We start from the raw sequence: 57,671 nt of genomic DNA, 5'->3' as shown, positions 1-57,671 counted from the left end.
AGATCTGATTTGGCCCGTATTCGACGGGCCGTCAGGAATTATTTGCCGCTCTTCACTTTGGTCCACGCGCGGGTGCGCACGCGGTCAATCTTCGGATCCTGCACCTTCAGCGTGAACAGTTTGGCGAACACATCCGCTGGCGGATAAATCGCCGGGTTGTTACGGATAGTCTCGCTGACCAGCGGCGTGGAAGCCTTGTTGCCGTTGGCGTAGAACACCTGGTCGCTGATTTTGGCGATGACGTCCGGACGCATCAGATAGTTAAGGAACTGATAGGCTTCATCTTTATTCTTCGCGTCGGCCGGCATGGCAAAGACGTCAAAGAACGCCAGCGCGCCTTCCTTCGGAATAAAGTAGGAGACATTGACGCCGTTCTTCGCCTCTTTCGCGCGGTTGGCCGCCTGCCAGACGTCCCCTGCCCAGCCGATCGCCACGCAGATGTCGCCATTGGCAAGGTCGTTAATATATTGCGAAGAGTGGAAGTAGCGAATGTTCGGCCGCAGCTTCAGCAGCAGATCGGTCGCCGGGCCGGTGTAATCATCCGCTTTGCTGCTGTTCGGATCTTTGCCGAGGTAGTTCAGCACGGTGGCGAAAATCTCTTCCGGCGCGTCGAGGAAGGAGACGCCGCAGCTTTTCAGTTTTTCGAGGTTCTCCGGCTTCAGCACCAGATCCCAGCTGTCCACCGGCGCATCTTTGCCGAGAACGGCTTTCACCTTATCCACGTTGTAGCCAATGCCCGTCGTCGCCCACAGGTAAGGCATGGCGTATTTATTCTCCGGGTCATGCTTGGCGACCAGCTTCAGCACTTCGGGGTCAAGGTTCTTCCAGTTGGGCAGCTTACTTTTATCCAGCGGCTGGAACACGCCCGCCGCCAGCTGGCGTTCGAGGAAGCTTGCCGACGGCACCACCAGGTCGAAACCGGTGCTACCCGCCATTAATTTGCCTTCCAGCACTTCGTTGGAATCAAAAACGTCATACACCACTTTAATCCCGGTCTCTTTTTCGAAATTCGCTACCGTGTCCGGCGCGATATAATCAGACCAGTTATAAACATGCAGGGTTTTTTGTTCGGCGGCGAGCGAACCGGCAGAGACGGCCATCAGCGCACCCGTAACCAGACCTGTTAACCATTTTTTACCAAAGGCGGTCATATCTCTTTTCCTTCTCAACGCCCGTTAACTTACGGGCTCAAATATACGCATTTCTACGCATGCAAAAATCATGCATATTTTTTCATTGCCTGAGAAAAGGAGAGCGGATCTCTCCCGGAGTGGTTGCTCGCAACTGGAAGCATCGCCAGAATAACTGTAGCCAGAATAAGAGGCTATAGCCCAGGTAAAAAAACGCCTTTTATCAAATTTTTATGCAATAACGGTCTACGTGATAAGCCAAAACGGCCTGAATGGCGGTGAATAATGCTTTAAAGAAAGGTTAAATGCAGAATAAAAGCGGGTAATACGCAGCCGCTGCGGTAGTGGCTGCGCTAATTTTAGGCAGGTTTAGTGAAGAAAATGGTATTGCACGTTTTCCGCCGCAGGCTCTTCTTCTTCGCCTTTGTACAGCAGCTGATTTGCGCCGGCTTCGAGGATTACCATCGAGATCTGCTCTTCGCTTTGGCGGAAGAACCAGGCGAACTGCTCCATGGTCACCCCTGGGCCGATAGACAGCGACTGGCAAACCACCAGCTTGGGCAAATTATCGTCCTGAATGTCGATAAACGCCTTCACGGTTAACGAGCTGGCGTTGATGGCCGAGAGATCCGCCGACAGCGCCAGCAGGGCAGACGGCTTCACCTCCGCCAGGGCGGAAAAGAGCACCACGTTGTCCACCAGGTCAATTTTGGCATCAAAAATACCGTCGAAATTCTGCATATGCGGCAGGTGCAATGCCTGACAGGAATCGCACTCAAAAAAGCTGATGCCGATTTCGTCCAGCCAGCGACGTAGCGTATCCAGACCTGGAACGACCAGTGAATCCATAGTGCCTGTGACCTCTTACAGTGGAAAAACGACGCCATAGCTTACGCAAAAAAAGCGCCGCATACCATGGCCGTCTTGCATCCGGCGGTTAGCCGCCTATTTTCAAACAGAATTCCGGCGTCGCCTGGCGCTCGATCCAGGCGATCATCTTGCCGGCGACATCCACGCCGGTGGTGGTTTCCACCCCTTCCAGCCCCGGCGAGGCATTCACCTCCATCACCAGCGGCCCGCGGGCGGCGCGTAAAATATCGACACCGGCGGCGTCCAGCCCGAGAGTTTGCGTTGCCTTGATGGCAATGGCCCGCTCCTCGTCGCTAATCTGCGCCACCGTGGCCATGCCGCCGCGGTGCAGGTTAGAGCGGAAATCCCCCTCTTTCGCCCGCCGCTCGATCGCCGCCACCACCTCATTGCCGACCACCAGGCAGCGGATATCGCACCCTTTCGCTTCGGCAATGTATTCCTGCACCAGAATATGAGCGTTCAGTCCGCGAAAGGCGTCGATCACGCTCTCCGCCGCCTGGCGGGTCTCCGCCAGCACCACGCCGATCCCCTGGGTGCCCTCCACCAGCTTCACCACCAGCGGCGCGCCGCCCACCATGGCGATCAGATCGCTGGTGTCATCCGGGGAGTGAGCGATGCCGGTCAATGGCAGATCGATGCCCTGGCGCGCCAGCAGCTGCAGCGAGCGCAGCTTATCGCGAGCGCGGGTGATGGCGACCGACTCATTCAGCGGATAGCTTCCCAGGAGCTCAAACTGGCGCAGGGCCGCGGTGCCATAGTAGGTGATCGCCGAGCCAATGCGCGGGATCACCGCATCAAAGTGTGGCAGCTGACGCCCTTTGTAGTGGATCGACGAGGCCACCGGGCTGACGTTCATATAACAGGAAAGCGGATCGAGGATCTCGATCTGATGACCGCGCTGTTGCGCTGCTTCGCGCAGGCGCCGACATGAATAAAGCGTTCCATCCCGGGATAATATGGCAATTTTCATCCTGCACCTCTGCGAAAAGACCCGCTCTGGCGGGCCTCAGCTATCGAACACACTTTCACCTTTCCTGCGGCCGGCGGCGGATATCACCTGGCCGGAGCAGCAGTGTACACGTAATCAGCGCGTTGCCCACCCCTGCTTATGCAGATAGTCAAGAATAAACGGACGACTCTCTTTCACGATAGTGCGCCGGATATGGTCGCTCCAGGTATCGCGGCGGGCGTTGCTGCCGCGCGACAGATAATAGTGCGCCAGCTGTTCGTCATACTCCGCCAGCAGCGCGTTATCCAGCGGCTGATAGCGGTTCTCATGCACCAGCATGGCCGCCGGCATCCGCGGCTTGATATCCGGGTTATCCGCCGGCCAGCCAAGGCAAAGACCGAACAGCGGCAGGACGTGCTGCGGCAGCTCCAGCAGCTCTGTGACGGCCTCAATGCTGTTGCGCAACCCGCCGATATAGACGCCCCCTAGTCCGAGGGACTCGGCGGCGGTCAACGCGTTTTGCGCCAGCAGCGCCGTATCGACAACGCCGATCAGCAGCTGTTCCGCCAGCCCCAGCTGCGCCTGTGGGCAGATCTGCAGGTGGCGATTAAAGTCGGCGCAGAAGACCCAAAACTCCGCTGCCTGGGCGACGTGCTGCTGGCCGCCGGTCAGCGGGACCAAACGTTCACGCAGGGCCGGGTCAGTAATACGGATGATGGAGGTGCACTGTAAAAAACTCGAGGTAGATGCCGCTTGCGCGCTGGCGATAATCTCTGCGCGCTGTTCGTCGCTCACGGGGGCATCGGTGAAGTGGCGGATGGAACGGTGGCTGCGCAGCAGCTCAATGGTCGGCGTCATTACGTTTTTCTCTGTCAGACAAGGATTCAGGCTTTGGAGAGTGCGTTAACTGCGGGGCCACGATCTGCGCCATCCGCCACATAACGACGAGGGCGGCGGGGATCATCAGCACGATCCCGGCAAAGAGCATCACCAGCGCCGCGGTCGGGCTGGCAATGGGCGCAGGCAGCTGGACATACTGGTTAAGGGAGAGCCAGGCGAGGGTTAACAGCCCCATCCCGAGGATCTCAACCAGCAGTATGCTTTTCGGCAATGGGGCAAATTTTCGCATCACGCCTCTCCGGTTGATAAACGCGGCGCGCCAGCCAATTCCACCGCGCCGTCGGGCCAGTATACGGGTTTTGACAGTCCGACATTTATCAAACATAGCCGTAAACCATCGAAGTAAAAGGCAGAACCTTCTTTCCCTCCCCGCCCGTTCCAGGCATCATAAGCGCCATTCGCCATCCGGCTGAGGTTTAAGGAGAGAAGCAATGTTTACCGTTATTTTTGGTCGTCCAGGCTGCCCTTACTGCGTTCGCGCTAAAGAACTGGCAGAAAAACTGACCAACGAGCGTGATGATTTCAACTACCGCTACGTGGATATTCATGCCGAAGGCATCAGCAAAGCTGACCTGGAAAAAACCGTTGGCAAACCGGTTGAAACCGTGCCGCAGATTTTCGTCGACCAGAAACACATCGGCGGCTGCACCGATTTTGAAGCCTGGGCAAAAGAGAATCTCGGCCTGTTTGCCTGAGTCAATTTATTTGCTCGATGAATGACTGCGCCAGGTATCAAGCCAGGCGCAGATAAACAAAAAGCACAATGCCCCAAGCGCGCACCAGAACACGGCGCTCAACACCCACGCCATCTCCTGCCAGAACGTCCGGTGGGTCACGAAGAACAGCCGCATCGTCACCATGCAGACCGGCGCCGCCAGTATCGCGCCGAGCAAAGGACGCAGCACCCGCCGTCCGGGAGAGAGACAGCTCGCCGCCGCCCCTGGCAGCAAAAAGAAGAGCAGGCCCAGCTCCGGGTTGCCGCTGGCGCGAAATGCCCCTTTCATATGTAACAACAACGATAAGCACACCACAATGAACAGAACGAAGCCACAGATAATGCCGGCCCAACTACGCTCAGATTTCACCGTATCCTCCTGATGTTGCCTCTAACTCACGTCCACGTCGCCCAGTCAGATAAAGCATTTCGGCAGTCCATGCCAATAACTCCCCTACCAGCCTAAAAACGATTGTCACTAGCCGCCGCATCCAGGAAGGATTAAACTAGCGGTATATTTTTGCTGGTTATAACAGGGTGCCAGAATAGGTTCGCGACAACGCGAACGCCTGAGCAACCTTAGACCAAATAACCATTTCCTTCAACAACTTACTAGTAAATGAGAAGTTGGCTTTCGTGAATATAAACGTCGCAGATTTGTTAAACGGGAATTACATCCTGTTATTATTCGTTGTACTTGCATTAGGACTATGCCTGGGAAAACTGCGTCTCGGCTCAGTACAACTTGGTAATTCCATTGGCGTTTTAGTCGTTTCTCTATTATTAGGCCAGCAGCATTTCGCGATTAACACCGATGCCCTTAATCTCGGCTTTATGCTGTTTATATTTTGCGTTGGCGTAGAAGCCGGGCCCAACTTTTTTTCTATTTTTTTCCGCGACGGGAAAAACTACCTGATGCTGGCGCTGGTGATGGTCGGCAGCGCGATGCTGATCGCCATGATGCTGGGTAAAGTGTTCGGCTGGGATATCGGGCTCACCGCCGGTATGCTGGCAGGCGCCATGACCTCCACCCCGGTGCTGGTGGGCGCGGGCGACACCCTGCGCCATTTCGGCCTGCCCAGCGATCAGCTGGCGCAGTCGCTTGACCATCTGAGCCTCGGCTATGCCCTGACCTATCTGGTTGGTCTGGTGAGCCTGATCGTCGGCGCCCGCTATATGCCCAAGCTGCAGCATCAGGATCTGCAGACCAGCGCCCAGCAAATCGCCCGCGAGCGCGGCCTCGATACCGATTCCAAACGTAAAGTCTACCTGCCGGTGATCCGCGCCTACCGCGTCGGCCCGGAGCTGGTGGCCTGGGCGGATGGCAAAAATCTGCGCGAACTGGGTATTTACCGCCAGACCGGCTGCTATATTGAACGCATTCGTCGCAACGGTATTCTGGCCAACCCGGACGGCGACGCGGTGCTGCAGATGGGTGACGATATTGCGCTGGTGGGCTACCCGGACGCCCACGCCCGCCTCGACCCGAGCTTCCGCAACGGTAAAGAGGTGTTCGACCGCGATCTGCTCGACATGCGCATCGTCACTGAAGAGATTGTGGTCAAAAACCACAACGCCGTCGGCCGCCGCCTGGCGCAGCTCAAGCTTACCGACCACGGCTGCTTCTTAAACCGGGTTATTCGCAGCCAGATCGAGATGCCTATCGACGATAACGTCGTACTGAACAAAGGCGACGTGCTGCAGGTCAGCGGCGACGCCCGCCGCGTAAAAACCGTGGCCGACCGCATCGGCTTTATCTCCATTCACAGCCAGGTGACCGATCTGCTGGCCTTCTGCGCCTTCTTTATCGTTGGCCTGATGATCGGCATGATCACCTTCCAGTTCAGCTCCTTCAGCTTCGGCATCGGCAACGCCGCCGGCCTGCTGTTCGCCGGCATCATGCTTGGCTTCCTGCGCGCCAACCACCCAACCTTCGGCTATATCCCGCAGGGGGCGCTGAACATGGTGAAAGAGTTTGGTCTGATGGTGTTTATGGCCGGGGTCGGTCTCAGCGCCGGGGCCGGGATCAATAACGGGCTGGGCGCCGTCGGCGGCCAGATGCTGGCGGCAGGGCTTATCGTCAGCCTGGTGCCGGTGGTGATCTGCTTCCTGTTCGGCGCCTACGTGCTGCGCATGAACCGGGCGATGCTGTTCGGCGCCATGATGGGAGCCCGCACCTGCGCCCCGGCGATGGAGATCATCAGCGATACCGCGCGCAGCAATATTCCAGCGCTCGGCTACGCAGGGACCTACGCCATCGCCAACGTGCTGCTTACCCTTGCCGGGACGCTCATCGTGATCATCTGGCCAGGGCTACAATAATTTTTTGAGAAAAAAGCCGTCACAGGCAGAACTTTTTCTCAGGGCATCAGTCATAAGTAATGCCACTGCTTTTCTTTGATGTCCCCATTTTGTGGAGCCCATCAACCCCGCCACTTCGGTTCAAGGTTGATGGGTTTTTTGTTGCCTGCGTTTAGCCATTCCGGGTGAAACGTCGCTTCAGCGCCCCTCTTCCTGCGCCCTCTCCCCCGCCAGCTGCCCGACCATCATGCGGATTGCCGCCTTCGACAGCGGCGCGCGGTCGGTGACAAAGTGCAAGGTCATCCCTTCAATAAAGGCGTCGAGACCGCGGGCGGTATCGGGGGCAAACCATTGTTCCAGCGTCTGCTGGCTGCGCCGCATCCAGTTCTGCATCACCGCCTTCAGCGCCGGCTGACTGCTGCAGAACGCGTACAGCTGGTACATCAGCTCCATATTGCGCGCCGTGGTCATCTGGGCGCTGAAGATCAGATCCGCGATGGCATCGCAGGCTTGTTCCCGGTTCGTTACCCCGACGAAGCCTTGCTGATACTGCGCCGACATCTCGGCGGTAAACAGGCTGAACGCCTCCTCAATTAACGCCTCAATGCCGCTGAAATAGTAGGTCAGCGATCCCAGCGGCACATTCGCGCAGGTGGCGATTTTACGGTGCGTCACCGCATGGATGCCGTGCGCCGCGATGGTATCCAGCGTCGCCTGCAGGATGCGCTCGCGGCGCTGCGGATCGTTTGGTCTACGGGCCATGATTTTCCTCTTCCGGTTTATGTACAAATGTACACTTACTTGCTACTGTTGTCTTCACTCTTCTCCTTTAAGGCGTTTACGGATGACGACGCAATCCTCGCGCAGAGCGCTGCAGCTTCGGCTATGGGCGCTGTTTATGTTCTTTTTCATCCCCGGCTTGTTAATGGCCTCCTGGGCCACCCGCACGCCGGCGATCCGCGATCTGTTGGCGCTATCCACCGCAGAGATGGGCGTGGTGCTGTTTGGTCTGTCGGTGGGGTCGATGAGCGGTATTCTCTGCTCGGCGTGGCTGGTGAAGCGCTTTGGTACGCGCAAGGTCATCCGCACCACCATGTCCTTCGCCGTGCTTGGCATGCTGGTGCTCAGCCTGGCGCTGTGGGTCACTTCCGCCCCGCTGTTCGCCTTCGGTCTGGCTATCTTCGGCGCCAGCTTCGGCTCCGCAGAGGTCGCTATTAACGTCGAAGGCGCGGCCATCGAGCGGGAGATGAATAAAACGGTGCTGCCGATGATGCATGGCTTCTACAGCTTTGGCACCCTGTTCGGCGCCGGGGTGGGCATGGCAGTGACCGGATTCGGTCTGCCGGCCGCCCCGCACATCCTGGCGGCTGCGCTGGTGGCTATCCTGCCCATCGCCATTGCTATCCGCGCCATTCCCGACGGCACCGGTAAAAATGCCGCCGAAGTCGCCCACGGTGAGGCGAAAGGTCTGCCGGTGTGGCGCGACGCGCAGCTGCTGCTGATCGGCGTCATTGTCCTGGCGATGGCCTTTGCCGAAGGCTCGGCCAACGACTGGCTGCCGCTGCTGATGGTGGATGGCCACGGCTTTAGCCCCACCTCCGGCTCCCTGATTTATGCCGGTTTCACCCTCGGCATGACGCTGGGCCGCTTTACCGGCGGCTGGTTTATCGATCGCTACAGCCGGGTGGCGGTGGTCCGCGGCAGCGCAGTGATGGGCGCCCTCGGCATAGGCCTGATCATCTTCGTCGATAACCCCTGGGTGGCGGGCATCTCGGTGCTGCTGTGGGGCATTGGCGCCTCGCTCGGCTTCCCGCTGACCATCTCCGCCGCCAGCGATACCGGGCCGGACGCGCCCAAGCGCGTCAGCGTGGTGGCGATCACCGGCTATCTCGCTTTCCTCGTCGGGCCGCCGCTGCTGGGTTTCCTCGGCGAACACTTCGGCCTGCGCAGCGCCATGATGGTGGTGCTGGGTCTGGTGATGGTGGCGGCGCTGGTCGCCCGCGCGGTGGCTAAGCCACAATCTGAACCCGTTATGGAGAACAGCTAATGAGCATCAAACTGATTGCGGTGGATATGGACGGCACCTTTTTAAGCGATGCCAAAACTTATAACCGGCCGCGCTTCCTCGCCCAGTACCAGCGAATGCGCGAACAGAATATTCGCTTCGTGGTTGCCAGCGGCAACCAATATTATCAGCTGATCTCCTTTTTCCCGGAGATCGCCCATCAGATCGCCTTCGTGGCGGAAAATGGCGGCTGGGTGGTGAGCGGCAATGAAGACGTCTTCAACTGCCAACTGCCGGTTCACCACTTCAACGCCGTGGTCGACCATCTGCAGACGTTGCCGAATATCGAAATCATCGCCTGCGGGAAGCGCAGCGCCTACACCCTCAATCGCTACAACGACGCGCTGAAGACGGTGGCGGCGAAGTATTATCACCGCCTAGAACTGGTGGATGATTTTAACCATCTCGATGACACCATCCTCAAATTTGGTCTCAACGTGCCAGACAGCCTGATCCCGGAAATTCAGCCGAAGCTGCACGCGGCGCTGGGGGACATGGTCACCGCGGTGGCCACCGGCTACGGCAGCATCGACTTAATTATCCCGGGTGTGCACAAAGCCAACGGGCTGCGCATTTTGCAGCAGCGCTGGGGCATTGAGGATCACGAGGTAGTGGCGTTCGGCGACAGCGGCAACGATATCGAAATGCTGCAGCACGCCGGGTTTGGCTTTGCCATGGCCAACGCCCGGGAAGACGTCAAAGCCGTCGCCCGCTATCAGGCGCCGCATAACAACGAAGAAGGTGTCCTGCAGATTATTGATAAGGTGTTGGATCGCGAAGCGCCGTTCGCCTGATAAGACCCGGATGCGAGCGCATCCGGGTTGAAAACAACTACCCCTGCTGCGAATTGCCGACGCTTTTATCTTTCAGAAAGTAAATCATCAGCCCCAGCCATAGTACCCCACCCAGCAGGTTAAACAGGCTGAACAGCCCGTTGCCGCCCAGCTCGTAAGCATGTTTGCTGAGCTCGATGCCGACGGTGAAGATCAGCATCTGCAGCATTCCCATCGCCGCCGAGACCGTGCCTTTACTCATCTCGCTGGCGAACAGGGTTAAACGCACCAGGCCGGCGTTCGCGAGGCCAATCCCGAAGGCGTAGAAGCTCAGACCGGCCGTCATCCACAGATAAGCGTGGGAAGAGACCACGGTCGCCGCCGCAGAGAGGATCAGGCCAAACATGATCGGCCAACCGCCCATGATAATCAGCGAGCGCACGGTCCGGCGCGCAGTCAGGCGCGCCAGCACCAGGTTGCCGGCAATCAGCGCCCCGAAAATCGGCACCTGCAGCATGCCGTACTCATAGCTGGTGGCCTGTTCGCCGCTGATAATAATCACCGGCGACTGGGCAATCCACGCCAGCAGCGGCAGGCTGACAAAGCCGGTGGCCAGCGCGCCGGCGACGAAGCGCAGGTTCTTCAGCACCAGCCGATAGTCGCGGCCCAGCTCTTTCACCGACAGCTTTTCGCCCAGCCGCGTCGCGGTCTCCGGCATCGCCCGCTGCAGGCCGAAAAACGAGATGGCCGCCAGCACGGCGAACAGGACAAACATCATCTCCCACGGCAGGACATGCACCCAGGCGGCGCCCACCAGCGGCCCCAGCAGCGGGGCAATCAGCGCCACGTTAGCCATCAGGGCGGTGATTTTGATACACACCGCCTCCTCAAAGGACTCCTGTATCGCCGCATAGCCCACCGCGCCAATAAAGCACAGGCTGATCCCCTGCAGGAAGCGCAGCAGGGTAAACTGCTCAATGGTCTGCGCCAGCAGCGTCGCCAGGCAGGTGACGATGAACCATACTACGCCAGTCAACATCACCGGACGGCGGCCAATACGATCCGACAGCGGCCCCAGCAGCCACTGTAAAAACATGCCGCCTGCCAGATAGGCAGTCATTGAGGTAGGTACCCATTCGTTGCCCACCTGAAATTCCTGCACCACGGCTAACATGCCCGGCTGAATCATATCGTTGCCGATATAAGTGGAAAACTCGTACAGCACCAGACATAACGGGAACAACAGCGCCTGCCTTCCGAGGCGGCGGCCTGAAAGCGAATAATTTTGCATGAAATCTCTTATCTATCAAAAATCGCGCAAAGTGTAATGAAACTCCCGGCGCGGAGATAGTGAATTGTGGGTGACACCGCACAATATTACGAGCCGTGCGCCATCGTCCTGCCTCTCCCCTGTTATTCAGCCTGTGTATATATTCCGTTTATGTTTCAGCAATGTGACAAACGATATACTGACGTTTTTCAGGCTGTTAGCCGTAGACTTTATGGTAGTGGATTTCATAACAACCTGATCTTTAAGACAATGCCGCCTTTATCTCCGCACCGCTTTTATTTAGGGTAGGCGGCTTAATTGCTATCGGACCAACGAGCCTGGAAGTCTATGCTGGAAAATATTAACTATGCGCTGTTCGCCCTGCTCAACGCGACGCCTGCCTCGCCGCAGTGGGCCATTGAGATGGCGATCTTCATCGCTAAAGATCTGATTCTGATCGTACCTCTGCTGGTGGTGACATTGTGGCTGTGGGGGCCTGCCCAGCGGCAGATGGTGTTTAAGCTGATGCTGGCGCTGACGATCAGCCTGACCGTGTCGTGGGCGATCGGCCACCTCTATCCGCACGATCGGCCGTTTGTCGCCGGCGTAGGCTATAACTTCCTGCACCACGCGGCGGACGACTCCTTCCCCAGCGACCATGGCACCGTCAGCTTTACCTTTGCCCTGGCCTTCCTGTTCTGGCATCGCCTGTGGTCCGGCGCCCTGCTGATGGCCATTGCCGCCGCCATCGCCTGGTCCCGTGTCTATCTCGGCGTGCACTGGCCGCTGGATATGGTCGGCGGGCTGCTGGCCGGGATGTGCGGCTGCCTTGGCGCGGCGCTGATCTGGCATACGTTCGGCCCGGCGCTATACCATCAGCTGCAGCGGCTGTATCGTCTCTGCTTCTCCTTGCCAATCCGCAAAGGTTGGGTGCGCGGCTAAACGCCGCCGTCGCTGCGGCCACCGCGTGACTAACCCGCAAGCGACAGGTAAAATCCCGCTAACGCCCTGCCCCCGCAGGGCGATTTTAGCGCAGAGGGAATATGGAAACTCGCCGTGACGAACGTATCAGTCAGCTCATTCAGGCACTTAAACGCAGCGATAAGCTGCATCTGAAAGAAGCCGCTTCCCTGCTTGGGGTGTCGGAAATGACCATTCGTCGCGACCTCAATGGCCACAGCGGCCCGGTTGTGCTGCTCGGCGGATACATTGTGCTGGAGCCGCGCAGCGCCACCCATTATCTGCTCAGCGATCAAAAAACCCGGCTGGTCGAGGAAAAACGCCGTGCCGCTCGCCATGCGGCCGCGCTGCTGGAGGCCCATCAGATGGCCTTCTTCGACTGCGGGACCACCACGCCGTGGATTATTGACGCCATTGACGATGCCCTGCCCTTCACCGGCGTCTGCTACTCCCTGAACACCTTTCTGGCCCTGCAGGAAAAACCCCAGTGCCGCGCGGTCCTGTGCGGTGGGGAGTTTCATGCCAGCAACGCGATTTTTATGCCGCTGAGCCTTGAGGATACCCTCAGCCATCTGAGCCCTGATATCGCCTTTTACTCGGCGGCGGGGATCGACTGCGAGCAGGGGGCGACCTGCTATAACCTGGAAGAGCTGCCGGTTAAGCACTGGGCGATGCGTCACGCGCGCTATCACGTGCTGGTGGTCGATCACAGCAAGTTTGGCAAAGTGCGTCCGGCGCGCATGGGGGCGTTAGCGAAATTTGACGTGATTGCCAGCGATATCTGCCCGGATGATGAGCTGGTCGCGCTGGCGAAGGCGCAGCAGATTTCCCTACTGTATTGAAGCGTCGCTGCCCGCGCCCCGCAGGGCGCGGGCAGGCATCAGGAGAACCAGCTGCCGAACCAGCCGTGCAGTTTCATCAGCACGAAGTCGATCATCCGGCTGAAGAAGCCGCCCTCTTTTACCGACTCCATGACAATCAGCGGACGCTGTTCAATGGTTTTATCATTTAGCTTAAAGTCGATAGTCCCGACCACCTGCCCCTTCTCCAGCGGCGCGGTAAGCTGCGGCTGATTTAAGGTATAGCTGGCTTTCAGGTTTTTCAGCTGGCCCTTCGGCAAAGTGATAGAGCCCGCCTCGCCAGCCCCCAGTTTCGCTTCATTGCTATCGCCAAACCACACGCGCTGGGTAACGAAGGTGGCATCTGGTTTAATCGGCGTCACGGTTTCAAAGAAGCGGAAGCCCCAGGTCAGCAGTTTTTCTGACTCGTTAAAGCGAATGCGGTCGGTTTTGGTCCCCAGCACCACGGCGATCAAACGCATATCACCCTGAGTGGCCGAGGAGACGAGGTTATAGCCGGCCCCGGCGGTGGTCCCGGTTTTCACGCCATCGGCGTTGAGGTTGCTGCTCCACAGCAGGCGGTTGCGGTTCGGCTGGCGAATTTTATTGAAAGTGAACTCTTTCTCTTTATGTACCGCGTACTCTTCCGGTACGTCGTGGATCATCGCTTTGGTCAGCAGCGCCATATCGCGGGCGGTGCTGAACTGCCCCGGCGCGTCAAGGCCGTGGACGGTCATAAAGGTGGTGTTGGTCAGCCCCATCTTTTTGGCGTAGCCGTTCATCAGGCTAACGAAAGCGTCCTGGCTGCCCGCTACGTAGTCAGCAATCGCAATGCTGGCGTCGTTACCGGACTGAATGATGACCCCTTTGTTCAGATCTTCTACGGAAACCTGCATGCCAGGCTTGAGGAACATCACCGATGAGCCGCGCAGCGCCGGGTTGCCGGTCGCCCAGGCATCGCGCCCAACGGTCACCATATCGGTCAGTTTGATTTTTCCCGCTTTTATTGCCTGCCCTACCACGTAGCTGGTCATGATCTTCGTCAGACTGGCCGGGTCGAGTTTTTCATCGGCATTGCCTTCGCTGAGCACCTTCCCGCTGGCATAGTCCATCAGGATCCAGGCGCGAGCGTCAATTGAAGGGGCGTCGGGGAGTTGTTCCGCAGCCTGCACCGCAGGTGCGACAAGAAATAACAGCGCGCAACCTGCCGCGAGGCCGCGAAGGGAAAAAGCGTCATGCATCATAAGAGCCACCCAAGTATCCTTTCCAAACAAAATATGCCGCGCCACTCTGACCGCGCCGCAGCAACCGGTGAGTAAAGCGTACAAATGACCTTAAAGAAACAGCGAGTTGGTAAAGTTTTTAAAGTTTACGCAATAACATGCCGCTGTGCTTTAATCAGAACAATTTTTTTGATCGTAATCGCCTTAATGTTAACTTTATTATGGCAAGAAAAAAATCGCCTTTCAAAACCAATTAGTCACCGAAATTTCAATGATATAGCTCACTTGCCTTCGGGAAAAATGCTACTAAAGAGAGGTCGCAAGCGTGTCTTTCATTGTGGTTTGCCTGGTTATAGATTCACATTATGGCGGGAGCGTGTGGGGTAAGCGAAAGCCTGGCCAGTGATATCCAGTCGCCTCGCCCCCCTTCACCTGAGAACCGGGGATGGTTGTTACTGCTGATACCCTTCACAAAACTCAAAATGTCGGCCCGGTTGCATTCCATGAGGCCCAGTTCAACTTCCGAACTCACAATAACCACATCTGACTTGCTGCTGTAGAAGTCTCAGACGCTTAAATATAAACCTGAAGGTTCTGTAGGCCCTATTTACGCCTGAAATGCAGTTGAGAACTCCCGGGCTATGCTTGAGACGGTCATTACGCCCGTCTCAGGAAATTAGCAACAACGCCCGCACTTTTCTCTCCATCGGGCCTGCCCGATCGCCATGTTCAGCAGGGCTTCGATTGCCATAGCATTCCGCCGATGGAGGCGCAATATCCTTGATAAAGCATATCAATCAGCTATCCCCCCTATACGCCACCATCAGGGATTGAGGTCAGGAAGGGAGAGCCTCCCGCTAATGATATGAATTATTCGCCCACTGGATAAGCAGGCAGACGGCTTTCCTGTTTTAGTCGGCATATCGGTAAAAGATAGTTTATCGGGCTATTTTCCCTTTCCGTATTACACAAGTAAGAAAAATAGCACATCGATAAGGATGGATTCCTGGTCATTAAATACAGTATAGTTTCCCCTGCAATCTTTATGGAAGCGGGTAGCTCACCCGCAGTTATTCCATAAATTAAGATTCGCATATTGTGTTGAAAATGGCATATCCCTTTATGCGTGTAATTACACCCCAGCCTGTCGCTGGGCTTTTTTTTCAAGGCGACTCTGGATGGTGATAAATTTTACAAATACATTCATAACAGCGCATCCACAGCCGTAGCCTTTACAGAAGTATTGCTCTCAAAACCCCGGGCCGCTCTGATTCTGTTGCCCGTTATTAATCACGCCGGTTTGATGAAAAGGTTAACATCTCTTCCCGGGTAATCTCCTACCCTTCTCGTCCGATGCCATATCGAGCTCTACGACTTGCTCTTCCAGACTGCAGTTCGCCAGTGCTTCTTTTATCCCTATTTCGTTTTGCAGGGATGTTTTGATAGCACCTCGATAGTATGCTGGCCATCCTTATCAGTCATTCATTTTAACCGCCTTTTTCAAATCCTTCCGGGGAAAGTAAAGTCCTCTACCAGGCTCTGCTCGTTTAACGCTATAGATTCAAATACTGATTATTGCATTATATACCACTTACCCCCGCAGTGATTACCCAGGTAAGATAAATAGCACAAAAGTAAGGGTGGATTCCTGGTTATTTAATACAGTATATTTCCCATGTAGTCTGTATGGAAGTTGATGGTTACCTTTGGTTAACCCATACTTCGAGACTCGAATATTATCTTGAGAACAGCATGCAACCCTGAGTAAATTTACTCCCCAGTGCCAGTCACTGGGTTTTTTTTGCTATTTTTCAGAATATCTTCCAGCCAGTTGGCGCCTCTCATGGTCTATTTTTTCTGGGTGGGATGAAAAAGATGTATATCCGATCGATAAAAACAACAGTTCATCCCTGTAAAAATATAATTCTTTCACTAACTTTCTATTTATTAATATTAACCTGTGTTCCTCAGATGATTGCGATGCAATAATCAGCATCAAATTATACCCTCAGGCGACATTGAGATTTTAACCGAGACGGAGAGGGAGCGTTTTTATAGATGCGCGCATGATTTAAATCTTTAATTATCAATAAGATACACCACAATCACGCCCTTTCCTTCGTAGCGTAACACCCTATAGATATTACTCCTGTAAAATAGTAAAAACACTTTCCGGGCCCTGTGACCCAGGAGTGCCCCTGGCTGAAGGGAGTAAGCATAAAAACCTTTAATAACAGCCAAATAAAAAAGCTTGCCGGATTTTTAACTTTATCCCAACATGATCGCCGATCGCGCTGCAACAGCAGTGAAACAAACTCAGGAGCGAAAATGATTACACTGTGGGGACGTAATAACTCGACCAACGTGAAGAAAGTACGCTGGGTGCTGGAGGAGCTGGATCTGCCTTATCAGCAGATCCTCGCCGGGCTGGAGTTTGGTCTCAACCATGACCCGGAATATCTGGCGATGAACCCGAACGGGCTGGTGCCGCTGTTAAAGGACGATGCCACCGGGGTGGTAGTGTGGGAATCAAATACGATTATTCGCTACCTGGCGGCCCAGTATGGCGTTGACCGTCTGTGGCTTGCCGCGCCGGCGCAGCGCGCGCAAGGGGAAAAGTGGATGGATTGGTCCAACGGCACCCTCTCACCCGCCCATCGCCCGGTATTAATGGGCCTGGTGAGAACGCCACCGGAGCAGCGCGACCCGGCGGCCATCGCCGCGGGGATCAGCGCCTGCGAAGCGCTGTTCGCCATGCTGGATGACGAACTGGCCAAAATGCCGTGGCTCTCCGGCGAGCAGTTCGGCCTTGGCGATATTGCCGTCGCTCCCTTCGTCTACAATCTGTTGTCGATCCTCGACAGCTGGCAACCGCGGCCCCATCTGCAGCGCTGGTATCAGCAGATTAGCCAACGTCCTGCCTGGCGCGAAGTAGTGCAGATCCCGGTGACCTGAGGCTAAGCCTCGGGACTCAACCGCAATAGCTCGCCGTTAGACTCGTCGGTTAAAACGTACAGATAGCCGTCGGGTCCCACGCGAACATCGCGGATGCGTTTTCCGCGCGCCTCCAGTAATCTCCCCTCCTCGCGGACCTGATTACCGTCCACCGCCAGGACAATCAGCGATGTCTCCTTCAGCGCGCCGATAAACAGCTTATGCTGCCACTGGGGAAAGGTCGGCGCCGAATAAAAGGCCATCCCGCTCACCCCGGGAGAGACCGGCCAGACATACAGGGGAGGTTCGGTCCCCGGAACCGTTTTGCCTTTTGCTTCCGGAATGGGCAGGCCGCTGTAGTTAATACCGTGCGTCGCCAGCGGCCAGCCGTAATTTTTCCCCGCCTGCGGAATATTAATTTCATCTCCGCCGCGCGGGCCATGCTCGTTCAGCCACAGCGCCTCGCTCCAGGGATTCATCGCCATGCCCTGCGGATTACGGATGCCGTAAGCCCAGATCTCCGGCCTGGCGTCAGCCCGGCCGACAAAAGGGTTATCCGGCGGTACACCTCCGGTCTCCGTCAGGCGGACCACTTTCCCCTGCAGCTTGCTGAGATCCTGGGCGGTGGCGCGCTGATTATTTTCGCCCAGCCCGATAAACAAATATCCTTTGCCGTCGAACACCAGCCTGCCGCCAAAATGATTGCCGACGGAGAGCTTCGGCTGCTGGCGAAAGACCACGGTAAAGTTCGTCAGCTGCGTGGCATCCTCGCTCAACCGCCCATAGCCCACCGCGGTGCCCGCCTTACCGCTGGCGTCGCTTTCCGCATAGCTCAGCCACACCCGCCGCGACTGGGCGAAATCCGGGGCCAGCGCCACGTCCAGTAGGCCACCCTGGCCGTTGGCCCATACCTGCGGCACGCCGGCTATCGGCGCCGACAGACCTTTGCCCGGCTGCCAGCGCTTGAGCTCGCCGCCGCGCAGGGTGATCAGTATGCCCTGATCGTCAGGCAGAAAGGCCATGCCCCACGGCTGGGCCAGCCGGTTTTGCAATACCTCCACCCGCACCGCGGCCTGGCTCAGGGCTGGTAGCGCTAAGGCGCTCAATATCAACAGCAGTGGGATCGGACGCATGGCATTCTCCTTTCGTCAGCTCTGGGCTAAAGGGTAGCCAGCGGGGAAATTTGCGCGGGGATTTTTACATAACCTTTAACAGGGGAAGCGTTCACTTCCCCTGGGTTTCAGCCGATCAGGCATGAGTGATTGGCGCCAATTTATTCAATTTATGAATATTTGAGGTCAATCCTGTCAGACAGCGTTCTAGCTTCTCTACGTTAACAGCGATGTATAGCGGACAATCATGATGCCCGCTCATCAGGCATAGTGCAGCGGCGGCGACCGATTCGCCGGCCAGGCGAAGGACATCCCTCTCCTCCGGTGAAATGGCATTCTGCAGGCGCGGCGCCTGCGCATGCATTTCACGGCAAAGCTCAAACAAGTTATCACGCAGATGGTCATTTTCGCTGACTGACATGTAGCCTTTGGCCTTTCGCAGTTGCAGATAGGCGTCAATATCGATATTGGCGTTAATAAGCTTCTGCAGAAGGTGGCGGTATAGTCTGTCAACGGTCATCACGGTTCCTCCTCTGTCGTCCTTTACCCTTTCCATAATACGGTTATTTTTTGTGCAAAATGATGCGCCAGGTCAATAATCCCCAGTTCTTTAACATCATTTACAATGTGGCAACTTTAACGCATTGTAGGGTGTATAACAAAAATAATGTTATACGATCACAATTAATTTCAATCTGAAATTAATAAACAGGAAATGGCAATAAGAGACAAAATTAGTGCAGCAATGATCACAATACCTCATATGACCTGTTGCGCCATCGTCAATTAGGATGTCATAACAAATAGTTAATGTAATACGTATAACATGTCAGGAAAACAGCGAACGCGGCCCGCGGATCGCTGAAATTCTCTCTGCCCATTTGCAAGGAACTGAAACATGACGTCCGGTAAAAGAAACTACCTTCTGTTGAGTCTTTTCGATTTCCTCTACCTGTTCGCCTGGTCGTCGACCATGGCTTTCTTCGTTATCTGGACCACCCAGCATCTTGGCATCAGCGCCACGAAGACCGGGCTGCTTTACTCGGTCAACGCCTTTATCGCCCTGCTGATGCAGCCTTTCTTCGGCTTTATCTCTGACAAGTTCGGCCTGAAAAAACGGCTTATCTGGCTGCTGGTCGCCCTGCTCCTGCCGGTGGGCCCCTTCTTTATCTACGTTTACGCGCCGCTGCTGGTGCACAACTTTTGGTTTGGCGCCTTGCTGGGAGGGATCTATCTGGGGATCATCTTTAACTCCGGCTGCGGAGTAATCGACTCTTATATCGATAAGATTTCCCGGCGCTATCAGTTCGAATATGGTCGTGTACGGATGTGGGGCTCGTTAGGCTGGGCAGCGGCGGCCTGGATTGTGGGTAAATATATCGACAGCAATCCTAATCTGGCCTTCTGGCTCGCCAGCCTCGCCATTGTCATCGCCGCCATCTGCTTTATGCTAACCAAAATTGAATTAACCGACGCCGATGTGGCGCGAAGCGAATCGCTGAAGGTCTCTCATGCCCTTGAGCTGGCGAAGAATGGTCAGTTCTGGATGCTGCTGCTCTTTACCCTGTTCGTCACGCAGATTTACGACACCTACGATCAGCAGTTTGCCCAGTACTTCTCGCTACAGTTCCCGACGCCGGAGGAAGGCAACCGCTGGTACGGGATCCTCGCGTCTATTCAGGTCTGCGGTGAAACCCTGTTCCTCTGCCTGATGCCATGGTTTGTTAACCGGACCGGCGCCAAATGGGCGCTGATCATCGCCGGGCTGATCATGTCGGTACGTATTGTCGGCTCAGCCGTGCCCCTCGGCCCGGTGTGGATTGGGGCGGTGAAAATGATGCATGCTCTGGAGAAGCCGTTGATTCTGGTATCGGTCTTTAAATTCATCGCCGCCAACTTCGACCACAAGCTCTCTTCGACGGTCTATTTGCTGGTGCTGTTCGTCGCCTCGATCGCCACCGCTATTTACTCTCCGCTGGCAGGCTATCTGTACGATACCATTGGCTTCGCCAACACCTATCTGATTCTCGGCAGCGTCGCCGGGCTCTTTACCCTGATCTCTATTTTCACGCTGCAGGATAAGCGCGAGCCGAAAAAAACCGGCGCCACCCCCTCCGCAGCCATTAACCCGGCGCAATAAGTCTCTGCCCGGCAGCCACGCCGGGCTTGAGCCGCCTGTGCGCACGGCTTGTCAGAAGCGTGTCCCGCCCCTCTGCTCCGGGGCGTGTGGGATCCGCTCTGGCGGTGGGGGGCGTAAAAGACAGGTCGGGGGCGCTTTTTCACCATTAACCGCGACGGAGCTATACTCTTTTTCGCAAAGATCTGTAGAATTCCTGCCCTGACCATTCCAATAATTGAACACTTTTTAAGCTATGAGCAATGTCACGCATCAGCCGAAAATCGGCTTCGTCTCCCTGGGCTGCCCGAAAAACCTCGTGGACTCAGAGCGTATCCTGACCGAACTGCGCACCGAAGGTTATGACGTCGTACCGACCTACGACAACGCCGATATGGTGATCGTTAACACCTGCGGCTTTATTGATAGCGCTGTGCAGGAATCGCTGGAAGCGATCGGCGAAGCGTTGAAAGAGAACGGCAAGGTAATCGTCACCGGCTGTCTCGGCGCGAAAGAGGATCAGATCCGCGAAGTGCATCCGAAGGTGCTGGAGATCACCGGTCCGCACAGCTATGAGCAGGTGCTGGAGCATGTCCATCATTATACGCCGAAGCCGAAGCACAACCCGTTCCTGAGCCTGGTGCCGGAACAGGGGGTTAAGCTGACGCCGCGCCACTACGCCTACTTAAAAATTTCTGAAGGCTGCAACCATCGCTGCACCTTCTGCATCATCCCGTCCATGCGTGGCGATCTGGTGAGCCGTCCGATTGGCGAAGTGCTGGCCGAAGCCAAACGCCTCGCTGACGCCGGCGTGAAAGAGCTGCTGGTGATTTCGCAGGACACCTCTGCCTACGGCGTCGACGTCAAGCACCGCACCGGCTTCCACAACGGTATGCCGGTGAAGACCAGCATGGTCAGTCTGTGCGAAGAGCTGGCGAAGCTCGGCATCTGGGTACGCCTGCACTATGTCTACCCGTACCCGCACGTTGACGATGTGATCCCGCTGATGGCGGAAGGCAAGATTCTGCCGTACCTCGATATTCCGCTGCAGCACGCCAGCCCGCGTATTCTGAAGCTGATGAAGCGTCCAGGTTCTGCGGACCGTCAGCTGGCGCGCATTAAGCAGTGGCGTGAAATTTGCCCGGATCTGACCCTGCGCTCCACTTTTATTGTGGGCTTCCCGGGCGAAACGGAAGAAGATTTCCAGATGCTGCTCGACTTCCTGAAAGAGGCGCGTCTCGACCGCGTCGGCTGCTTCAAGTACAGCCCGGTTGAAGGCGCTACCGCCAACGAGCTGGCGGACCAGGTGCCGGAAGAGGTGAAAGAAGAGCGCTGGAACCGCTTTATGCAGCTGCAGCAACAGATCTCTGCCGAGCGTCTGCAGGAGAAAGTGGGGCGCGAAATCTTGGTGCTGGTAGATGAAGTTGATGAAGAAGGCGCCATTGGCCGCAGCATGGCCGACGCTCCGGAAATCGACGGCGCGGTGTACCTGAACGGCGAAACCCGCGTTAAGCCGGGCGACGTGGTGCGGGTGAAAGTCGAGCATGCCGACGAATACGACCTCTGGGGAACCCGGGTCTAGTCCAGCTTCCCGGATAGCGGCTTAGCGCATTCCACGGCCTACGGGGTCCTCCCGTAGGCTCACCCCCCAGGTCCGCGCAAGCGCAGCGCCACGGGCAAGCATTGATTACCTTCCAGGCAGCCCTGTTGCGCCGTTATTTTGCTGCGCCATAAGAGACATAACGCAGACGATTAACCGGGAGCGCAAACTACGCTGAAGCCACAGATAACATAAAGGACTTTCCAGCGATGCTTCGCCTCACCCTGGCCCTCTCCCGGGAGGAGAGGGAACCGTCCGGCGGTCGTTTCCGCCTCACACCGCTCCCTGCGCCATGAGAGACCTAACACAGAAAATTATCCGGAAGCGCAATGTGCGCTTAAGCCGCAGATAACATAAAGGACTCCCGGCGGAGCTTTCCCTCATCCTACCCCTTTAACTTCGGATCCAGCGCATCGCGCAGGCCATCTCCCAGCAGATTAAACGCCAGCACGGTCACGAAAATCGCCACCGCCGGAAAGAGCGCCACGTGCGGAGACATCACCATATCCGCCCGCGCTTCGTTGAGCATCGCGCCCCACTCCGGGGTGGGCGGCTGCGCGCCGAGGCCGAGAAACGACAGACTGGCCGCCGAAATAATCGATACCCCAATGCGCATGGTGAAATAAACCACGATCGATGACACCGTCCCCGGCAGAATATGGTTGAACAGAATGGTGGCGTCGCTGGCGCCGATGCTGCGCGCCGATTCAATAAAGGTCTGCTGCTTCAGAACCAGCGTATTGCCGCGCACCAGACGAGCAAACGCCGGGATCGAGAAGATCGCCACGGCGATGATCACGTTGGCCATCCCGCTGCCCATGACGGCGACCACCGCGATCGCCAGCAGGATCCCCGGAAAGGCGAACAACACGTCGCAAAGTCGCATAATGAGCCGGTCCCACCAGCCCTCATAGTAGCCAGCCAGCAGCCCAAGCACCGTGCCGATGGCCGCGCCAATCAGCACCGCCAGTACCCCGGCGGCCAGCGAGATCTGCGCCCCGACCAGCACCCGGCTGAAAATATCCCGTCCCAGGGAGTCGACTCCGAACCAGTGCACCAGCGAAGGTCCCTCGTTCAGACGGTCGTAGTCGAAATAATTTTCCGCATCGTACGGCGCTATCCATGGGGCAACGATGGCTACCGCAATCAGCAACAGCACGAAAATACCAGCGCCCATCGCCACCGGCTGGCGACGAAAGCGCCGCCAGAACTCATGCCAGGGGGTATGGATCTCGCCGGGTCTGATGCCCGGCATGGCGTTCAGCGCCGCCTGCCTTCTCCAGTTAAGCAATCGCACCTTACTTATACCTGATAGCCGGGTTTATGGCCGCGTACAGCACATCCACCACTAAATTGATAAGAATAAACTCCAGCGAAAAGAGCAGCACTTCCGCCTGAATCACCGGGTAATCGCGCATCTCCACCGAATCGACCAGCAAGCGCCCAAGCCCCGGCCAGTTAAACACCTTCTCCACAACGATCGACCCGCCGAGCAGAAAGCCGAACTGCAGCCCCATCATGGTCACCACCGGGATCATCGCATTGCGCAGACCATGCTTGAGCACCACCCGCGTTTCGCTCACCCCCTTCGCCCGGGCGGTACGCATATAGTCTTCATGCAGCACATCGACGAATGACGCGCGGGTAAAGCGCGCCATGACCGCCGCCACCGCCGCGCCAAGGGTCAACGACGGCAAAATATAGTGCCGCCAGCTGTCGGCCCCCACCGTCGGCAGCCAGCCCAGCTCAACCGAAAACACCTGCATCAGCAGCATACCAAGGGCAAAAGCCGGAAACGAAATACCGCTCACCGCCAGCGCCATTCCCAGACGGTCGGGCCAGCGATTGCGCCACACCGCGGCCGCAATCCCCGCCGCCATCCCGAACAGTACCGCCCAGCTCATGCTGGCCAGCGTCAGCCACAGCGTGGGCATAAAGCGACTGGCAATCTCACTGGCAACGGGACGCCGCGAGGCCATGGAAATGCCAAAATCGCCGCGCAGCACGTTGGTGATATAGTGCCAGAACTGGACATGCAGCGGCTGGTCAAGCCCCAGCTGCTGGCGCACCATCGCCACCACCTGGGCATCGGCCTCAGGTCCGGCAATCAGCCGCGCCGGGTCACCGGGCAGCATATGGACGAACAGAAACACCAGCACCGCGACGATAAGCAGAGTAGGGATCAGGCCCAGCAGGCGCTTAATCACATAATTCAGCATCGCTCCCTCCCATTCCGGGAGAGAGGACGCATGAAGATGAACATGATCACGGCGTCAGGTCCGCCTGTTCGAAGCTAAAGCCGGTATCCGGCTGGATATAGAAACCGGTGAGGTTCTTGCTGTGGGCGGAGACCAGTTTCTCGACCACCAGCGGCACCCACGGCGACTCTTTCCAGATAATATCCTGCGCCTCTTTATAGAGTTTGGTTTTCTGTTGCGGATCGGTGGTTTTCAGCGCCTCGCTCAGCGCGTTATCCACCTGCGGGTTGCTGTAAAACGCGGTATTAAACAGCGTCGGCGGCCAGTTTTGCGAGGCGAACAGCGGCGACAGCGCCCAGTCGGCTTCACCGGTGGAGGCGGACCAGCCGGTATAGAACATCCGTACCCCGCTCTCTTTCTGCCCTTTACCTTCCACTTCCGCCGCCCGCTGACCAGCGTCCATCGCCGTCACCTGCGCCTTAATCCCCACCTGCGCCAGCTGCTGCTGGGTGAACTGCAGTACTTTCTGCGCGGTGCTGTGATTATGTGATGACCACAGCGTGGTGCTGAAACCGTTAGGGTAGCCCGCCTCTTTCAGCAGCTGGCGCGCTTTCGCCGGATCGTATGGCCAGGCGGTGTAGGTCTGGGCATAGGCGATCGACGGCGGCACCACTCCGGTCGCCGGGGTGGCGTAGCCGGCGAACGCTACCTTCACCAGCGCCTGACGGTTAATCGCATAGTTGATGGCTTCCCGTACCTTCGGATTATCGAACGGCTTCTGCGTCACGTTCATGCTGATGTAGCGCTGCATGATCGACGGGCTGGCCACCAGCTCCAGTTTGCTGTTTTTCGCCAGCAGCGGCGCCTGTTCGTAAGGGATCGGGAAGGCGAACTGCGCCTCGCCGGTCTGCAGCATCGCCGCCCGGGTATTGTTATCCACCACCGGACGCCAGGTGATAGAATCCAGCTTTGGCAGCCCCGGCTGCCAGTACCCATCGAACTTGCTGACCTTCACAAAATCCGTCTGGTTCCAGGTGTCGAGCTTATACGGCCCGGTGCCCACCGGGTGGAAGCCGATATCCTTACCATATTTTTTCAGCGCCGCCGGCGAAATCATCGCTGTCGCCGGATGGGCGAGAATGTTAATAAACGCCGAGAAGGGCTGCTTCAGGGTAATTTTGACCGTAGTCGGATCGACCGCCTCGGTGCTGGCGATATTTTTATACAGGTTATAGCGCTTGAGATGGTTATCCGGGTTACTCGCGCGATCGAGGTTAGCCTTTACCGCCTCGGCGTTAAAGTCAGTGCCATCCTGGAATTTCACCCCGCTGTGCAGCTTAACGGTGTACACCAGGCCGTCCGGTGACACGGTATAGCTCTCAGCAAGAACGTTTTGCAGCTTCATCTCTTTATCAAGGCCGAACAGGCCTTGATAAAAGGACTTCGCCACTGCCTGCGACAGGGTATCGTTGGCATCATAGGGGTCGAGGGTCGTGAAGTTAGACCCGACCGCCACCACCACATCTTTGGCGGCAAAGGCGGGAGCGCTCGCCAGGGCTGCCGCGATACTCAGCGCCAGCCACCATTTGCGTGAAACAGGTTGTGTCATCGTGTTCTCCTGAAAAGATGCGTTATGTGTTGTTATGTTCTGCCCAGCACATCGGCGGATTCGCGGGCGACGAAGTGGCCCGGCCCGACCTGCTGCAACGGCACGCTGGCGATCTCCTCGCCCCGCTTATAAATATTGCCCGGGACGTCATCAGACAGCAGAACCCGCTGCGGATGACGGTGGCCCGGGTCGGCCACCGGTACGGCGGCCATGAGCTTACGGGTATAGGGGTGCTGCGGGTTTTCAAACACCGCGCGGCGCGGGCCTATTTCGACAATGCGACCGCGATACATCACCGCTACGCGGTGGCTGATGCGCTCCACCACCGCCATATCATGGGAAATAAACAGAAACGCGATGCCCATCTCGCGCTGCAGGTCGAGCATCAGATTGATAATCTGCGCCCGAATGGAGACATCCAGGGCCGACACCGACTCGTCGGCTATCACCACCTTCGGATTCAGCGCCAGCGCGCGGGCAATGCAGATCCGCTGCCGCTGGCCGCCGGAAAAGGCATGGGGATAGCGCCAGGCATGCTCCGGCTGCAACCCCACGCGCTTCAGCAGCCAGGCGACCCGCTCACGCGCTGCTTCCCCACGCAGCAGGCCATGCACCCGCAGCGGCTCCATAATCGAATCGCCGACCGTCTGACGCGGATCAAGCGAGGCGTAAGGATCCTGAAAAATAAACTGAATATTGCGCCGCAGAGCCTGCAGCTTGCCGCCGGCGAGGGTATCGATCCGCTGACCGTCGAAGGTAATGGTGCCTCCCTGGGTCTCTACCAGCCTCAGCAGCGCCCGGCCGGTGGTCGACTTGCCGCAGCCGGACTCGCCCACCAGCGACAGGGTCTCTCCCGGCCAGAGATCAAAACTGACCTTCTCCACCGCATGCACTTCGCGCGTCACGCGATTGAGCAGCCCGCCGCGCACGGGAAAACGGGCCACCAGGTCACGCACCTGCAGGATCGGCTCGCCGGCGACTACCGTATCGGGCGTTTCGCTCTCCGCCAGCGGCTGGCCCGGCAGCGGAAAACGGCGCGGCAGATCCTGGCCACGCATCTCCCCCAGCCGCGGGACCGCCGCCAGCAGCGACTGCGTATACGGGTGCTGCGGCGAACGAAAGATCTCCTCAACGCTGCCGGTCTCTACCGCCTCACCGCGATACATCACCAGCACCCGATCGGCGATATCGGCCACGACGCCCATATCGTGGGTGATAAAGATCACCCCCATCGCCATCTCCTTTTGCAGAACGGCAATGAGTTGCAGAATTTGCGCCTGGATGGTGACATCCAGCGCCGTGGTTGGCTCATCGGCTATCAACACCGCCGGCCGACAGGAGAGCGCCATGGCGATCATCACCCTCTGGCGCATGCCGCCGGAGAGCTGGTGCGGATAGCGCGAGAGCATCTCTTCCGCCTGGGGAATACGCACCTGATCGAGCATCTTTTTCGCCGCGCGCAGCGCCTCTTCGCGCCCCAGCCCCTGGTGCAGGCGCAGGGATTCGGCAATCTGCTCGCCGATGGTAAAAACCGGATTCAGCGAGGTCATCGGCTCCTGAAAAATCATGGCCAGATCCGCGCCGCGCACCCGGCGCATCTCAGCGTCCGTTTGCTCATTGAGCGCGATCACCTGCCGGTTACGCCGCCGCAACCACAGCCCCTCGCTGTTCACCTCGCTGCTGGCCGCGTCTAGCAGACGCATCAGCGCCAGCGCGGTCACCGATTTTCCCGAACCGGACTCACCCACTATCGCCAGCGTCTCGCCGCGGCGCAGGCTGAAGGAAAGCTGACGCACGGCCTGCACCTCCGGCGCATCCTGCTGGCGGAACGCCACGTTCAGGTTGCGCACCACCAGCACTTCGCAGGTATCGGTTTCGTGAGTTTGCGACACTCGCCCTCTCCCTTGTTCTATTCGCGATAAATGCCAATGGTCGGCGTATCGCCGGCATAGCACCAGGCGCGGTACATGCCTTCACTGTTAAACGGTAAAACGACGTTGCCTTCGCGATCGACGGCTATCAGCCCGCCGCTGCCGCCGAGAGCCGGCAGTTTCTCCATCACCACCCGCTCGCAGGCGGAATAGAGACTGAGCTGCCCATACTCCATCAGGGCGGCGATATCGTAGGCCGCCAGGGTGCGCATAAAGACTTCGCCGGTGCCGGTACAGGAGACCGCCACGCTGGCATTATTGGCATAACACCCCGCGCCCGGCAGCGGGCTGTCGCCGACGCGTCCGGGCAGTTTGTTGGTCATGCCGCCGGTGGAGGTCGCCGCCGCCAGATTGCCGGCCAGATCGAGCGCCACCGCGCCGACGGTGCCCATTTTCTGGCGTTCGTCGAGGGGAGCGGCGTGGTGGTCGAGGATAATCTCCCCGCCCGCTTTCGCCTCCTGCAGCTGCAGCAGCCTTTCAGGAGTGGAAAACAGATCGTTATCCACGCGCGCCATCCCGTGGGAGATGGCAAAATTTTCCGCCCCCTCGCCGATCAGTAATACGTGCGGACTCTTCTCCAGCACCAGACGCGCCGCCAGCACCGGATTACGCAAATGTTTGACCCCGGCTACCGCGCCAGCCTGCAGGCTGTAGCCGTCCATTACGCAGGCGTCCAGCTCGTGGGTTTGATCGCGGGTAAATACCGCGCCCATTCCGGCGTTGAACAACGGACACTCCTCCAGCAGCCGAACGGCCTCGGTCACGGCATCCAGCGCGCTGGCGCCCGCGGCCAACATTTTCTGCCCGCTTTCGACGATAGTCGACAGCGCCGCCACATACTCTCGCTCCCGCTCCGGCGTCATTTGCGCGCGAGAAATCGCCCCTGCGCCGCCGTGAATTGCTATAACCGCCTTGCCCATTTCGCCAGTCCTTAACGATGAAGTGGATCGCCCCTGCCCTGTCGTACCGCGGCGCGGCGCCGGTCACGTCATGAATAAGGGTATTGATATCATTATATTGCTGAATGTCTTATACAATTTTTGAATATAGAAAGAGCGGCGGGCGATGTAAAGCCTCGTACCCAGGTGGCATACAGCCCGCGCCGCTTTTCTGCCATAATAGGCGTTTTCGCTGTTTTGCCCGCAGGAGTGACCCATGGATTTTACCGCCGGACTGATGCCGCTCGACACAGCCCTCGCCCAGATGCTCGATCGTATTACGCCGCTGAACGCGACGGAAACTGTACCGCTGTTGCAGGCCTTCTCGCGTGTGACCGCCCATGACATCGTCTCCCCGCTGGACGTGCCCGGCTTTGATAACGCGGCGATGGATGGCTATGCCGTCCGGCTGAACGACCTTCGCGACGGCGCGGCGCTGCCGGTCGCCGGTAAGGCCTTCGCCGGCCAGCCGTTCAACGACGCCTGGCCGGCGGGGACCTGTATCCGCATCATGACCGGCGCGCCGGTGCCGGAAGGCTGCGATGCGGTGGTGATGCAGGAAGAGACTGAACAGACCGAGGCCGGCGTGCGCTTTATCGCGCCGGTAAAAGCCGGGCAGCATATTCGCCGCCGCGGAGAAGATATTGCCCACGGCGCGGTGGTCTTCCCGGCGGGGACACCCCTGACGGTGGCCGAGCTGCCGGTGCTGGCCTCGCTGGGCATTGCCGAGGTCGAGGTGGTGCGCAAGGTACGCGTCGCGGTCTTCTCAACCGGCGATGAGCTGCAGCTGCCGGGTCAACCGCTCGGCGACGGCCAGATTTACGATACCAACCGCCTGGCAGTGCACCTGATGCTGCAGCAGTTGGGCTACGAGGTCATTAACCTCGGCATTATTCCTGACGACCCGGCGAAGCTGCGCGACGCCTTTATCGCCGCCGACCAGCAGGCCGATGTGGTCATTAGCTCAGGCGGCGTCTCGGTGGGTGAAGCCGATTACACCAAAACTATCCTCGAAGAGCTGGGGGAGATCGGCTTCTGGAAGCTGGCGATTAAGCCGGGGAAACCCTTCGCCTTCGGCAAGCTCAGCAGCAGCTGGTTCTGCGGCCTGCCGGGTAACCCGGTGTCCGCCACCGTCACCTTCTGTCAGCTGGTGCAACCCCTGCTGGCGAAACTCTCGGGCAAGCACGGCCCGCTTCAGGCGCCCCGCCTGCGGGTCCGCGCCGCCACGCGCCTGAAAAAGTCGCCTGGCCGCCTCGATTTTCAGCGCGGTATTCTGCAGCGCAACCCGGACGGCGAACTGGTGGTGAACACCACCGGCCATCAGGGCTCGCACATTTTCAGCTCCTTCAGCCTCGGCAACTGCTTTATCGTGCTGGAGCGTGAGCGCGGCCATGTTGAAGCAGGCGAATGGGTCGAGGTCGAACCCTTCAGTCACCTGTTTGGGGGGCTGTAATGACCGTTGAGCTGAGCGATGAAGAGATGCTGCGCTATAACCGGCAGATCGTCTTGCGCGGTTTTGATTTTGACGGCCAGGAGCGGTTAAAAGCCGCTCGCGTGCTGGTGGTCGGCCTCGGCGGGCTCGGCTGCGCCGCCGCGCAGTATCTGGCCGCCGCCGGGGTCGGGCAGCTCACCCTGCTCGATTTCGACACTGTCTCGCTCTCCAACCTGCAGCGCCAGACGCTGCACAGCGACGCCACCCTCGGCCAGCCGAAGGTGGATTCCGCCCGCGAGGCGCTGGCGCGCATTAACCCGCACGTCCGTCTGGTCCCGCTCAATGCCTTGCTGGATGAGGCGGCGCTGGCGGCGCAGATTGCCGATCACGATCTGGTGCTCGACTGCACCGACAACGTCGCCATTCGCAACCAGCTTAACGTCGGCTGCTTTCAGCACAAAACCCCACTGGTCTCCGGAGCGGCGATCCGTATGGAGGGGCAAATCAGCGTCTTTACCTATCAGGATGGCGAACCCTGCTACCGCTGCCTGAGCCGTCTGTTCGGCGAAAATGCCCTCACCTGCGTCGAAGCCGGGGTAATGGCCCCGCTGGTAGGCACCATCGGTTCGCTGCAGGCGATGGAGGCGATTAAGCTGCTGAGCGGCTACGGCACCCCTGCCAGCGGAAAAATCGTCATCTACGATGCCATGACCTGCCAGTTTCGCGAAATGAGGCTGATGCGTCACCCGCAGTGCGAGGTATGCGGCTCGCACTGACCCCCACACCGGCGACGAGAGTCGCCGGTGGTTTTGTGACCGCTCTCGTTATTTTCTCCTCTCTGACTTATCCCCATCCCGCTTGTTGATTTGCGTCAACATAACTTTCATTCGAAAGTGTTTTTATATTCATACGCAAACAAGAGGATAAGCCATGATCTTCAACATCCAGCGCTATTCCACCCATGACGGCCCAGGGATCCGCACCGTCGTCTTCCTGAAAGGCTGCTCGCTGGGCTGCCGCTGGTGCCAGAACCCGGAGAGCCGCGCCCGTAGCGAAGATCTGCTGTATGACTCGCGGCTGTGCCTGCCCGGCTGCGAGCTGTGCCAGCAGGCGGCGCCGGCGGTTATCACCCGCACCCTCGATGGCCTGATCATTCACCGGCAAAACGTTAACGACAGCCATATCGCCGCGCTGCGCGACTGCTGCCCCACCACCGCGCTCACGGTGTGCGGCGAGGAGAAGAGCGTCGAGGAGATCATGGCGACGGTGCTGCGTGATAAACCATTCTACGATCGCAGCGGCGGCGGCATCACTCTTTCCGGCGGCGAACCCTTTATGAACCCAACGCTGGCGCAGGCGCTGTTCGAAGCCAGTCATCAGGCAGGCATTCACACCGCCGTGGAAACCTGCCTGCACGTGCCGTGGAAATACATTGAACCGTCTTTACCCTTTGTCGACCTGTTTCTCGCCGATCTGAAGCACGTTGACGAGGCCGTTTTTCAGCAGTGGACCGACGGCAGCGCCCGCCGGGTGCTGGATAACCTGCAGCGTCTGGCGCAGGCGGGGAAAAAAATGATTATTCGCGTGCCGTTGATCCAGGGATTCAACGCCAGCGAAGCCGACATTGCCGCGATCACCGATTTTGCCGCCGATCGCCTGCAGGTCAGCGAGATCCATTACCTGCCGTACCACACGCTGGGAATGAACAAATACCAGTTACTCAGTCAGCCCTACACCGCACCGGACAAACCGCTGGACGCTCCTGAGCTGCTCGCCTTCGCGCAGGATTATGCGCAAAGCAAGGGGCTAACGGCGATATTACGAGGATAACCCTATGACTACCCTGAAGCTCAACACCCTCAGCGCCCGTATCCAGGCCCATAAAATGGCGCTGGTGCATATCGTCAAGCCGCCGGTCTGTACCGAGCGCGCCCGCCACTATACGGAGATGTATCAGCGGCATCTCGATAAACCGATCCCGGTGCGCCGCGCGCTGGCGCTAGCTCACCACCTGGCGGAGCGCACCATCTGGATCAAGCACGATGAGCTGATCGTCGGTAACCAGGCCAGCGAAGTGCGCGCCGCGCCTATTTTCCCGGAATACACCGTCAGCTGGATTGAGAAAGAGATCGACGATCTCGCCGACCGCCCCGGCGCCGGCTTCTCGGTCAGCGAGGAGAATAAACGCGTATTGCATGAAGTGTGCCCATGGTGGCGCGGCCAGACCGTACAAGACCGCTGCTACGGTATGTTCACCGATGAGCAAAAGGCGCTGCTCGCCACCGGCATTATTAAGGCGGAAGGCAATATGACCTCCGGGGATGCTCACCTCGCGGTCAATTACCCCTTGCTGCTGGAGAAAGGGCTCGACGGGATGCGTGCGAAAGTCGCCGAACGCCGCTCGCGTATCAATTTGACGGTACTGGAAGACCTGCACGGCGAGCAGTTCCTGAAAGCGATTGATATCGTGCTGGAAGCGGTCAGCGATCACAGCAAACGCTTCGCCGCGCTGGCGCGCGAGATGGCGACAGCAGAATCCCGCGAATCACGCCGCCACGAACTGCTGACGATTGCCGAAAACTGCGACGTCATCGCCCATGAGCCGCCGAAAACCTTCTGGCAGGCGCTGCAGCTGTGCTACTTCATTCAGCTTATCCTGCAGATTGAATCCAATGGCCATTCGGTATCCTTTGGCCGTATGGACCAGTACCTCTACCCGTACTACCGCCGCGACGTTGAGTTGCAACAGTCGCTGGATCGCGAACAGGCCATTGAGCTGCTGCACAGCTGCTGGCTGAAGCTGCTGGAGGTCAATAAGATCCGTTCCGGCTCGCACTCCAAAGCCTCTGCCGGCAGCCCGCTATACCAGAACGTCACCATCGGCGGCCAGAATCTGGTGGATGGTAAGCCGCAGGACGCGGTCAACCCGCTGTCGTATGCGATCCTGGAATCCTGCGGTCGCCTGCGTTCTACCCAGCCGAACCTCAGCGTGCGCTACCACGCCGGGATGAGCAACGACTTCCTAGACGCCTGCGTCCAGGTGATCCGCTGCGGTTTCGGCATGCCGGCGTTTAACAACGATGAAATCGTCATCCCGGAATTCATTAAGCTGGGCATTGAGCCGCAGGACGCCTACGATTACGCGGCTATCGGCTGTATCGAAACCGCGGTCGGCGGTAAGTGGGGCTACCGCTGCACCGGCATGAGCTTTATTAACTTCGCGCGGGTGATGCTGGCGACGCTGGAAGGCGGCCGCGATGCCACCAGCGGTCAGGTGTTCCTGCCGCAGGAGCACGCCCTGTCGAAAGGCAACTTCGCTAACTTCGATCAGGTGCTAGCCGACTGGGACCGCCAGATTCGTTACTACACCCGTAAATCCATCGAGATTGAGTACGTGGTCGATACCATGCTGGAAGAGAACGTCCACGATATTCTCTGCTCGGCGCTGGTCGATGACTGCATCGAACGGGCGAAAAGCATTAAGCAAGGCGGCGCGAAGTATGACTGGGTTTCCGGCCTGCAGGTGGGTATCGCCAACCTCGGCAACAGCCTCGCGGCGGTGAAAAAACTGGTCTTCGATCAGGGCGCCATCGGCCAGCAGGAGCTGGCGAAGGCGCTGGCGGAAGATTTCGACGGTCTGACCCACGAGCAGCTGCGCCAGCGGTTGATCAACGGCGCGCCGAAGTATGGTAATGATGATGACAGCGTCGACCAACTGCTGGCGCGGGCCTACCAGACCTATATCGACGAGCTGAAGCAGTATCACAACCCGCGCTATGGCCGCGGCCCGATTGGCGGCAATTATTACGCTGGCACCTCCTCTATTTCCGCTAACGTCCCGTTCGGCGCGCAGACCATGGCGACGCCGGATGGCCGTAAAGCGCATACCCCGCTGGCGGAGGGGGCCAGCCCGGCCTCCGGTACCGACCATCTGGGGCCGACGGCGGTTATCAGTTCGGTGGGCAAGCTGCCGACCGGGGCGATCCTCGGCGGCGTGCTGCTTAATCAGAAGCTGAATCCGTCAACGCTGGAGAACGAGTCCGATAAGCAGAAGCTGATGGTGCTGCTGCGCACTTTCTTCGAGGTGCACAAAGGCTGGCATATCCAGTACAACATCGTGTCGCGCGACACGCTGCTGGAAGCCAAGAAACATCCTGACCAGTACCGCGATTTAGTGGTCCGCGTCGCTGGATACTCGGCGTTCTTCACCGCCCTGTCGCCGGATACCCAGGACGATATCATCGCCCGTACCGAACATACGCTGTAATCCTTCGTGCCCGCTGGCGCTATGCTTAGCGGGCCAACCCTGTTCTGCAGGCCGGAAAAGACATGCCCTTCCGGCATTTTCTGAATGCGTGAACTTTCATTCGAAATAAATTTGTGCTCCTCATCACATTGTAATTAGAATGTTACTGGTCGAAGTTAAGCCAGGAGCACTCTCTTATGACCGTTAAAGTTATCGTCACCGATATGGACGGAACTTTTCTCAATGACGCCAAGCAGTACGACCGCCCGCGTTTCCTCGCCCAGTTTGCGCAGCTCAGGCAGCAAGGTATTGAATTCGTTGTCGCCAGCGGCAATCAGTACTATCAGCTGATCTCATTTTTCCCGGAAATTCGCGAGCAGATTTCATTCGTCGCAGAAAACGGCGCTCTGGTTTATGAACATGGCAAGCAGCTGTTCCACGGCGAACTGACCCGCCACGAATCACAAGTGGTGATTGGCGAATTGCTCAAAGATCCGCAGCTCAACTTTGTCGCCTGCGGCCTGCAGAGCGCCTACGTCAGCGATAAAGCTCCGGACGCCTTTGTTGAGCTGATGTCGAAGCACTACCATCGCCTACAGCGGGTGAGCGACTATCACGCCATCGACGATACGCTGTTTAAATTCTCTCTCAACCTGCCGGACAGCGAGATCCCACAGCTGATTGATAAACTGCACGTGTCGCTCGACGGCATCATGAAGCCGGTCACCAGCGGCTTTGGCTTTGTCGATTTGATTATCCCTGGCCTGCATAAAGCCAACGGCATCAGCCGTTTGCTCAAGCGCTGGGATCTTTCGCCGCAGCAATGCGTCGCCATCGGCGACAGCGGCAACGACGCCGAAATGCTGAAGCTGGTGAAATACGCTTTCGCCATGGGTAACGCTGCCGACAGCATCAAGGCCATCGCCGGCTACGCTACCGACGATAATAACCATGACGGCGCGCTGAACGTTATCCAGGCCGTCCTCGATAACATCCCGCCCTTCAACGCCTGACCCTTCGCCGGGGCATCGCGCCCCGGTTTTCCATTTTGTGCGCCGCAGCAAGATTTTAAACTTGCATTAACTCCATTTTAACTTAAATTAACGTTTGTAAGATTTTATACTTTCGAATGAAAGATACAGCGAGGTTATTATGGCTGCTCTCCCGACCCACGAAACACTTCCCGCCGATCACAAAGCGGCGATTCGCCAGATGAAACAGGCCCTGCGGGCGCAAATTGGCGACGTCCAGGCGGTGTTCGATAAGCTCTCAGCGCGCATCAGCGAGCGGCTGCAGGAGATTGAGACACTGAAAGCCGCAGGCCAGGAGGTTTGGCCAACCGTTCCGTTCCGCGATATCGCCGAAGGAACAGTGAGCGATGAGCAGCGCGCGGCCATTAAGCGCCGGGGCTGCGCGGTGATTAAAGGCCACTTCCCACGCGAACAGGCGCTGGCGTGGGATACCGCGATGCTGGAATATCTGGATCGCAACCATTTCGACGATGTTTACAAAGGGCCTGGCGACAGCTTCTTCGGTTCGCTGGAGGCTTCGCGCCCGGAGATCTACCCGATCTACTGGTCGCCCTCGCAAATGCAGGCGCGGCAGAGCGATGAAATGGCGGCAGTGCAATCTTTCCTCAACCGCCTGTGGCGTTTTGAACAGAATGGCAAACGCTGGTTCGATCCGGACGTCAGCGTGATCTATCCCGACCGCATCCGCCGCCGCCCGCCGGGAACCACTTCGAAGGGGCTGGGGGCGCATACCGATTCCGGCGCGCTGGAGCGCTGGCTGCTTCCCGCCTATCAGCAGGTTTTCGCCAACGTTTTTAATGGCAATATCGACGCCTACGACCCGTGGGACGCCGCGCACCGTACCGAAGTGGAAGAGTATACCGTCGACAACACCACCAAATGCTCGGTGTTCCGCACCTTCCAGGGCTGGACCGCGCTGTCGGACATGATCCCGGGTCAGGGGCTGCTGCACGTGGTGCCGATCCCGGAGGCGATGGCTTATGTGCTACTGCGCCCCCTGCTCGACGATGTGCCGGAAGATGAGCTGTGCGGCGTCGCGCCGGGCAGAGTGCTGCCGATCTCTGAGCAGTGGCACCCGCTCTTGATTAAAGCGTTAAGCTCGATTCCAGCGCTGAATGCCGGGGACTCCGTCTGGTGGCACTGCGACATCATTCACTCGGTGGCGCCGGTGGAAAATCAGCAGGGCTGGGGAAATGTGATGTACATTCCGGCCGCGCCGATGTGCGAGAAGAACCTCGCCTACGCGCAGAAAGTAAAAATCGCCCTGGAAAAAGGCGCCTCGCCGGGGGATTTCCCGCGCGAGGACTATGAAGCCAGCTGGCAGGGGCGCTTCACCCTGGAGGATCTGAATATCCACGGCAAACGGGCGCTGGGTATGCCGGTCTAATCGTCATACAGCCCCTGCGGCTCGACGGCGGTATGGCCTTTGCCCGGCCGGATCCGCCGTACCGAATCGCGTACCACCAGCGTGCCATGCAGCAGTAGCGAGCCGTGCGGCGCCTCCGGGCGCAGCAGGCGCTGCTGCAGGAGATGCACCGCCTCGCTGCCCAGCTCATCCCGCGGCACATGCACCGCGGTCAGCGGCACCTCCTGAATCGCCGCCAGATTAAATCCGTCAATGCTCATCACCGAGACATCCTGCGGCACCCGCAGGCCACGCTTTTGCAATGCGCTGACGGTGCCGGCGGCCATAAAATCGCCGCCCACCAGGAAGGCGGTGGGCAACGGCCTGCCCTGTAAGCCGTCAAGCCAGGTGCCCACCTGCTCTTCCGTCTCTCTGGCGCTAAAGTTGGCGACGCTGATAAGATCCCGGCTGGCGGTAAAGCGCAGATTACGCGCGCGCCACGCCTCCTGAATCCCCCCCAGCCGCAGCTCCATGGTATAGCGGCGCAGGCACATCACGTTCATCACCGCCCGATGCCCCATATCAAACAGATAGCGGGCCGCGCACTGGCCGATCAGCCGATGATCGGGAGCGATGGACGGCAGCCGCATCCCTTCATCCCGACAGTTGATCAATACGCAGGGTTTGCCCAGATCCGCCGCCAGGCCATGAATATGCGGATCGTCGATCCCCAGCAGCACCGCGGCCTGGGTCTCAGGTTCATTCATGCGGGCAAGAAACAGGTTGGCGTCGCTGTCGTTCTCATCCAGCGCGCAGTAGCGCAGGCGCACTTCATGCGCCGCCAGCGCGTTATTGATACTCTGGATCACCCGGTAGTAGAAGATATCCGATCGCTCATCGAATGCGCGCTGCGGGGCAAACACCAGCAGATGATTGAGCAGCAGACGCCCGGCGGCCAACCCCTGCATGACACCCAGCTCGCGGGCGCAGTCCAGCACCGCCCGGCGCGCCTTGTCGCTGGTATTCGCTTTCCCGGCCAGGACGCGTGAAACGGTGCTGGGCGATAGCCCGGTGCGGGCGGCAATTTCGGCGACGCGCAGCTTTTTATCCATTTTGTGATCCAGCTCCGATTGAAAAATGAAAGAATTTTCATAATCACCAAAGCACACGTTACAAGCAAATTCCGCTGTCAAATATGCGATCTCGCTCATTTCATGAAAAAACTTGCATAAATAGCGCTTTGCCAGACGATTTTTCTACCCTAGCCTGAATTGGTCCAACATCTCCCATACTAGTTATACCAATGATGTTGAGATTAAAAATAGACTATTCAAATAGTTAATAAATCTACGTGACCACTCAGGGAGTGAGACCGTCACTTTCCCCTACAAACGTCTTGTGGAGTGTGCTATGAGTCAAGGCCTCAACAATGATATCGCCGTCAGCAAAACGCGCCGGGTAGTGAAAAACCTGCGCTGGTGGGTGCTGGTCCTGTTTTTACTTGGCGTTACCGTCAACTACATCACACGCAACTCGCTGGGAATTATCGCGCCGGAACTAAAAGCGACCCTCGGCATTACTACCGAACAATACTCGTGGATCGTCGGCGCGTTTCAGCTGGCTTACACGATTTTCCAGCCGCTGTGCGGCTGGCTTATCGACGTCATCGGCCTGAAGCTTGGCTTTATGATCTGCGCCACCCTGTGGGCGCTGGCCTGTATCGCCCACGCCGGGGCCGGTAGCTGGCTGCACCTGGCTATGTTGCGCTTCTTTATGGGTGGGGCCGAGGCGGCCGCTACTCCGGCGAACGCCAAAACCATCGGCGAATGGTTTCCGAAATCTGAACGCCCGATTGCCGCCGGCTGGGCTGGCGTTGGGTTCTCCATCGGCGCGATGCTGGCCCCGCCGATCATCTACTTCGCCCACGCCTCCTTCGGCTGGCAAGGGGCGTTTATGTTTACCGGCGCGCTGGCGCTACTGTGGGTAGTACTATGGTGGGCCTTCTATCAGACCCCGGAAAAGCACCCCAATCTCAGCAAAAGCGAGCTGGAGTACATCAAACAGGATAACGAAGCCCCGCCGGTAAAACAGCCCTTCTTTACCGCGCTCAAAACCGTCTCGAAAAATAAACGTTTCTACGGGATCGCCATTCCCGCCTTTATGGCCGAGCCCGCCTGGGCGGTGCTGAGTTTCTGGGTGCCGCTGTACCTGGCGAAAGAGCACGGCATGGATTTGAAGCAGATCGCCATGTTTGCCTGGCTGCCGTTTCTCGCCGCCGATCTCGGCAGCGTGGTCAGCGGCTACCTCACCCGCCTGTATGTTCGCTGGTTCGGCTGTACGCGAGTGAACTCGGTGATCGCCAGCTCGGTAACCGGCGCGTTCCTGATGCTCTCCCTGGCCCTCGTCGCCATCACCCGCGATCCCTATATCACCATCATCCTGATCTCCATTGGCGGCTTCGGCCATCAGATCATCTCCTGCATGCTCAGCGCGCTGGTGGTGGAGTCTTTCGACAAGGGACAAATGGCGACGGTCAACGGTATGCGCGGCTCCGCAGCGTGGATCGCCAGCTTCTTGTTCTCGTTATTAATCGGGGTGACCGCCGACAAAATCGGCTTCAACCCGCTATTTATCGCCATGGGATTCTTTGACCTGATTGGCGCCGTTTTCCTGGTGGCATTTATTGCTGAACGTCGCGCCAAGCGCGCCTGAGAGTGGATGTAAGATATGAAGACGCTGAAACACTGGAGTTTGCATCAACAGCTGGAGCATCACGTTGAACTGACGGTCGATGGCCAGCACACCCTGTGCCTGTACGTACTGGAAGAGAATTTGTTCCGCGTCCTGCTAAAACGCCAGGGCCAGCTGGCGCTGGATCGCACCTGGAGCATCGCTCCGCAGCAGGATGTGCCGTGGGAAGGCCGCGCCCGGGATGACCTCAGCGGTTTTAGTCTCCCGGCCTGGCAGCTGGCCCAGGAGGGCGATACGCTGACTATCGCCACCCGCCAGCTGCGCGTCACCGTTCACCAGCCGCTGTGGCTGGAGTGGAGCTATCGCGACGAGGCCGGCGAATGGCAGCGGCTTGCCAATGACCGTCCGACCAGCGCCTATCTGGCGAATGCCCACGGCGACGGCGTCGCCCATTATCTGAGCCGCCGCAAAGACGAGCGTTTCTACGGCCTGGGCGAAAAGGCCGGCGACCTGCAGCGCACCGGTAAACGCTATGAGATGCGTAACCTCGATGCCATGGGCTACAACGCCGTCAGCACCGATCCGTTATATAAACATATTCCGTTCACCATCACCCAGCGCAGCGATATCAGCTACGGCCTGTTCTATGACAACCTGAGCAGCTGCTGGCTGGATCTGGGGAACGAGATCGACAACTACCACACCGCCTATCGCCGCTGGCAGGCGGAAGCCGGCGACATCGATTATTACCTGTTTACCGGTAAGCAGGTGCTGGATGTGACCAAAGCCTTCGTTCGCCTGACCGGTAAAACGCTGTTTGGACCCAAATGGAGCCTCGGCTACAGCGGCTCCACCATGCACTATACCGACGCGCCGGATGCGCAAAATCAGCTGATGAACTTTATCCGCCTGTGCGAGCAGCACGCGATCCCCTGCGATTCGTTCCAGCTCTCTTCCGGCTATACCTCAATCAACGGCAAGCGCTACGTCTTTAACTGGAACTACGACAAGGTGCCGCAGCCCAAAGTGATGAGCCAGTCGTTTCACGATGCCGGGCTGAAGCTGGCCGCCAATATCAAACCGTGCCTGCTGCAGGATCACCCGCGTTACGGCGAGGTGGCGGAGCGCGGTCTCTTCATTCGCGATTCGCAAACTGACGCTCCGGAGCGTTCCAGCTTCTGGGATGATGAAGGGTCGCATCTCGATTTCACCAATCCGCAAACCGTGGCCTGGTGGCAGGAAGGCGTGACCACCCAGCTACTGGAGATGGGCATCGATTCGACCTGGAACGATAATAACGAATACGAAGTATGGGACGGCGAAGCCCGCTGCTACGGCTTTGGCCGCGAAATCGCCATCAAACATATTCGCCCGGTGATGCCGCTGTTGATGATGCGCGCCTCGCTGGAAGCCCAGCAGCGCTTTGCGCCGCAAAAGCGCCCATATCTGATCTCCCGCTCCGGCTGCGCCGGGATGCAGCGCTACGTCCAGACCTGGAGCGGCGACAACCGCACCAACTGGGATACGCTGCGCTATAACATCCGCATGGGCCTGGGGATGAGCCTTTCCGGGCTGTTTAACGTCGGCCACGACGTCGGCGGTTTCTCCGGCGATAAACCCGAGCCGGAACTGTTTGTGCGCTGGGTACAAAATGGCGTCATGCATCCGCGCTTTACCATTCACTCGTGGAATGACGACCAGACGGTAAACGAAGCATGGATGTATCCGGCCATCACTCCGGCGATCCGCTCAGCCATTGAGCTGCGCTACCGCCTGCTGCCCTATCTGTACACTCTGCTATGGCAGGCGCATGCTGATGATGAGCCGATGCTGCGCCCGACCTTCCTCGATCACCAGCACGATGCGCAGACCTTCGCCGAATGCGATGACTTCCTGCTGGGCCGCGACCTGCTGGTGGCCAGCGTGGTCGAGCCGGGCGCCCGCCAGCGTGAAGTATGGCTGCCGGATAATCAGGCCGGTTGGTACGATTTCTACAGCCATCAGTGGTTCGCCGGCGGCCAGTGGGTGACGCTGGACGCGCCGCTGGAAAAACTGCCGCTGTTGGTCCGCGCCGGCGCTGGTCTGCCGCTTAGTGAACGTATCAGCCATGTCGATGCGCAAAAAGACGATCGTCGCGAACTGCAGCTGTTCCCGCTGAAAGGTACCGGCTCAACCCGCGGTCTGCTGTTTGAAGACGACGGCGAAAGCTGGGGCTATAAACAGGGGGATGCGCTATGGCTGGAGTGGGAAATGACCTGCAGCGCCAGCAGCATAAACCTGGATATCAACGCCCGCGGCAACTATCGCCCGGCTTGGAAAGCGCTGAAGCTGTCATTACCGGTAGGAGAAAAGCGTAAGCTGCTGGTGAATGGCGTTGAAGGAACGGAGTGGAGGTTCTGACCATAGGCCGGTAGTTTCAGCCAGCATGGTAAATAAATTAAAAGCAGGCCGTACGGACCTTGGTTACTGTTCTCGGTTTGCAACGGTTTTGGTCCGGGAAAAACAGTTGTTTTTTATTATTTCAGAGCAGATTGCGCTCCCGATATTTCTTCTGCGTTATGTCTCTCATGGCGCCGGGAGCGCACAGGGGGCGGCCAGTCGCCGCCGCCCCCTGTACCCCCAGGCTCTGGCCGCCAAAATCGCCACTTCGTGGTACCTTCGACTTATCCCTGCAGGCTTCGGGTCGGGCCGAGGCAGCGTCCGTGCAAAACACGGCCCTCAGCCCGCATCCATGCGGGCTGCCCCGGCCTTCCGGGAACGTCTCAGCGATTTTGAGGCCACCAACACCGGCAGTTTCAGCCAGCGCGGTGAAGACATTAAAGGCAGGTCGCAAGAACTATAGGTCGGGTAAGGCGTTAGCCGCCACCCGACAAAAAAACGGCACCGCGTGTCGCCCGGGTAAGGCGTAGCCGCTACCCGGGTAACGGACAGGGATTACTCGATACCTTTGCTGCGCAGGTAGTCTTCGTAGTTGCCGCTGAAGTCGATCACGCGGTCCGGAGTGATCTCCAGGACGCGGGTCGCCAGCGAGCTGACAAACTCACGGTCGTGGGAGACAAAGATCAGGGTGCCCTGATACATCTCCAGCGCCATGTTCAGCGATTCAATCGACTCCATATCCAGGTGGTTGGTCGGTTCGTCCATCACCAGGATGTTTGGCTTCTGCATCATCAGCTTACCGAACAGCATGCGCCCTTTCTCGCCACCGGAAAGTACCTTCGCCGGCTTTTTGATATCGTCCTGGCTAAACAGCAGACGGCCGAGGATGCTGCGTACTGCCTGCTCGTCGTCGCCTTCCTGCTTCCACTGGCTCATCCATTCGAAGACCGTCAGGTCGTTTTCGAACTCGTACTCATGGTCCTGCGCGTAGTAGCCGATTTGCGCGTTTTCAGACCATTTCACGCTGCCGTTGTCCGGCTGCAGTTCGCCTACCAGGGTTTTCAGCATGGTGGATTTACCCACGCCGTTGGCGCCCAGAATGGCGATCTTTTCGCCCACTTCCAGCAGCAGGTTGACGTTTTTGAACAGCGGACCTTCATCAAAGCCTTTGGTAAGGGCTTCCACTTCCAGCGCGTTACGGAACAGTTTCTTATCCTGCTCGAAGCGGATAAATGGGTTCTGACGGCTGGAGGCTTTAACCTCTTCCAGCTTGATTTTGTCAATCTGGCGCGCGCGCGAGGTGGCCTGACGCGATTTAGAGGCGTTGGCGCTGAAGCGGCTAACGAAGGACTGCAGGTCCGCAATCTGCGCTTTTTTCTTGGCGTTGTCCGCCAGCAGACGCTCACGCGCCTGGGTGGCCGCGGTCATGTATTCGTCGTAGTTGCCCGGATACACGCGCAGCTCGCCGTAGTCGAGATCCGCCATGTGGGTGCAGACCATGTTCAGGAAGTGACGGTCGTGCGAAATGATAATCATGGTGCTGTCGCGATCGTTCAGCGTCTGCTCCAGCCAGCGAATGGTGTCGATGTCCAGGTTGTTGGTCGGTTCATCGAGCAGCAGGATATCCGGATTGGAAAACAGCGCCTGCGCCAGCAGGACGCGCAGCTTCCAGCCCGGCGCGACTTCGCTCATCGGGCCATAATGCTGTTCAACCGGAATGCCGACGCCGAGCAGCAGTTCGCCGGCGCGCGCTTCCGCCGAGTAGCCGTCCATTTCGCCATATTTGACTTCCAGGTCGGCCACTTTGTAGCCATCTTCTTCGCTCATCTCAGCGAGGGCGTAGATACGATCGCGCTCCTGCTTCACTTCCCACAGCTCGCCGTGGCCCATGATGACCGTATCCAGCACGGTGAACGCTTCAAAGGCGAACTGATCCTGACGCAGCTTACCGATGCGCTCGTTCGGGTCGAGAGAAACGTTGCCCAGCGTCGGTTCGAGATCGCCGCCGAGGATCTTCATAAAGGTCGATTTACCGCTGCCGTTGGCGCCGATCAGACCATAACGGTTGCCGCCGCCAAATTTAACGGAGATATTTTCGAACAGCGGCTTACTGCCAAACTGCATGGTAACGTTGCTGGATACTAGCACGGGGATATCCTGAAAAAAGAGTATGAGGGGTGTGATACAGCAGACATTATGCCAGCAAATGACACACTTTTCACGGCCTACGGTAAATTCCACCGCGGCGCTTGTGCTAAGGTCTTTGTCAGATGAGCCGGAAACCCGCGCTCAAACGGTTATTCTGTACGTATTTATAAGGAGTCCCATGACCAGCAGCCTATCGCGACACCCGGCTTTTTTATCCCTGCAGGGCGGCATCAATTTTCGCGACCTGGGCGGCCAGCTTGCCGCCGACGGACGCCGCGTCCGCAGCGGCAAGCTATTGCGATCCGGCGCGCTAAACCGGTTAACGGCGGAGGATCTCAACCACCTCGATACTTTGCCGCTCAGCCGGGTGCTCGACTATCGCGACCCCGGAGAGGTAGCCCGTACTCCGGACAAGCTTAGCCCGCTTACCCATTATCTCAACGCGCCGGCCAATCCGCCGGTGAGCGAGGTTAATGCGAAGGTCACCGAGCTGAATGCCGCCACCCTTAACGCGCTGAACGGCGAGCAGTTTATGCTGCAACTCTACCGCCAGCTGCCGTTTAACAACCCGGCCTATCGCCAGCTCGCCGCCTGGCTGACCACGCCTTTTGAAGGCGCTTTACTGCAACACTGCGCGGTCGGCAAAGATCGTACCGGCGTCGGCTGCGCGTTAACGCTGTTCGCCGTCGGCTGCGACAGCGAAACGGTGATGGAGGAGTATCTCCTTACCCACGGCATGCTGACGCAGGTGGAGGCCTGGATGTTGGAGCTGCTCGGCAACGACCTCACTGCCCAGGGGCGCCAAAGCCTGGCGGATATTCTGACGGTAAAAGAGTCCTATCTCGCCGCCGCGCTGTCGGCTATTCACCAGCGCTATGGCACCGTCGACGCCTGGCTGGCGGCAGAGTACCAGCTTACGGCGCCGGTTCGCGCCGCGCTGCAGGCCCGGCTGCTGGAAGAGTAACCGCCCGTTTCCCGCGCGGCGAGCGATGCTTCGGCCGCCTGCCGGACCGCGGCAGCCGAGGCGACAGGGAAAAAAATGTGATTTCGTACACATCTGATTTACCTGTTCAGCGGAATGCACATATAATGCGCTCCCATCTACTGTCTCAATCATTAACAAAGGCCTGTGTGGCGTTGATTTCGCACACGACATTAAAGACTATGAAATTATCTACACTCTTAGCGGCAGCCTTCGCCATCGTAGGCTTTTGCAATACAGCGTCTGCTGTCACCTATCCTTTGCCAACCGATGGCAGCCGTTTGGTTGGTCAGAATCAGGTCATTACCATTCCGGATGATAACAAACAGCCGCTGGAATACTTCGCGGCGAAATATCAGATGGGGCTTTCCAACATGCTGGAAGCCAACCCGGGGGTGGATACTTACCTGCCGAAGGGCGGTAGCGTCCTGAACATCCCTCAGCAGCTGATTCTGCCGGATACCGTGCATGAAGGGATCATTATCAACAGCGCGGAAATGCGTCTGTACTACTACCCGAAAGGCACCAATACCGTGATCGTTCTGCCGATCGGTATCGGCCAGTTAGGTAAAGATACGCCGATCAACTGGACCACCAAAGTCGAACGCAAGAAGGCCGGCCCGACCTGGACACCGACCGCCAAAATGCATGCTGAATACGCCGCCGCCGGCAACCCGCTGCCCGCCGTCGTACCGGCCGGTCCGGATAACCCGATGGGGCTGTACGCGCTGTATATCGGCCGTCTGTACGCCATCCACGGCACCAACGCTAACTTCGGTATCGGCCTGCGCGTGAGCCACGGCTGCGTGCGTCTGCGTAACGATGACATCAAATTCCTGTTTGAGAACGTGCCGGTCGGCACCCGCGTACAGTTTATCGATGAGCCGGTAAAAGCGACCACCGAGCCGGACGGCAGCCGTTACATCGAGGTGCACAACCCGCTGTCGACCACCGAAGCGCAGTTCCAGGGCGGCGAGATCGTGCCGATCACCCTGACTCAGCCGGTACAGGCAGTTACCAGCCAGTCTGATGTCGATCAGAACGTGGTTGAGCAGGCTATCCAGAACCGCTCCGGTATGCCGGTGCGTCTGAACTAAGTTGTGCTGACAAGAAAAACGGCGGGCCTGATGCCCGCCGTTTTTTTATCGGCATTTTCCCTCGAGGCGGCTAACGCTCGCCCGGGCTACCAAACCCTACCACGCCGTAACCCCGCTATGCGCAGCGCCAGCAGGAGCCCCGGCCTAGCCGTTATTCACCAGAATAATCCCGCCGTGATCGTAGCGATAATGGCAGTGGGCGTACTCCAGCGGCGTGCCATCCTCCAGATAGATAACCTGCTCCACCTCCAGCACCGGATCGGTCGGTTCGCAGTGAAGATGCTGTTTATCCAGTTCCCCGGGCTTCATCGCCCGCACCACGCGGTAAGATCCCATCAGCTTCAGCCCCAGCGTCTCCTGCACATAGCGAAACACGGAACCTTCCAGATGGCTTTTGGTTAACCCCGGCACCAGCCCCACCGGCATGACCGTCAGATCCAGGGATACCGGCTCGCCGTTGAGCAGCCGCAGGCGAACAAAGTCATACACCGGGGCATCGGCGTCGATAAGCAGCGAACTTTGCTCCTTATCGCTGGGAAAGCGCACCGCAAAGCGCACCACTTCGCTTTGCACCTCGCCAAGATGCTCCCAGGTTTTGGTGGCGCCGAAATAGTCGCTGCCGGGCAGCTCCCACTGCGACAGCTGAAGGAAATTTTTCCGCACAAAGGTGCCCTGCCCTTTACGGGTATAGATCAGCCCTTCGACGATTAACTGGCGCATCGCCTGCTGGATGGTCATCCGGCTGGTGCTGAACTCCGCCGCCAGCGCAAACTGGTCGGGTAGCGGCGCGCTGGCAGGATACTGCTGGCTGATGATGCGTTTTTTTATTTCCCGCGCGATTTGCAGATACTTCGCCGTCATTTCCCGGTCCTTATCCATTCAGTGTGTGGCTGGCAGGCTGGATACACCATCTGACCGCCAGGGCAGCGTTACATCGCTTCGCCGTTGCTGCGGAACACCTGCTTCAACCATGCATAGCTCTTCTTCGGCACCCGCCGCAGGTCCTTGAGGTCATGGTTTTCGCGATTGACGTACACCACGCCGTAGCGCTTACGCATATCGCCCTGTGAGCTCAGGATATCGATTAATCCCCAGCCGAGATAGCCGATCACCTGCGCCCCATCCTCAAAGATGGCCGCTTTCATGGCGTTGATATGGTCGCGATGGTAAGCGATGCGGTAATCATCGGCAATGGGATGTTCGCCGTCCCAGGACTCAATCACCCCGATGCCGTTTTCAATCGGGAACACCGGCAGGCGCCAATCGTTATAGTAACGAGTGATGATCGTCCGGAAGCCCAGCGGATCAATCTGCCAGTTCCATTCCGTCGCTTTCAGGAACGGGTTATCCTGGTTGCCAAACAGCATATAGTTGTTGACCGCCGTTCCCGGCGGGATCGCGTCGCTGTTCAATGTGCGGCTGGCGTAATAGCTGAACGCCAGATAATCGACCTTCACCGTCGCCATCAGGGCGAGATCCTCCGGACGATAGATATCATCGAACCCTTCCGCGGCGACAAAATGCATCACCTCCGGGCTATAACCCTCACCCGCGTAGGCGCGCAGCAGGTTCTGGTTTAAGAACTCATCCAGCTGCTGGGCGCAGAGGATATCGCGTGGTTTGCAGGTAGCCGGATAGACCAGAGCGTGAGCCAGCATTCCGCCCATCAGACACTGCGGCTTCGTCTGGTGCAGATAGTGAGTCAGATGGACGTGCGCCATCATCACATGATGCTGGATCAGATACAGTTCGCGCAGGGTCTTCTCCCCCTGCAGATAGCCGGAAATCAGAAACGCTTCCGGCGAATGGTACAGATTCTGCTCATTAAAGGTGAGCCAGTATTTCACCTTGTCGCCATAGCAGGCGATCATCTTCTGGCCGTAGCGGATAAAAGCGTCCATCACCCGGCGGTCGGTAAAACCGTTGTAGCGCTCCGCCAACGACAGCGGCATATCGAAGTGGTACAGGCAGATCATCGGCTCAATGCCGCGGGCGATCAGTTCATCTATAAATTGATGGTAGAAGGCGATCCCCTGTTCATTGAATTCGCCATCTCCGTCAGGGCACACCCGGCTCCAGGCGATCTGAAAACGGTAGCAGTTCATGCCCAGATCCTGCATCAAATCGAAATCTTCCCGATAACGATGATAAGAGTCGGTCGCCACCTTCCAGTCGGAGGCGAACTCCGCCGGTTGACGGATATCATACACCGACATCCCCTTGCCACCCTCGTTCCACGCCCCCTCCGTCTGCATGCTGGAGACGGAGTTTCCCCATAAAAAATCTGCCGGTAGTCTGTTCTTCATGCTGCGCCTCGGTATATGACTAGTCATTTAAACATAATGACTAGTCATATACCGGAAAGTGAAAAGGTAAGCAAAGGTCGGGATCGGTTTCTGTGAGCCGGACAAAAAAAGATCGCCCCGAAAGGCGATCCTGGCGATCGATGTGAATGATGGCGCGATTCTGTTGAGATCAGGCGCTGAGTTTGAAGAGCCAGTAGCCGCTGAGTGCCGCCCATAGCAGCATTGGAATGGAGTAGAGATGGAAGCGCCACCAGATGCGCCGATCGCTGGCCATACGCAGGGCGATAATATTGGCCAGCGAGCCCGGCAGCAGGCCAAAGCCGCCCACGTTAACCGCCCAGGCGAGCAGTATTGACGGCGGGACATAGTTGAGCAACAGAATAGTCGAGGGCACATTACTGATCACCTGCGACAGGCCAATAGCGGTCAGCCACAGTCCACCGCCGGAGAGGGTCCCCACCCCGCTCAGCACCTGGTGCAGCGCCGGAAGCTGGGTCAGCAGATGGACGTCAATAAACATCACCATAAACACCAGCAACAGCGACCAGTCGACATGGACGATCACCGCCCGGGCCAGCACCAGGAAGCCCAGCAGCACCAGCGCCAGCCCCCACAGGGCCTGATTCATCTCCAGCGCCGTCAGAAACACCACATACAGTCCCAGACAGCTCCAGACGAGCTTGGGTTGCCATGACGGCGCCCTGTCGCTGCTCTGGTAACTGAGCCGCTTCGCCGGAAAACAGAACCAGCACAGCGCCAGCAGGGTCAGCATCATCGCCGCTGCCAGAGGCAGCATCTGACCGATAAACCCGAAGAAAGAGAGGCCGGATCGTCCCCACAGCAAAATATTCTGCGGGTTGCCGATCGGCGTCAGCAGCGAACCGGCGTTCACCGCCAACGCTTCGAAAATAATCAGCCGGTTCACCGGGATGGCGCACCATTTTTTTAGCGTCAGCGTCAACGGCACCACAATAAACAGCGCAACGTCGTTGGTAAGAAAGGTAGACAACAGCGCCGCCGCCAGCACCATAAAGATGGCCAGCTGGCGCTCAGTCACAAAGCGGCGGGCCATTTTTCGGCCCAGCACGTCAAAATAGCCGCTCAGTTCGATCCCCTTAGTCAACAACATCAGGCCGCTAAGCGTGACGATGGTATGCCAGTCAATGGCCGCCGGCCAGCTTGACGGGACAAACGGCACGATGGCGCTGAGCACGCAGGCGATAATCAGCAGCAAATGGAGAAAACGATCGCGCAGCAGCGACTGGACGAAGGGAAGAGTCATGCTTCCTGAGATCCCTGTGTTTGGGTAAATTTCAGGAACATCGCCAGCGTCTCTTCGCTCACGTGATGCTCCATCCCTTCCGCATCACGTCGGGCAATCTCCGCGCTGACGCCGATCGACAGCAGGAAGTTCTCCACGATTTGATGGCGCTCGCGGCTCTCCTGGGCTAGCTTCTCACCTTCCGGGGTTAAGAAGATCCCGCGCCAGGGGATCTGTTCAATAAGACCGACGCTGGCCAGGCGTTTGAGCATTTTAGCGACCGTAGGTTGCGAAACGCCAAGACGCGCGGCCATATCCACCTGGCGCGCCTCGCCCACTTCGTTGATCAGATCGGAGATCAGCTCCACATAGTCATCGATCAGCTCGCGGCGATGCGCTTCCCGCACCTGGCGAAACCCTTCCACGTGCTCTTCAACATTCACTAACTGCGTCACTTTTTTTGTTATTGGCTTACCTGCGCGACGGTTCATTGTGCTTCCTCATTCGTGTGACGCGTCAAGCATCGTATAAAAAGATCCACATTGTAATGGATTGCGCCAAGAGCACAAAAAATTAACGTTTTAGCCATAGCTATAAAATATAGCCTGTGCTATATCTGTATATAATGCAAACATCCATCAGGGAATGACGGAGCGAACTGGCAGGAGGAGAGCAGATGAATGAATTCAAGAGGTGCATAAACGTGTTTAGCCATTCACCCTTTAAAGTACGATTAATGCTGATCGGTATGCTGTGCGAGATGATCAACGGTAAACCGCAGCAGGGCAAACCCAATTCCTAAGGCGGCGTCGCGGTACGCCGCTTCATTTTTCTGTCATTTTCTGCCGGTAAAATGACCGGTTCCCCCCGTTTCCCTGACCTTTTTTCAAGTTTTGTAAGCGCCCTCGCAAAACAATCTGTTATGTCTGGTTGACCTTACCATTTACAAGCCCTATCTTTGCACAGCCCTGCCACATTCGCGGCTCGCAGAGACCCTCTTCACGCACTGTCCAGCAGGTTTTACCCCTTGACGCCAGGGGATGCGCATGGCCTCTTTTTGATTGTTTACTATGAATGTCACCACCCTGAAAGATACGCTGGTCGCCCGCCGACTGGCACTGAACCCATGGACGGGATTCTACTTTTTACAGTCGCTGTTAATTAACCTGGCGCTGGGCTATGAATTTAGCCTGCTTTATACCGTGGCATTTACCTGCGTGTTACATCTGCTGTGGCGCGCCTTTCCGCGCGTCCAGAAAGCGGTGGTCGGCGCCTATTCCCTGCTGGCGGCTCTGTACTATCCCTTTGGCCAGGCCTACGGTGCCCCCAACTTCAACACTCTGCTGGCGCTGCACGCCACCAACGTGGAAGAGTCTACGGAAATCCTGACCATCTTCCCGTGGTACAACTATCTGCTGGCGGTCTTCATCTTCGCTCTCGGGGTCATTGCGGTTCGTCGTAGGATCGTTGAGCCATCACGCTGGGGAAAAATGGATACGCTGGGCCTGTTGTTCAGCATCGGGATCTTCTTTCTCCAGCCGGTGCAAAACCTTGCCTGGGGCGGTGTATTCAAGGTGATTGACACCGGTTATCCGGCCTTTCGTTTTGTCAAAGACGTGGTGGTGAATAACAACGAGGTGCTGGACGAACAGGCGCGGATGGCGCAGCTGGCTGGCATGAAAGACAGCTGGCACGTGCTGGCGGTAAAGCCAAAATACCATCTCTATGTGGTGGTGATCGGTGAAAGCGCGCGCCGCGATGCCCTCGGCGCTTTCGGTGGCCATTGGGACAACACGCCGTTTGCCAGCTCGGTAAACGGTTATCTGTTTAACAATTACATCGCCGCCAGCGGCTCAACGCAGAAATCGCTCGGCCTGACGCTTAACCGGGTGGTCGATGGCAAACCACAGTATCAGGATAACTTTGTCACCCTCGCCAACCGCGCCGGTTTCCAGACCTGGTGGTTCTCCAACCAGGGGCAAATTGGCGAGTACGACACCGCTATCGCCAGCATCGCCAAACGGGCGGATGAAGTACAGTTCCTGAAAAACGGCGATTTCGAAGCCAATAAAAACACCCAGGACGAGCAGTTGCTGAAGCTGACCGAGCAGGTGCTCTCAACCCAGCGTACCCAGCCGCAGCTGATTGTCCTGCACCTGATGGGCTCTCACCCACAGGCCTGCGATCGGACCAAGGGCAAATACACGGTTTTCGTTCAGTCGAAAGAGACCTCATGCTACCTCTACAGCATGACGCAGACCGATTCGCTGCTGGCTAAGCTTTATCATCAGTTGCAAAATTCCGGTGACACTTTTTCCATGACCTATTTTTCCGATCATGGTCTGGCGTTCAAGGAGCGGGGCAAAGAGGTGCAGTATCTGGCGCATGACGATAAGTTCCAGCAGAACTTCCAGGTGCCGTTTATGGTGCTATCCAGCGATGACAAAGCGCATAAAGTGATTAAGGCGCAGCGTTCGGCGAATGATTTCCTCAGTTTCTTCTCCCAGTGGACCGGGATCCAGGCGACGGAAATCACCCCACGCTATCGGTTTATCTCTGAACAAAAGGCCGGTCCGGTGTACATCACCAACTTCCAGCTGCAGAAGGTGGACTACGCTCACCTCGGTACCGATGAGTTCACAGTCAATTAATCGCGCCGGCCCGGCCAGTCGCCCGGGCCGGCCGTCAGCAGGCAAAAAAAATCCGCCCCGAGAGGCGGATTTTTCATATCACCGGAGTGATTAGAAGCGGTAACCCACGCCAGCAATCCAGGTGCCGACGTCAACGTTACGAATACGAGACTGCTCGTAGGAGAAGTCCAGAGCAACGTTTTCGATCGGGTTGAACTGCAGACCAGCACCGTAGGAGAAACCGTAGTCGCTCATATCGGATTTATGAGGGTAGTTGTTGTTCTGGAATTTACCGTAACCAACACCCACTACGCCGTAGATGCTTGCCCAGTCGTTCAGACGGTAAGCCGGACCAGCGGTGATGCCGTAGTACTGACCTTTGTTGTAAGTACCATTGCTGTTGTTATCCTTCTCTGTGTAGGTGAAGGAACCGATAACGCCCAGCGGGTTGTCATCTTGCTCGTAACGGTATTTCAGGTTGAAACCGCCAGCTTTGTTCGCTTTACCCTGCATGTCGCTCTGCGCGTAACCGCCGGTTACGGTAGAAGTTGCAGCAAATGCAGTGGTACCTACGGATGCAGCCAGAACAACGGCCAGTGCTGAAAGACGTGCAATTTTATTCATAACCACCTCAAATGTGTTTCTAATAAGTCCTAAGCCTTAAATATATCAAAAACTTTTGGGAAACTCTTTGGAGTTTACATTGTCTAACATACTTTTTCATGTAACCAAAAGTTTCCATATTTCTGTAACAATATGGAAAACAACAATTTTTGGCGTTAACTTACATCTTAACGCTCATTAAGAAATTCGCAAGCATCCAGATTAATCCTAACCGCCTGGTGAATTTCTCAGCAGTTTTCGCCATTGTACTGTTTTTGCCCCTGTTTTTTTCAACATTAGCTCAACCGCCGGCAGGTAATTCCAGTACACTGGAACTTTTACCCCTTTTGACAAAACCTGACAGGAGAAAGGATGCCCGGTCCATCCAGAAAAGCGGCGGCATGGTTGCCGATACTGGTGATTTTAGTCGCCATGACCTCGATTCAAAGCGGCGCATCGCTTGCTAAATCGCTGTTCCCGGTGGTCGGCGCCCCGGGCGTCACCGCCCTGCGTCTGGCGTTGGGAACGCTGATTCTGGTGGTGGTGTTCAAGCCATGGCGGCTACGTTTCTCCCCGGCGCAGCGCGTGCCGCTGCTACTGTACGGCCTGGCGCTCGGGGCGATGAACTATCTCTTTTATTTATCCCTGCAGCGCATTCCGCTCGGCGTGGCGGTGGCCCTGGAGTTTACCGGCCCGCTGGCGGTGGCGCTGTTTGGTTCGCGCCGCCCGCTGGATTTTGTCTGGGTGGCGCTGGCGATCCTCGGACTATGGTACCTTCTGCCGCTGGGGCAGAACGTGGCGCAGGTCGATTTAACCGGCGCGCTGTTCGCCCTCGGCGCCGGGGCGTGCTGGGCGGTCTATATTCTGACCGGACAGCGTGCCGGTGAAGAACATGGTCCAGCCACGGTAGCGATGGGGTCGCTCATCGCCTCGCTGGTGTTTGTGCCGTTAAGCATGGCGCAGGCCACCGATACGCTGTGGCAGTGGTCGCTGCTGCCGCTGGGTTTGGGGATCGCGATTCTCTCTACCGCGCTGCCCTACTCCCTCGAGATGATGGCCCTGACGCGCTTGCCGACGCGCACCTTCGGCACGCTGATGAGCCTTGAGCCAGCGTTAGCTGCCCTCTCCGGTATGGTCTTTCTCGGTGAAACGCTGAAGCTCTCCCAGACCTTGGCGCTCGGCGCGATCATTATCGCCTCGATGGGCGCCACGCTGACTATGCAACGGCAGAGTAAAGTCGAGCAGGTCGATATCAATTAACATTCTGTTACGGCGCCGGCCCGAGAGAAATCCGGGCCGTTCAGCCAAATATAAATACCTGATATTTAAATATTTTTAAAATAACCAACCACTTTGCGCTATCGGAGTGATATAGCCTGCCGATGCCTCACTCTTGAAAACCCTTGCTATACTTATTTCCGAAGTCATTTGGGACAACGCTCCACATCATTCAGATCTGAAGTGTGATGAGCATCAATATCAAGAGGATATGAAACGATGAGTACCGCAAAACTGGTTAAATCAAAAGCGTCTAATCTGGTCTATACCCGCAACGATGTCGCTGACAGCGAAAAGAAAGCGACCATTGAGCTGTTGAATCGCCAGGTGATCCAGTTTATTGACCTGTCACTTATCACCAAGCAGGCACACTGGAATATGCGCGGTGCGAACTTTATCGCCGTGCACGAAATGCTGGATGGCTTCCGTACCGCGCTGACCGAACATCTGGACACCATGGCCGAGCGCGCGGTGCAGCTGGGCGGCGTCGCCCTGGGTACCACTCAGGTCATTAACAGCAAAACCCCGCTGCAGAGCTACCCGCTGGACATCCATCACGTTCAGGATCACCTGAAAGCCCTGGCTGACCGCTACGCGGTAGTGGCGAACGATGTGCGTAAGGCGATCGACGAAGCAAAAGACGAAGACACTGCAGATATCTTCACCGCGGCTTCCCGCGATCTGGATAAATTCCTGTGGTTCATTGAAGCCAACATCGAGTAAGGCTTTGCCGCCGGCCCAGCGCGGTCGGCGGCGCCTCAGCGTTTCTCCCTGCCCTATATTCCATCCTTTGCTTTTCATCCTCCACTGGCCTTGCACCGTTTCAGGGCACCAGATTGATGAAAATGCGCGCAAAAGTAAAAAGATTGTAATAATCACCTCACACAATCGTTACGTCGAGATTGTTTTCCCATCAGGGTTTGCGCTAAAAATGGGCTGGTAATTCAGCACCCTTATGACGCACCAAAATGACGCCCCATCATGGTGCAGTCACTGCCTGAAATGATCGTTCTTGTGCAACGACTTGCGCTTCGTTTGTTGAAAAACAACAGCTTGTAAAAGTGGCACGATTTTTTCATTAGGCTAGTCGTTCTCGCAGGGGATCGTCCCGTGGATATAAAAGGAAATGCTATGAAGTCTGTATTTAAAGTTTCACTGGCTGCACTGACCCTGGCTTTTGCGGTTTCTTCCCATGCCGCCAATAAGACCCTGGTTGTCGCCACCGATACGGCGTTCGTCCCGTTCGAATTTAAGCAAGGCGATAAGTATGTGGGTTTTGACGTTGACCTGTGGGCGGCTATCGCCAAAGAGCTGAAGCTCGACTACACCCTGAAGCCAATGGACTTCAGCGGCATTATCCCGGCGCTGCAAACCAAAAATATCGATCTGGCGCTGGCGGGGATCACCATTACCGACGAGCGTAAAAAAGCGATCGACTTCTCCGACGGCTACTATAAAAGCGGCCTGCTGGTGATGGTCAACGCTAATAATAACGACATCAAAGATGTCAAAGATCTGAACGGTAAAGTGGTCGCGGTGAAGAGCGGCACCGGCTCCGTTGACTACGCGAAAGCCAATATCAAAACCAAAGATCTGCGTCAGTTCCCGAACATCGATAACGCCTATATGGAGCTGGGAACCGGTCGCGCGGATGCCGTGCTGCACGATACGCCGAATATTCTGTACTTCATCAAAACCGCGGGCAACGGTAAGTTCAAAGCGGTAGGCGAATCACTGGAAGCGCAAAACTACGGTATCGCCTTCCCGAAAGGCAGCGACGAGCTGCGTGAGAAAGTGAACGGTGCGCTGAAAACGCTGCGCGACAATGGTACCTATAACGAAATTTATAAAAAATGGTTCGGCACTGAACCCAAATAATAAAAACGTACTTCGCCGGACCGAGGTCCGGCGACCCCACAACGGTCTTCCGGCACAGGCTCAGCGGGAGACGGTATTTTGGCGGAGGCTTTCCTCTGCTCTCGACACGGTAACAGGAACGTATTATGCAGTTTGACTGGAGTGCCATCTGGCCTGCCATTCCGATTTTGCTGGAAGGCGCCAAAATGACGCTGTGGATTTCCGTCCTCGGCCTGGCCGGCGGTCTGATAATTGGTCTGGTGGCCGGTTTCGCCCGCTGCTTCGGCGGCTGGATCGCCAACCACATCGCGCTGGTCTTTATTGAAATCATTCGCGGCACCCCGATTGTGGTGCAGGTTATGTTCATCTACTTTGCGCTGCCGATGGCCTTTAGCGATCTGCGCATCGACCCCTTCTCCGCGGCGGTAGTGACCATCATGATAAACTCGGGCGCCTATATCGCGGAAATCACCCGCGGCGCGGTGCTCTCCATACATAAAGGCTTCCGCGAAGCGGGCCTGGCGCTTGGCCTGTCGCGTCGCGAAACCATTCGCCACGTGATCCTGCCGCTGGCGCTGCGCCGCATGCTGCCGCCGCTGGGCAACCAGTGGATCATCAGCATCAAGGATACCTCGCTGTTCATCGTCATCGGCGTCGCCGAACTGACCCGTCAGGGACAGGAGATCATCGCGGGCAACTTCCGCGCGCTGGAAATCTGGAGCGCCGTAGCCGTGATCTACCTGATTATCACCCTGGTCCTGAGCTTTATTCTGCGTCGTCTTGAAAGAAGGATGAAAATCCTGTGATTGAATTTAAAAACGTCTCCAAGCACTTTGGTCCGACCCAGGTGCTACACGATATCTCTCTGAAAATTAATCAGGGTGAAGTGGTGGTCATTATCGGCCCTTCCGGTTCCGGTAAATCAACGATGCTGCGCTGCATCAATAAGCTGGAAGAGATCACCAGCGGCGATCTGATTGTCGATGGTCTGAAGGTCAACGACCCGAAGGTGGACGAACGTCTGATTCGTCAGGAAGCCGGGATGGTTTTCCAGCAGTTTTATCTGTTCCCGCACCTCACGGCGCTGGAAAACGTGATGTTTGGCCCGCTGCGGGTACGCGGCGCCAGCAAGCAGGCGGCAGAGAAGCAGGCGAAAGAGCTGCTGGCGAAAGTCGGTCTGGCTGAGCGCGCGCATCACTATCCGTCCGAACTCTCCGGCGGCCAGCAACAGCGTGTGGCCATCGCCCGCGCGCTGGCGGTGAAGCCGAAGATGATGCTGTTTGATGAACCGACCTCCGCGCTCGACCCGGAGCTGCGCCATGAAGTGCTCAAGGTGATGCAGGACCTGGCGGAAGAGGGCATGACGATGGTGATTGTGACCCACGAAATCGGCTTTGCCGAAAAAGTGGCCTCGCGACTAATCTTTATCGACAAAGGAAGAATTGCTGAAGACGGCAATCCCCAGGAGCTGGTGAAGAACCCGCCCAGCCCGCGCCTGCGTGAATTCCTGCAACACGTCGCCTGACCCGCAACGGCTCTCTCTCCCACGATGAGAGCCGCTTTTCCAGAATCCTCTTCCTCCCCTTCCGCCAGCGGCTTCTATACTTACCCGTTTACGTTGCAACGGAGGTGCCCATGCCGTGGATCCTGCTTTTGCTCGCTGCACTGTTTACTGCCCCGCTTTCCGCCGCCACCCTGCCCGGCGTGCCGACGGCTAACACTGATAAAAACAGCGCCAGCGAACCCGATGTGGAACAGAAAAGAGCGGCTTATGCCGCACTGGCCGATGTGCTGGCCAACGACTCCGCCCGTCAGGAGCTCATTGACCAGCTGCGTAAAGCAGCCGCCACGCCGCCGCCCGACAGCACCCCGACGCTGACGCCACCGGCGGTGAAAGAAGAGACCACGGTACTGGAGAACGTCACCCAGATAAGCCGGGAATATGGCGAACA

At 57.5% G+C, this 57,671-nt stretch carries 50 protein-coding genes and 1 pseudogene (1 of these 51 cut by a window edge); 27 read left to right on the top strand and 24 right to left on the bottom strand.

What is annotated here, in order from left to right; all coding sequences use genetic code 11:
- Window positions 1-38 precede the first annotated feature (38 nt).
- The 5 genes from potF to BHE81_RS20395 form a co-directional block, all read right to left on the bottom strand.
- Complete coding sequence (potF, locus tag BHE81_RS20415) at window positions 39-1,151, bottom strand: spermidine/putrescine ABC transporter substrate-binding protein PotF (protein ID WP_002896368.1); 1,113 nt, start codon at window positions 1,149-1,151, stop codon at window positions 39-41.
- A gap of 348 nt (window positions 1,152-1,499) precedes the next feature.
- Window positions 1,500-1,979, bottom strand: a complete 480-nt coding sequence (locus BHE81_RS20410; protein WP_002896365.1) for a YbjN domain-containing protein — start codon at window positions 1,977-1,979, stop codon at window positions 1,500-1,502.
- Window positions 1,980-2,067: 88 nt separating this feature from the next.
- On the bottom strand, window positions 2,068-2,970 hold the full coding sequence (rimK, locus tag BHE81_RS20405) for a 30S ribosomal protein S6--L-glutamate ligase (RefSeq protein WP_002896363.1): 903 nt from the start codon (window positions 2,968-2,970) through the stop codon (window positions 2,068-2,070).
- Window positions 2,971-3,084: 114 nt separating this feature from the next.
- Entirely contained in the window at window positions 3,085-3,807 is a 723-nt protein-coding gene (nfsA, locus tag BHE81_RS20400) for a nitroreductase NfsA (RefSeq protein ID WP_004179133.1), read from the bottom strand.
- Window positions 3,791-4,078 (bottom strand): YbjC family protein, encoded by a 288-nt coding sequence (locus BHE81_RS20395; RefSeq protein ID WP_004179132.1) that lies wholly within the window; start codon window positions 4,076-4,078, stop codon window positions 3,791-3,793. The genes nfsA and BHE81_RS20395 overlap by 17 nt, the downstream gene beginning before the upstream one ends.
- Before the next feature lie 202 nt (window positions 4,079-4,280).
- Between BHE81_RS20395 and BHE81_RS20390 the strand changes: the two genes are divergently transcribed.
- Entirely contained in the window at window positions 4,281-4,544 is a 264-nt protein-coding gene (locus BHE81_RS20390; RefSeq protein WP_002896352.1) for a GrxA family glutaredoxin, read from the top strand.
- Between the two features lie 6 nt (window positions 4,545-4,550).
- Here BHE81_RS20390 and ybjM read toward each other — a convergent pair whose 3' ends face one another.
- Window positions 4,551-4,934, bottom strand: a complete 384-nt coding sequence (gene ybjM, locus BHE81_RS20385; RefSeq protein ID WP_002896351.1) for an inner membrane protein YbjM — start codon at window positions 4,932-4,934, stop codon at window positions 4,551-4,553.
- Between the two features lie 266 nt (window positions 4,935-5,200).
- Between ybjM and BHE81_RS20380 the strand changes: the two genes are divergently transcribed.
- Window positions 5,201-6,886, top strand: coding sequence for an aspartate:alanine antiporter (locus tag BHE81_RS20380; protein ID WP_004147745.1), 1,686 nt, complete (start codon window positions 5,201-5,203; stop codon window positions 6,884-6,886).
- A gap of 177 nt (window positions 6,887-7,063) precedes the next feature.
- Here BHE81_RS20380 and BHE81_RS20375 read toward each other — a convergent pair whose 3' ends face one another.
- Window positions 7,064-7,627, bottom strand: a complete 564-nt coding sequence (locus BHE81_RS20375) for a TetR/AcrR family transcriptional regulator (RefSeq protein ID WP_023302134.1) — start codon at window positions 7,625-7,627, stop codon at window positions 7,064-7,066.
- Window positions 7,628-7,709: 82 nt separating this feature from the next.
- On the opposite strand from BHE81_RS20375, the gene BHE81_RS20370 reads away from it, so the two are divergent.
- Both BHE81_RS20370 and BHE81_RS20365 read left to right on the top strand, forming a co-directional pair.
- The gene (locus tag BHE81_RS20370; RefSeq protein WP_004151719.1) at window positions 7,710-8,912 is read left to right on the top strand and encodes an MFS transporter; all 1,203 of its coding nucleotides are present in this window, start codon (window positions 7,710-7,712) and stop codon (window positions 8,910-8,912) included.
- A complete protein-coding gene (locus BHE81_RS20365) occupies window positions 8,912-9,724 on the top strand; it encodes a Cof-type HAD-IIB family hydrolase (RefSeq protein WP_004141971.1) in 813 nt (270 codons plus the stop codon). Before BHE81_RS20370 ends, BHE81_RS20365 begins: the two co-directional genes overlap by 1 nt.
- Before the next feature lie 37 nt (window positions 9,725-9,761).
- Here the strand turns inward: BHE81_RS20365 and kdeA are convergent, their stop codons facing one another.
- Window positions 9,762-10,994 carry a multidrug efflux MFS transporter KdeA gene (gene kdeA / locus BHE81_RS20360; RefSeq protein WP_004151718.1) on the bottom strand — a complete coding sequence of 411 codons (1,233 nt, stop codon included), beginning with the start codon at window positions 10,992-10,994 and terminating at the stop codon, window positions 9,762-9,764.
- Between the two features lie 327 nt (window positions 10,995-11,321).
- Here kdeA and ybjG point away from each other — a divergent pair, with 327 nt between their 5' ends.
- Window positions 11,322-11,915: an undecaprenyl-diphosphate phosphatase gene (gene ybjG, locus BHE81_RS20350; RefSeq protein ID WP_004141974.1), complete on the top strand. Its 594-nt coding sequence runs from the start codon at window positions 11,322-11,324 to the stop codon at window positions 11,913-11,915.
- Window positions 11,916-12,016: 101 nt separating this feature from the next.
- Window positions 12,017-12,775 (top strand): DNA-binding transcriptional repressor DeoR, encoded by a 759-nt coding sequence (deoR, locus tag BHE81_RS20345; protein WP_004151717.1) that lies wholly within the window; start codon window positions 12,017-12,019, stop codon window positions 12,773-12,775.
- Window positions 12,776-12,813: 38 nt separating this feature from the next.
- Here the strand turns inward: deoR and dacC are convergent, their stop codons facing one another.
- Window positions 12,814-14,016 carry a serine-type D-Ala-D-Ala carboxypeptidase gene (dacC, locus tag BHE81_RS20340; protein ID WP_004191175.1) on the bottom strand — a complete coding sequence of 401 codons (1,203 nt, stop codon included), beginning with the start codon at window positions 14,014-14,016 and terminating at the stop codon, window positions 12,814-12,816.
- A gap of 647 nt (window positions 14,017-14,663) precedes the next feature.
- A complete protein-coding gene (locus tag BHE81_RS28320; protein ID WP_032409999.1) occupies window positions 14,664-14,792 on the bottom strand; it encodes a hypothetical protein in 129 nt (42 codons plus the stop codon).
- A 1,531-nt stretch (window positions 14,793-16,323) separates the two neighbouring features.
- On the opposite strand from BHE81_RS28320, the gene BHE81_RS20335 reads away from it, so the two are divergent.
- On the top strand, window positions 16,324-16,950 hold the full coding sequence (locus BHE81_RS20335) for a glutathione S-transferase family protein (protein ID WP_004151714.1): 627 nt from the start codon (window positions 16,324-16,326) through the stop codon (window positions 16,948-16,950).
- Window positions 16,951-16,952: 2 nt separating this feature from the next.
- On the opposite strand, the gene BHE81_RS20330 is transcribed toward BHE81_RS20335, so the two are convergent.
- Window positions 16,953-18,062: a PQQ-dependent sugar dehydrogenase gene (locus BHE81_RS20330; RefSeq protein ID WP_004141981.1), complete on the bottom strand. Its 1,110-nt coding sequence runs from the start codon at window positions 18,060-18,062 to the stop codon at window positions 16,953-16,955.
- Between the two features lie 115 nt (window positions 18,063-18,177).
- Window positions 18,178-18,561, bottom strand: a complete 384-nt coding sequence (bssR, locus tag BHE81_RS20325; RefSeq protein WP_004176728.1) for a biofilm formation regulator BssR — start codon at window positions 18,559-18,561, stop codon at window positions 18,178-18,180.
- 378 nt (window positions 18,562-18,939) lie between these two features.
- Between bssR and BHE81_RS20320 the strand changes: the two genes are divergently transcribed.
- Window positions 18,940-20,181 (top strand): oligosaccharide MFS transporter, encoded by a 1,242-nt coding sequence (locus BHE81_RS20320; protein ID WP_004147732.1) that lies wholly within the window; start codon window positions 18,940-18,942, stop codon window positions 20,179-20,181.
- A gap of 232 nt (window positions 20,182-20,413) precedes the next feature.
- The gene (gene rimO, locus BHE81_RS20315; RefSeq protein ID WP_004141985.1) at window positions 20,414-21,739 is read left to right on the top strand and encodes a 30S ribosomal protein S12 methylthiotransferase RimO; all 1,326 of its coding nucleotides are present in this window, start codon (window positions 20,414-20,416) and stop codon (window positions 21,737-21,739) included.
- A gap of 403 nt (window positions 21,740-22,142) precedes the next feature.
- Here the strand turns inward: rimO and gsiD are convergent, their stop codons facing one another.
- From gsiD to iaaA, 5 genes are read right to left on the bottom strand one after another with little or no spacing between them, the layout of a single operon-like run.
- Window positions 22,143-23,054: a glutathione ABC transporter permease GsiD gene (gene gsiD, locus BHE81_RS20310; RefSeq protein WP_004147729.1), complete on the bottom strand. Its 912-nt coding sequence runs from the start codon at window positions 23,052-23,054 to the stop codon at window positions 22,143-22,145.
- 1 nt (window position 23,055) lies between these two features.
- Window positions 23,056-23,976, bottom strand: a complete 921-nt coding sequence (gene gsiC / locus BHE81_RS20305; RefSeq protein WP_002892997.1) for a glutathione ABC transporter permease GsiC — start codon at window positions 23,974-23,976, stop codon at window positions 23,056-23,058.
- Between the two features lie 46 nt (window positions 23,977-24,022).
- A complete protein-coding gene (gene gsiB, locus BHE81_RS20300) occupies window positions 24,023-25,564 on the bottom strand; it encodes a glutathione ABC transporter substrate-binding protein GsiB (protein ID WP_012068490.1) in 1,542 nt (513 codons plus the stop codon).
- A gap of 32 nt (window positions 25,565-25,596) precedes the next feature.
- Window positions 25,597-27,456, bottom strand: coding sequence for a glutathione ABC transporter ATP-binding protein GsiA (gene gsiA / locus BHE81_RS20295; protein ID WP_004151710.1), 1,860 nt, complete (start codon window positions 27,454-27,456; stop codon window positions 25,597-25,599).
- Window positions 27,457-27,473: 17 nt separating this feature from the next.
- Window positions 27,474-28,415: a beta-aspartyl-peptidase gene (gene iaaA, locus BHE81_RS20290; RefSeq protein WP_004147725.1), complete on the bottom strand. Its 942-nt coding sequence runs from the start codon at window positions 28,413-28,415 to the stop codon at window positions 27,474-27,476.
- 235 nt (window positions 28,416-28,650) lie between these two features.
- Here iaaA and moeA point away from each other — a divergent pair, with 235 nt between their 5' ends.
- The 6 genes from moeA to BHE81_RS20260 all read left to right on the top strand — a co-directional run bounded on the left by moeA (window position 28,651) and on the right by BHE81_RS20260 (window position 36,529).
- Window positions 28,651-29,886, top strand: coding sequence for a molybdopterin molybdotransferase MoeA (gene moeA / locus BHE81_RS20285; protein ID WP_023300847.1), 1,236 nt, complete (start codon window positions 28,651-28,653; stop codon window positions 29,884-29,886).
- A complete protein-coding gene (gene moeB / locus BHE81_RS20280) occupies window positions 29,886-30,641 on the top strand; it encodes a molybdopterin-synthase adenylyltransferase MoeB (RefSeq protein WP_004176736.1) in 756 nt (251 codons plus the stop codon). The genes moeA and moeB overlap by 1 nt, the downstream gene beginning before the upstream one ends.
- Window positions 30,642-30,795: 154 nt before the next feature.
- Entirely contained in the window at window positions 30,796-31,695 is a 900-nt protein-coding gene (locus BHE81_RS20275) for a glycyl-radical enzyme activating protein (protein ID WP_004176738.1), read from the top strand.
- Window positions 31,696-31,699: 4 nt separating this feature from the next.
- On the top strand, window positions 31,700-34,132 hold the full coding sequence (locus tag BHE81_RS20270) for a formate C-acetyltransferase/glycerol dehydratase family glycyl radical enzyme (RefSeq protein WP_004179127.1): 2,433 nt from the start codon (window positions 31,700-31,702) through the stop codon (window positions 34,130-34,132).
- 176 nt (window positions 34,133-34,308) lie between these two features.
- Window positions 34,309-35,124, top strand: coding sequence for a Cof-type HAD-IIB family hydrolase (locus BHE81_RS20265; protein WP_023302135.1), 816 nt, complete (start codon window positions 34,309-34,311; stop codon window positions 35,122-35,124).
- A gap of 139 nt (window positions 35,125-35,263) precedes the next feature.
- Window positions 35,264-36,529 carry a DUF1479 domain-containing protein gene (locus BHE81_RS20260; protein WP_004176744.1) on the top strand — a complete coding sequence of 422 codons (1,266 nt, stop codon included), beginning with the start codon at window positions 35,264-35,266 and terminating at the stop codon, window positions 36,527-36,529.
- Here BHE81_RS20260 and BHE81_RS20255 read toward each other — a convergent pair.
- A complete protein-coding gene (locus BHE81_RS20255) occupies window positions 36,526-37,656 on the bottom strand; it encodes a LacI family DNA-binding transcriptional regulator (RefSeq protein WP_024622866.1) in 1,131 nt (376 codons plus the stop codon). The genes BHE81_RS20260 and BHE81_RS20255 overlap by 4 nt on opposite strands.
- A gap of 241 nt (window positions 37,657-37,897) precedes the next feature.
- Between BHE81_RS20255 and BHE81_RS20250 the strand changes: the two genes are divergently transcribed.
- Together BHE81_RS20250 and BHE81_RS20245 are read left to right on the top strand one after the other, a co-directional pair.
- Window positions 37,898-39,199 carry an MFS transporter gene (locus BHE81_RS20250; RefSeq protein ID WP_002895884.1) on the top strand — a complete coding sequence of 434 codons (1,302 nt, stop codon included), beginning with the start codon at window positions 37,898-37,900 and terminating at the stop codon, window positions 39,197-39,199.
- Between the two features lie 15 nt (window positions 39,200-39,214).
- The gene (locus BHE81_RS20245) at window positions 39,215-41,578 is read left to right on the top strand and encodes a glycoside hydrolase family 31 protein (protein ID WP_023302137.1); all 2,364 of its coding nucleotides are present in this window, start codon (window positions 39,215-39,217) and stop codon (window positions 41,576-41,578) included.
- Window positions 41,579-42,112: 534 nt separating this feature from the next.
- Here BHE81_RS20245 and BHE81_RS20240 read toward each other — a convergent pair.
- Window positions 42,113-43,705 carry an ABC-F family ATPase gene (locus BHE81_RS20240; RefSeq protein ID WP_002895876.1) on the bottom strand — a complete coding sequence of 531 codons (1,593 nt, stop codon included), beginning with the start codon at window positions 43,703-43,705 and terminating at the stop codon, window positions 42,113-42,115.
- A 48-nt stretch (window positions 43,706-43,753) separates the two neighbouring features.
- Here BHE81_RS20240 and BHE81_RS20235 point away from each other — a divergent pair.
- Both BHE81_RS20235 and ldtB read left to right on the top strand, forming a co-directional pair.
- A pseudogene (locus BHE81_RS20235) lies at window positions 43,754-44,669 on the top strand (tyrosine-protein phosphatase).
- 200 nt (window positions 44,670-44,869) lie between these two features.
- Window positions 44,870-45,784 (top strand): L,D-transpeptidase, encoded by a 915-nt coding sequence (gene ldtB, locus BHE81_RS20230; protein ID WP_002895871.1) that lies wholly within the window; start codon window positions 44,870-44,872, stop codon window positions 45,782-45,784.
- A gap of 144 nt (window positions 45,785-45,928) precedes the next feature.
- On the opposite strand, the gene BHE81_RS20225 is transcribed toward ldtB, so the two are convergent.
- The 4 genes from BHE81_RS20225 to mntR all read right to left on the bottom strand — a co-directional run bounded on the left by BHE81_RS20225 (window position 45,929) and on the right by mntR (window position 49,842).
- Window positions 45,929-46,645: a GntR family transcriptional regulator gene (locus BHE81_RS20225; RefSeq protein ID WP_004151705.1), complete on the bottom strand. Its 717-nt coding sequence runs from the start codon at window positions 46,643-46,645 to the stop codon at window positions 45,929-45,931.
- A 68-nt stretch (window positions 46,646-46,713) separates the two neighbouring features.
- A complete protein-coding gene (locus tag BHE81_RS20220; RefSeq protein ID WP_004176762.1) occupies window positions 46,714-48,090 on the bottom strand; it encodes a glycoside hydrolase family 1 protein in 1,377 nt (458 codons plus the stop codon).
- Window positions 48,091-48,259: 169 nt separating this feature from the next.
- Window positions 48,260-49,372 (bottom strand): anion transporter, encoded by a 1,113-nt coding sequence (locus BHE81_RS20215; protein WP_023286178.1) that lies wholly within the window; start codon window positions 49,370-49,372, stop codon window positions 48,260-48,262.
- Window positions 49,369-49,842 carry a manganese-binding transcriptional regulator MntR gene (gene mntR / locus BHE81_RS20210; RefSeq protein ID WP_023302138.1) on the bottom strand — a complete coding sequence of 158 codons (474 nt, stop codon included), beginning with the start codon at window positions 49,840-49,842 and terminating at the stop codon, window positions 49,369-49,371. The genes BHE81_RS20215 and mntR overlap by 4 nt, the downstream gene beginning before the upstream one ends.
- 185 nt (window positions 49,843-50,027) lie before the next feature.
- Here mntR and mntS point away from each other — a divergent pair, with 185 nt between their 5' ends.
- Both mntS and BHE81_RS20200 read left to right on the top strand, forming a co-directional pair.
- Window positions 50,028-50,153, top strand: coding sequence for a manganase accumulation protein MntS (gene mntS, locus BHE81_RS20205; RefSeq protein WP_002895851.1), 126 nt, complete (start codon window positions 50,028-50,030; stop codon window positions 50,151-50,153).
- Window positions 50,154-50,421: 268 nt separating this feature from the next.
- Window positions 50,422-52,002: a phosphoethanolamine transferase gene (locus BHE81_RS20200; protein ID WP_023302139.1), complete on the top strand. Its 1,581-nt coding sequence runs from the start codon at window positions 50,422-50,424 to the stop codon at window positions 52,000-52,002.
- Window positions 52,003-52,092: 90 nt separating this feature from the next.
- Here BHE81_RS20200 and ompX read toward each other — a convergent pair whose 3' ends face one another.
- On the bottom strand, window positions 52,093-52,605 hold the full coding sequence (ompX, locus tag BHE81_RS20195) for an outer membrane protein OmpX (protein WP_023302140.1): 513 nt from the start codon (window positions 52,603-52,605) through the stop codon (window positions 52,093-52,095).
- A gap of 351 nt (window positions 52,606-52,956) precedes the next feature.
- On the opposite strand from ompX, the gene rhtA reads away from it, so the two are divergent.
- The 6 genes from rhtA to ybiO all read left to right on the top strand — a co-directional run.
- Window positions 52,957-53,844 (top strand): threonine/homoserine exporter RhtA, encoded by an 888-nt coding sequence (gene rhtA / locus BHE81_RS20190; RefSeq protein ID WP_149888825.1) that lies wholly within the window; start codon window positions 52,957-52,959, stop codon window positions 53,842-53,844.
- A 237-nt stretch (window positions 53,845-54,081) separates the two neighbouring features.
- Window positions 54,082-54,585 carry a DNA starvation/stationary phase protection protein Dps gene (dps, locus tag BHE81_RS20185; RefSeq protein ID WP_002895841.1) on the top strand — a complete coding sequence of 168 codons (504 nt, stop codon included), beginning with the start codon at window positions 54,082-54,084 and terminating at the stop codon, window positions 54,583-54,585.
- Between the two features lie 408 nt (window positions 54,586-54,993).
- Complete coding sequence (gene glnH, locus BHE81_RS20180; RefSeq protein ID WP_002895839.1) at window positions 54,994-55,740, top strand: glutamine ABC transporter substrate-binding protein GlnH; 747 nt, start codon at window positions 54,994-54,996, stop codon at window positions 55,738-55,740.
- A gap of 125 nt (window positions 55,741-55,865) precedes the next feature.
- The gene (glnP, locus tag BHE81_RS20175; RefSeq protein WP_002895837.1) at window positions 55,866-56,525 is read left to right on the top strand and encodes a glutamine ABC transporter permease GlnP; all 660 of its coding nucleotides are present in this window, start codon (window positions 55,866-55,868) and stop codon (window positions 56,523-56,525) included.
- Window positions 56,522-57,244 (top strand): glutamine ABC transporter ATP-binding protein GlnQ, encoded by a 723-nt coding sequence (gene glnQ / locus BHE81_RS20170; protein ID WP_004142040.1) that lies wholly within the window; start codon window positions 56,522-56,524, stop codon window positions 57,242-57,244. The genes glnP and glnQ overlap by 4 nt, the downstream gene beginning before the upstream one ends.
- Window positions 57,245-57,354: 110 nt before the next feature.
- Window positions 57,355-57,671 carry the beginning of a mechanosensitive channel protein gene (gene ybiO, locus BHE81_RS20165; RefSeq protein ID WP_004142041.1) on the top strand. The gene runs 1,879 nt beyond the window's last position, so 317 of the gene's 2,196 nt are visible here — the first part of the coding sequence; it begins with the start codon at window positions 57,355-57,357; its stop codon lies beyond the right edge, outside the window.

The organism is Klebsiella sp. AqSCr (assembly GCF_008452795.1).
Lineage (GTDB): Bacteria > Pseudomonadota > Gammaproteobacteria > Enterobacterales > Enterobacteriaceae > Klebsiella > Klebsiella pneumoniae.
The sequence above is the reverse complement of the archived record's forward strand: the minus strand, read 5'-3'. Positions and strand labels throughout refer to the sequence as shown.

Excerpts from the sequence above, each read along its gene's own strand:
- mntS (WP_002895851.1), top strand. The coding sequence starts at position 50,028 with ATGAATGAATTCAAGAGGTGCATAAACGTGTTTAGCCATTCACCCTTT.
- ldtB (WP_002895871.1), top strand. The coding sequence starts at position 44,870 with ATGAAATTATCTACACTCTTAGCGGCAGCCTTCGCCATCGTAGGCTTT.
- BHE81_RS20365 (WP_004141971.1), top strand. The coding sequence starts at position 8,912 with ATGAGCATCAAACTGATTGCGGTGGATATGGACGGCACCTTTTTAAGC.
- BHE81_RS20320 (WP_004147732.1), top strand. The coding sequence starts at position 18,940 with ATGACGTCCGGTAAAAGAAACTACCTTCTGTTGAGTCTTTTCGATTTC.
- BHE81_RS20275 (WP_004176738.1), top strand. The coding sequence starts at position 30,796 with ATGATCTTCAACATCCAGCGCTATTCCACCCATGACGGCCCAGGGATC.
- BHE81_RS20370 (WP_004151719.1), top strand. The coding sequence starts at position 7,710 with ATGACGACGCAATCCTCGCGCAGAGCGCTGCAGCTTCGGCTATGGGCG.
- gsiC (WP_002892997.1), bottom strand. The coding sequence starts at position 23,976 with ATGCTGAATTATGTGATTAAGCGCCTGCTGGGCCTGATCCCTACTCTG.
- iaaA (WP_004147725.1), bottom strand. The coding sequence starts at position 28,415 with ATGGGCAAGGCGGTTATAGCAATTCACGGCGGCGCAGGGGCGATTTCT.
- glnP (WP_002895837.1), top strand. The coding sequence starts at position 55,866 with ATGCAGTTTGACTGGAGTGCCATCTGGCCTGCCATTCCGATTTTGCTG.
- dacC (WP_004191175.1), bottom strand. The coding sequence starts at position 14,016 with ATGATGCATGACGCTTTTTCCCTTCGCGGCCTCGCGGCAGGTTGCGCG.
- BHE81_RS20260 (WP_004176744.1), top strand. The coding sequence starts at position 35,264 with ATGGCTGCTCTCCCGACCCACGAAACACTTCCCGCCGATCACAAAGCG.
- bssR (WP_004176728.1), bottom strand. The coding sequence starts at position 18,561 with ATGACCGTTGACAGACTATACCGCCACCTTCTGCAGAAGCTTATTAAC.
- BHE81_RS20215 (WP_023286178.1), bottom strand. The coding sequence starts at position 49,372 with ATGACTCTTCCCTTCGTCCAGTCGCTGCTGCGCGATCGTTTTCTCCAT.
- BHE81_RS20330 (WP_004141981.1), bottom strand. The coding sequence starts at position 18,062 with ATGCGTCCGATCCCACTGCTGTTGATATTGAGCGCCTTAGCGCTACCA.
- ybjG (WP_004141974.1), top strand. The coding sequence starts at position 11,322 with ATGCTGGAAAATATTAACTATGCGCTGTTCGCCCTGCTCAACGCGACG.
- glnH (WP_002895839.1), top strand. The coding sequence starts at position 54,994 with ATGAAGTCTGTATTTAAAGTTTCACTGGCTGCACTGACCCTGGCTTTT.
- rimK (WP_002896363.1), bottom strand. The coding sequence starts at position 2,970 with ATGAAAATTGCCATATTATCCCGGGATGGAACGCTTTATTCATGTCGG.
- BHE81_RS20265 (WP_023302135.1), top strand. The coding sequence starts at position 34,309 with ATGACCGTTAAAGTTATCGTCACCGATATGGACGGAACTTTTCTCAAT.
- BHE81_RS20335 (WP_004151714.1), top strand. The coding sequence starts at position 16,324 with ATGATTACACTGTGGGGACGTAATAACTCGACCAACGTGAAGAAAGTA.
- BHE81_RS20270 (WP_004179127.1), top strand. The coding sequence starts at position 31,700 with ATGACTACCCTGAAGCTCAACACCCTCAGCGCCCGTATCCAGGCCCAT.
- deoR (WP_004151717.1), top strand. The coding sequence starts at position 12,017 with ATGGAAACTCGCCGTGACGAACGTATCAGTCAGCTCATTCAGGCACTT.
- BHE81_RS20410 (WP_002896365.1), bottom strand. The coding sequence starts at position 1,979 with ATGGATTCACTGGTCGTTCCAGGTCTGGATACGCTACGTCGCTGGCTG.
- ompX (WP_023302140.1), bottom strand. The coding sequence starts at position 52,605 with ATGAATAAAATTGCACGTCTTTCAGCACTGGCCGTTGTTCTGGCTGCA.
- BHE81_RS20395 (WP_004179132.1), bottom strand. The coding sequence starts at position 4,078 with ATGCGAAAATTTGCCCCATTGCCGAAAAGCATACTGCTGGTTGAGATC.
- nfsA (WP_004179133.1), bottom strand. The coding sequence starts at position 3,807 with ATGACGCCGACCATTGAGCTGCTGCGCAGCCACCGTTCCATCCGCCAC.
- BHE81_RS20390 (WP_002896352.1), top strand. The coding sequence starts at position 4,281 with ATGTTTACCGTTATTTTTGGTCGTCCAGGCTGCCCTTACTGCGTTCGC.
- potF (WP_002896368.1), bottom strand. The coding sequence starts at position 1,151 with ATGACCGCCTTTGGTAAAAAATGGTTAACAGGTCTGGTTACGGGTGCG.
- BHE81_RS20220 (WP_004176762.1), bottom strand. The coding sequence starts at position 48,090 with ATGAAGAACAGACTACCGGCAGATTTTTTATGGGGAAACTCCGTCTCC.
- rhtA (WP_149888825.1), top strand. The coding sequence starts at position 52,957 with ATGCCCGGTCCATCCAGAAAAGCGGCGGCATGGTTGCCGATACTGGTG.
- BHE81_RS20200 (WP_023302139.1), top strand. The coding sequence starts at position 50,422 with ATGAATGTCACCACCCTGAAAGATACGCTGGTCGCCCGCCGACTGGCA.
- kdeA (WP_004151718.1), bottom strand. The coding sequence starts at position 10,994 with ATGCAAAATTATTCGCTTTCAGGCCGCCGCCTCGGAAGGCAGGCGCTG.
- moeA (WP_023300847.1), top strand. The coding sequence starts at position 28,651 with ATGGATTTTACCGCCGGACTGATGCCGCTCGACACAGCCCTCGCCCAG.
- BHE81_RS20250 (WP_002895884.1), top strand. The coding sequence starts at position 37,898 with ATGAGTCAAGGCCTCAACAATGATATCGCCGTCAGCAAAACGCGCCGG.
- BHE81_RS20225 (WP_004151705.1), bottom strand. The coding sequence starts at position 46,645 with ATGACGGCGAAGTATCTGCAAATCGCGCGGGAAATAAAAAAACGCATC.
- rimO (WP_004141985.1), top strand. The coding sequence starts at position 20,414 with ATGAGCAATGTCACGCATCAGCCGAAAATCGGCTTCGTCTCCCTGGGC.
- dps (WP_002895841.1), top strand. The coding sequence starts at position 54,082 with ATGAGTACCGCAAAACTGGTTAAATCAAAAGCGTCTAATCTGGTCTAT.
- gsiB (WP_012068490.1), bottom strand. The coding sequence starts at position 25,564 with ATGACACAACCTGTTTCACGCAAATGGTGGCTGGCGCTGAGTATCGCG.
- BHE81_RS20375 (WP_023302134.1), bottom strand. The coding sequence starts at position 7,627 with ATGGCCCGTAGACCAAACGATCCGCAGCGCCGCGAGCGCATCCTGCAG.
- moeB (WP_004176736.1), top strand. The coding sequence starts at position 29,886 with ATGACCGTTGAGCTGAGCGATGAAGAGATGCTGCGCTATAACCGGCAG.
- mntR (WP_023302138.1), bottom strand. The coding sequence starts at position 49,842 with ATGAACCGTCGCGCAGGTAAGCCAATAACAAAAAAAGTGACGCAGTTA.
- BHE81_RS20245 (WP_023302137.1), top strand. The coding sequence starts at position 39,215 with ATGAAGACGCTGAAACACTGGAGTTTGCATCAACAGCTGGAGCATCAC.